This is a genomic window from Halomonas sp. JB37 (genome assembly GCF_002332255.1).
Taxonomy (GTDB): domain Bacteria; phylum Pseudomonadota; class Gammaproteobacteria; order Pseudomonadales; family Halomonadaceae; genus Vreelandella; species Vreelandella casei.
On sequence record NZ_NRGW01000001.1, the window covers coordinates 975247 to 1031637 of the forward strand.

Below are 56391 nucleotides of genomic sequence, written 5' to 3' on the forward strand. Positions count from 1 at the left end.
GGCGATGCGCAAGCTAGAAATGATGGTCATCGTTGACCCGTACCCCACCGTCGCATCGGTGATGCATGATCGCAGCGACGGCGTTTATCTGCTGCCTGCCGCCAGTCAGTTTGAAACGACCGGCAGCGTTACCGCCACGAACCGCTCTATTCAGTGGCGTGACCGCGTGATTGAACCGCTGTTTGAATCCAAACCCGATCACGAAATCATGTACTTATTTGCCCGTAAGTTAGGGTTTGGCAATGAGCTGGTAAAAAACTATCAGATGAACGGTGACGAGCCGCTGATCGACGATATCCTGCGTGAAATTAACCGCGGTATGTGGACGGTAGGCTACACCGGCCAAAGTCCTGAGCGCCTTAAAGAGCATCAAAAAAACTGGCATACCTTCAGTTTTGAGAATCTGCGCGCCCAGGGCGGCCCTGCCGATGGGGACTACTATGGTCTTCCATGGCCGTGCTGGGGAACGCCCGAATTCGGTCATCCCGGTTCACCCAACCTTTACGACACCAGTATCCCTGTGATGGAAGGCGGCATGGGTTTCCGGGCGCGCTTTGGTATTGAGCGTGACGGCGTGAATCTTCTGGCCGAAGGCTCGGCGCCAGTGGGTGGCGATATCGACGATGGCTATCCTGAGTTCAACGACCAGCTGCTTAAAGATTTGGGCTGGTGGGATGATCTGACCGCCGAAGAGAAGCAGGCAGCGGAAGGCAAAAACTGGAAGACCGACTTTTCCGGTGGTATCCAGCGTGTGGTCATTGAGCATGGCTGCGCGCCGTACGGCAATGCCAAGGCGCGCGCCGTGGTCTGGACCTTCCCTGACCAGGTGCCAAAGCATCGCGAACCGCTGTACACCACGCGGCGTGATTTGGTTGACCGCTTTCCCACTTGGGATGACTTCGACTCGATCATGCGTTTGCCGACCCTGTACAAAACGATCCAGGATCGCAACAACGCCAGCGAGTATCCCATTATTCTCACCTCCGGGCGGCTGGTGGAATACGAGGGCGGTGGTGATGAAACGCGTTCCATGTCGTGGCTTGCCGAGCTGCAGCAGGAGATGTTCGTCGAGATCAACCCGGCGAATGCCAATGATCTTAACGTCAAAGATGGCGATGATGTTTGGGTCGAAGGGGCAGAAGGGGGGCGCATAAAAGTCAAAGCGCTGGTTACGCCTCGCGTTGATCGTAACGTTGCGTTTATTCCGTTCCACTTTGGCGGCATGTTCCAAGGTGAAAGCCTGCGCGATCGTTATCCGGATGGGTCTGATCCATACATCATTGGTGAGGCGGCTAATACCGCAACGACCTACGGCTACGACCCGGTGACACTGATGCAAGAGACCAAGTGCACCATTTGCCGCATTGAGCGCGCCTGAGTCTAGAAAACAAGCCCCGGCATTAGGAGAACAACATGGCTCAAATGAAATTTATGTGTGACGCCGAGCGCTGCATTGAATGCAACGGCTGCGTCACCGCCTGTAAGAATGCTAACGATGTTGAATGGGGCATTCAGCGACGCCGTGTGGTCACGCTCAATGACGGCGAAGCGAACGAAATGTCGATCTCTGTCGCCTGCATGCACTGTGACGACGCACCCTGCATGGCCGTTTGCCCCACCGACTGTTTCTACAAAACCGATGACGGCATCGTGCTGCACGACAAAGACCTGTGCATTGGCTGCGGCTACTGCCTGTACGCCTGCCCGTTTGGTGCGCCGCAGTTTCCTCAGCAGGATGCCTTTGGCGAGCGCGGCAAGATGGACAAATGTACCTTCTGCGCCGGCGGCCCTGCCGATAGCAAAGAAGAAGAGTACGAGAAGTACGGCTCTAACCGCATTGCGGAAGGTAAGCTGCCGCTGTGTGCCGAAATGTGTTCCACCAAAGCGCTGCTGGCCGGTGATGCGCAAGACGTTGCTGATATCTTTCGCCAGCGAGTGGTTCAGCGCGGTCACAAAGACGGTGCCTGGTCTAACAACCCCCAGGCCAGTGCCGACAACCTAGCCTATGATGCTGCCCATAAAGGGTAAGGAGGCGTGTCATGAACCAGTTGACTGCACAGGCGCACAGCAGGGTGTCGCGCTCAGATAAAAGGCTCATCGCCCTGGGCATGTGGCGCTTTATGCTGGTGGCACTTGCGCTGTTACTTAGCCTTGGTTTTACGCAGGTAGCGGTAGCGCAGGCGGATCCTGATCGTGAAATGACCACCGCCGCTCCGGGCATTACCGCCGATCAGTGGCGTCAGGTGCGTAGCGGGGAAACTGGTCCCAATTACCGCGATTCGCGTTACGACAGCAACTACAGCCTGATCAATGCAAGTGGTGAAACCTGGCGGCAGATTCGCAATCGCTGGGTCTCACCGTTTGGGATGATTGCGATAGGCGGTACGGCCGCGTTGATTACGCTGTTCTACCTGATTGTTGGGCGCAAGCACCTGGAGGCTCCGCGCACCGGGCGCAAGCTGCTGCGCTGGTCGCTGGTGATGCGCGCGCTGCACTGGACGGTCGCCACGCTGTTTATCACCCTGGCGCTGACCGGTTTGAACTTGCTACTCGGTAAGTTTATTTTCCGCACGCTGTTTGGCGATGCCTTCTGGGCATGGATGATCGCAGCCTCGAAAGTGCTGCATAACTATTTAGGGCCTATTTTTGGCATATTGCTGGTGGTCATGCTGGTTAGCCTGATTAAAGAGAACATTCCTAAAAAGCACGACTGGGTATGGTTCAAAAAGGGCGGCGGCATGATTGGTAAACAGCATGTAGAAGCAGGCTTTGCTAACGGCGGCGAGAAAGCCTGGTACTGGCTGCTAGCCAGCGTTGGAGTACTGGTGATTGCCAGTGGCTTTGTGCTCGATTTCCCCAACTTCAATCAGGGGCGCGACACCATGCAGTGGGCGAACATTATCCATGCAGTGGGTGCGCTGGGGCTGACCGCCGTTTCCTTGGGGCATATCTATATCGGTACGCTGGGTACGGAAGGCGCGTTAGAAGGTATGACCACGGGTTACGTGGATGAAACCTGGGCCAAAGAGCACCACAGCCTGTGGTACGAAGAGGTCAAGGATCAGACGGTTTCAGAAGAAGAGATCGCGGCGCGTAAGTCGTCTAGCGGCAGCGGCGAACCCTCGGCAACGCGAACCAGCTGAGCACCATGCGCAGTATCTGAGACACCGCCATTTGGCGGTGTCTTTTGTTATGCTGCACCTTACGCCACTTTTAACGAGAGGAACGGCAATGTCAGCGTTTAACGAATTTGATCAGGCCACCCGTACCGAACTTGAAGCAGCCGCCTTTCGCCGCCTGCTGCGCCATTTGGACGACAACAAGGACGTGCAGAACATTGACCTGATGATTCTGGCGGACTTCTGCCGTAACTGTCTCTCCAAATGGATGGTGAGCGCCGCCGATGAGCGTGACGAGACGCTGGAGTTGGAGGCCGCGCGCGAGTACGTCTACGGCATGCCTTACAGTGAGTGGAAAGAGCACCATCAGGCAAAGGCGACCCCGGAACAGCTGGCCGCACTTGATGCGCGGCAAGCCAAGAAAAATAGCCAGGAGTAGGCGAATGGAATCCATGGTGCCTTTGAGCATAGCGGTACTCACCGTCTCGGATACCCGAACGGAAGACACGGATCGTAGCGGCCAATCGCTCGTTGAGCGCCTAACCAGCGCAGGGCATATCCTGGCGGAAAAGCGCATTGTGCCAGACGATGTCTACCGTATTCGCGCGGTGGTCGCGGAGTGGATAGCCAGTGGCGACGTGCAGGTGGTGATCACTACCGGCGGCACCGGCTTTACCGGACGTGATTCAACCCCGGAAGCCATCTCAGTATTATTGGACAAGCGCATTGAGGGCTTTGGCGAGCGCTTTCGCCAGCTCAGCGGTGATGAAATTGGCAGCTCCACTATCCAAAGCCGCTGCTTAGGCGGTCTGGCAAACGCGACGGTAGTGTTTTGCTTACCCGGCTCAACCGGCGCCTGCCGCACCGGCTGGGACGGCATTCTGGCTGAACAGCTGGATAGCCGCCATAAGCCCTGCAATTTCGCTAACCTGGTCATTCCAGGCCGAGGTCAACATGGCTGATTTGCAGCCGATAGACGCCGCGCTTGTCGCTCTGCTAGCCGACGTGTGCCCCGTTGCGATCGAAAGTGTCTTGCTGGAAGCCGCCGCCGGGCGAGTACTGGCCGATGCAGTGACCGCGCAGTTAAACGTGCCGCCGTTCGATAACAGCGCGATGGATGGCTATGCGCTGCGCGCCGTCGATGCCGGAAAGTGGCTACCCGTTAGCCAGCGTATTGCCGCAGGAACGCCAGCCCAAGCGCTGGCGCCGGGCAGCTGCGCGCGTATCTTTACCGGTGGGGAAATTCCTCCAGGGGCTGACTGCGTTGTCATGCAGGAGCGTGTTGACGTTGATGGCGAGCGCGCCTTGATACCTGCCGATGTTCCCAGCGGTGACAACGTTCGCCGCCGAGGTCGTGACGTGCGTCAAGGCAGCGTGCTGCTTAATGCCGGTGAGCGTCTGGAAGCCGCCGCGCTAGGCCATTTGGCCGGGCAGGGCGTTACTCAGGTCAGCGTGCGTCGCCGCCCTCGGGTGGCCTTGCTGTCGACCGGTGATGAAATCATCGATCCCGGCACGCCGCTGAAACCGGGGCAGCTCTATAACTCTAACCGGCCCATGCTGAAGCGCCTGTTAGAGAACTTTGGTGCTGAGGTGGTGAGCACGGTCAGCGTACCGGATGACTATGCCCGTACCGTGGCGCTGTTAAAAGAAGCCGCTGAGGCAGATCTTGTGGTCACCACCGGCGGCGTGAGTGTTGGTGAAGAAGACCACGTTAAGGCAGCGCTGGAGGCAATTGGCCAGCTCGATATGTGGAAGCTGGCGATCCGCCCAGGCAAACCCTTAGCGCTTGGCCGCTTGCCTCGCCGTGATGGCAGCCAGGCACGCTTTGTTGGTCTGCCGGGTAACCCTGTGTCGGGATTTGTGGGTGCTTGGCTGTTTCTACGCCCTTTGCTGGGCACAATGCTGGGCTGCCCGGCGCTAAGCCAGCTGCCCACGATTACCGCTAGCGCTAACTTTGCCACCTCAACCGGCCCGCGCGAGCACTACATGCGCGTCACGCTGCAGTTTACGCCTAGTGGAGTGACCGCCGATGCGTTTGATGATCAGAACTCTGGCGTGCTCTCGTCGTGTATTAGCGCCGATGCGTTTGCGGTCATTCCTGCTAATAGCGAAATAGCCAAGGGCGATTCGATCAGCTGTTTATGGTTGGCAGGCGCTTAGTGAACAGATTAAACGATCGCGTGGGGCACAAAGCAGGAGGAATCTTTAGTGATGCGCCCTACGTCTTCGCGTATCCCCATGCCGCAGGCGCGGTCACCGACGACCCAACTGCCAATTAAGGCGTGGTTGTCACCAAAGCGCGGCATCGGATGGTACGCCTGGCGAATCCAAGGGCTGTCGGTATACGGGCCGCCCACGGCTTCATGCTGGCCGGCTGGGGTAATCAGTTCTACATTACTGCCTTCCCGTGAGAAGAACGGCTTGCGCACCCAGCCCGCTGGCAGCGGTGGACTGCTGGCATTCTCGAAAAACGCCGGAAGCAGGTTGGGGTGGCCTTCAAAATGCTCCCACAAGAGCGGCAAAATACCTTTGTTAGACAGGATGGCTTTCCAGGGGGGCTCAAACCAGTGCGTGTTCAACTGCGGAATAGCCTCGCCAAAGGCATCATCGGCCATCTCTTCCCACGGGTAGAGTTTGAACAGCGCGTGGATAGGCTGGTCATCTAAATCAACAAAGTGCTCGGCACCGGGCTGTAGCCCGATATCTTCGGTGAAGATAAACGGTGCGTTCAGGCCCGCCTGTACGGCCACATCCTGTAAATAGTGCACGGTGGCACGCTCTTCGGCGTTATCTTTGATGCAGGAAAAATACAGCGTGCGTGCGTCCAGGCGATCGCCAAGGTGTGCCATGGCATTGATCAGCCGTTCTTGAATCGAATTGTACTGGTCGGCGTGGCGCGGCAGAATGCCTTGAGCAATCGCCTGTTCAAGCCACACCCACTGAAAAAAACCGGCTTCGTAAAGCGAGGTGGGCGTGTCGTAATTGAGTTCCAGTAGCTTGGCCGGGCCGTCGCCGGAGTAGGCAAAGTCCATCCGTCCATAAAGATGCGGCTGGCCTGATGTCCATGAGTTATGGATGCTGTCCCACATGTGCTCGGGTAGAGCCAAACGCTGCATAAGTGCATTGGAGTGGCAGACTTTATCGACCAGCTCCATGCACATCTCATGCACCGCTTCAGTAGGCGCTTCAATATCTCTTTCCACCTGTTCCATGGTGAACTGATAGTAGGCGTCTTCTTTCCAGTAGGGCTCCCCGTCAATCGTATGAAAATGAAACCCCAGCTCTTGTGCCAGGGCTTTCCATTCTTTGCGTTCAGGGATATCGATTCGTAGCATAGTCGTATCCGCTGATGGCTAGGAGCCCCAGCCACCCCGCGCCGAAGAGCGCGAGCCAAAGCCTCTGCGCTGAGACGCGGCCTGGCGATTCTGGGCCACAGAGCTACGCATTGACTCGTTGCGCTGAGATACGCGCTGCGTGGCTTGGTTAGAGGCGGTGTTCCAGTTGCCCTGGTTCTGGCGGTTGCGGTATACCGGCTCTTGGTAAACCCGCTCAAAGGAACGACCACGGCTAGTGTTGGACATCATGCTGCCGACCATATAACCCATCATGGCGGGCATAAACCAGCTGCCACCCGTGCTGCCAGTGGCGGCTTGGGACTGTTCTTCAGTGGGTGCGGCGCAAGCGCCTTCGCCGTTTTCCGCTTCACATTCTTCAAGCGTGTTATAACGCGGCACCGCTTCTAAGGAAGCCTTGTAGGAATCTTCGCAGGCACTGCGCGTATAAACATTCTCTGCAACGCACTCATCGACGCTCTGAAAGCTTTTCGGCTCATCGAAGTCGACTTCAGTGATTTGTTCTTCTTGAGGCGGCTGACCACAGGCGGTGAGACCAAACGCGCTGGCACCCATCATCGCTAAGGTAAGGCGACCACTACGCTTACGACGTGGCAAATGCGGGGTGCGATCTTGTGTAGACATACCGGCTTTCTCCTTTGCTATGCCATCATTACCAAGTCATCGAAGCGGCGTTGAGCAAGCCAACGGCCACGGCTACGCTTGCCATTAAAATACCGTAAGCCTGATGACCTTCGGTGATGTGCTGAGAAAGACTTTCACCCTGCTTACGCAAAAATAGCTTAACCGCGAAGAAGGTTGCCAACTGGACGATAAAGGCCACGACGCCCCAAAGCACAAAATCGATAAAGTTGATCGAGTGCGCCATTGCGCCATACAGCGGAATGGTAAAACCTAGAATGGAGCCGCCGTAAGCAGAGGCCGCAGCGGCATTGCCTGCCCGAATCAGCGCCCACTCGTTGTGCGGCGTAATACGGCTGTAGCAGTACATAAAAGCGGCTAACAGAACGATCGCGGTCACTAGGTATGCCAAAAATGACGGCAGGCCGTAGAGGTAATTTACCATGGTACTTATTTCCTTCGAGAGGCTTGTTTAGATTGTAAAATTATCGAGCGGGTTACACCGCATCAATGTCGACGGAGGCTACATCGACACCGACGTTTTGCACCAGCATATAGCCACCTTCACCATCGTTTTCAGCGCTTAGCAGTACATACTCCATGCGCTCAGTATCTTGTATTGTGCGCTCGTACAGCATGGCATGGTGTATGACCGTGCGTGCCACGATGCTTTCCGTGGTCATTACCTGTTCTTCAAAGATCACTGGCGGTGACCACAGGCTTTCGCCGTTTCCCCAGGCACGCTCATAGCTGCAGGTGCGCGGCTCATCATCTGTCGAAGCAAGGGCGATAGTCTGCGCGCCGATGCCGTCGGGCTGCTTGGTTTCACCGTTTACGACATCGTCAAACTCGGCATCCGACAGATGGGCAACACGATAAAAGTCGAATAGCTTATATTCAAGTACCTGACCATGCTCAATGTTGGCCTGCAGCCACGTGTCGTTGTCTAAGTAAAAGCGCACTAAGTGTGCCCCTTGCCCCAGGTCAACGTGCCCGACAGCGGCGATATGATGATAGGCGTCATCATCCCAGCGAAACAGAGCGTCCTGGTGGGCGCGTAGGCCAATCAGCTTAATGTTGACGCGCCCATCCAGCCGCAGTCCTTCGAGGTCTTCCTGGCTGATGCCGGTGGGCAACCCTGCGGCTACCGAGCGGCCTGTGCTCGGTTCGTGGGCTTTTTGCGTGTTGGCGCGAAAAAGTGCCTTGAGGGTGTCAAACATGGCCTACCTCGTTAGTGAATACGGCTGCTCAGCAGCTTGGTCATACAAGCGATGAGCTTTTACTCTTGTGCGGTGCTTTTCTTCGCTTTCAGGCGCGCTAGTACATCATCGGCTTTACGCTGTGTGCCGCCAATACCAGCCGCTTTTAGACGCGCTTCAAGCGAGCTTCCGCTCTCTTCTGCCGCCATTTCATCCGCCGCGCTCATTTGCGCTGAGTTAAGCTGCTGACGCTCTTTGATGCGCTCAAGAGATTCCATCGCGCTGCTCATGGCGCTGTTTTGGCCGGAATGACGAGCCGCAACGGCCGACTGGGCTTTTTGCGCCGACTCAGTGGCTTTTACAACGCTAACCTGTTGTTTAAGCTGGCGAAGCTGATTGTCGGTGCCGCGGATCGCGCCGCGCAGTTTTTCGATGCTGGCATCGTATTCGCTGACGATCGCGCGCTCTGCTTCGAGATCATCCTGTAGCGCGACCATGCGCTCGGCTACTTCCACCGCCAGCTCTTCTTCACCTTTATCGAGTGCCGCCTCAGCGCTTTTTTCCAGCTCAGCAACTTTGCTTTCCAAGGTGTCCGCTTTGTTGCTGTTTAACTGGCGCTGGCCCATTAAGCGGGTGAGCTCGGTTTTCGATTGGCTAAGGTGGTTTTCCGAGTCGCGAATTTCCTGGTCTAAAATGCGCAGTGCCTGTGAATCCACCACGGTTTGACCGGTTTCATTCGCTTTACCGCGCAGGGCCGTCATGATTTTGCTTAACATAGAGAGTCTCTTTTAAAAAATATCGTTATCTCACCGCCGCCCTACAACGACTAATCGCTATCAATATTAACCCTATCAATAGTGACCATAGAGGCGACGGTACATTAATCGGTATCAGACGAAGTGCGTTTGAATCAGTTCAGCGACATCCATAGCGGCAGCGGCCGTGGCGTGCAGCTCAGCGCAAATGGATTCAAGCTTGGAGTCGCCAAACAGCTGTCCGTAGGCCACATAAACATCTTGTCCGTCGATTTCTACAATGCCGACAGAGGCTAACGGTAGTGAAATACCCTGACGCAGCAGCACGTCGTTCAGTTCAGCGGTTTTGGTCACGCTTTCCACCGCCACAATGGGCGCCATCGCGATCCACTCATTTTCGCTGCGCGAAAGCGTCATCGGCAAGTTGCCGTAATCGTTAAGTTCCCAAATCAGTGTTTGATTCGTTTCATCCAGGCTGATTGTCGCCTGGGGCCACTCGATCGTTGCAGCGTCGTCGCTGCTGGACGATGGCTGGCTTACTATACGATACAGTTCGGCGGCGGTTATACCATTAGTGACGGTAGGCTGAGTCAAGGCGATTTGCTCCATCGTTCGTTAAGTGGTTTCACCTTAACACTTAGTGAAGCAAATGGTTCCTTTTCCCAGAAGAGGCCTACTAAAAGCCCCGCACGCGGCGGGGCCAAAGGCTCGGATGAGTATGCTTGTAGAGCGGGCAGTTAAGACGAGCGATAGGTGTCATTGAACTGCTTACGCAGCTCATTTTTCTGTACTTTGCCCATAGTATTACGCGGCAGCTCATCGACAAAAAACACCCGCTTGGGCTGCTTGTACTTGGCCAGTCGCCCGTCTAAATATTGGATCACTGCCGCTTCTTCAAGCGTGTTTGCGTTAGCATCAGCGCCTTGTTGGCGCACGACTACCGCCGTTACGCCCTCACCAAAGTCAGGGTGGGGTAAGCCAATCACCGCTGACTCAGCGACCTGTGCAAGCTCATCGATCACTTGCTCGACTTCTTTGGGGTAGACGTTGTAGCCACCGGAAATCACTAAGTCTTTGTCTCGGCCGACGATATGCACGTAGCTCTGATCGTCGACCATGGCGAGATCGCCGGTAATGAAAAAGCCGTCATCGAGAAGCTCTTCACGGGTTTTTTCAGGCATCCGCCAGTAGCCGATAAACACGTTCGGGCCGCGAATCTGCAGCATGCCTATTTCGCCATGCGCCACCTCATCGCCGGTCTCACGGTTGGTAATGCGTATTTCCACGCCGGGGAGCGGCATGCCGACGGTGCCCGCGCGGCGTGCGCCTTCATAAGGATTGGAAAGATTCATATTGGTTTCGGTCATGCCATAGCGCTCAAGAATCGCATGGCCCGTTTTAGCCTCAAAGGCTTCATGCGTTTCAGCGGTCAGCGGGGCTGAGCCGGAGACGAATAACCGCATGTTGGCGGTAGCTTCTGGGGTTAGGCGCTCATCCTGTACTAACCGAGTATAGAAGGTGGGAACGCCCATCATCACGCTGCCACGGGGCAGCTCGTCAAAGATGATATCGGCATCAAACTTAGGCAGGAAAAGCATGCTAGCACCCGCCATCAGAGTGACGTTACAGGCAACGAATAGACCATGGGTGTGAAAGATGGGAAGGGCGTGAATCAACCGATCATCCGCGCTGAAGCGCCATGCTTTTAAGAGGGTTTGTGCATTAGAGGCAAGGTTCTTATGCGTGAGCATGGCGCCTTTAGAGCGCCCGGTAGTTCCCGAAGTATACAAAATAGCGGCCAGATCGCGCTCGCCGAGTGTCACAATATCTTCGCGTGGTGCTGACTGGCGGGCGTCGTCCATCAAGGTGCCGTCTGCGATACTGCCCAGGGTGGCTACCGCCGGGCAGCCGGTGTCTGCGGCCAATGCGCGCGCCTCATCTGCTGCCTTGGGCCGACAAACAAACAGCGCAGGCTCGGCGTCATTTAAGAAGTAGCGAATCTCATCGCCGGTGTAGCCGGTATTTAAGGGCAGATAAACGCCGCCGATGCGTAGACAGGCTAAATAAAGCAGGATTGCTTCGGGGCTTTTATCGACCTGGACGGCGACACGATCGCCTTGTTTTACGCCAAGCTCGGTTAGTGCTCCGGCAAGCTGCGCGCTCATGTTCAGCGCCTCGGTATAACTGTAGTGGCGACCTTCGCGCGTGGTAATAAACGCGGCATCAGCACGCTCGCGCATCTTGGCGGCAAACGTTGTAAATAGGTTATGGCTCATTTGGTTGTTTCTCCCTTAGCCAGTTTGCGCGCGCGACGAGCGAGGTCGCGCACCTCATTTGAGCAGGCAACGGTGGCCTTGGCGGTATAGTTTTCGTGGTTGTGCTCGATATCGTCCAGCACATATAGATAGTTGACCATTAAGCCGGCGCCCTGTTGAAACCCCTTGACGGACGTGTCGCCTAACCAGTTGATGCGGTGCAGCTCAGCACCGTTGCCCAGGTGAAAGCGCGCGACCGGATTTAGCGGCAGGCCGTGGCTGTTTTTCTCATCCACCAGGTAGCGAGCGGCCAGCGGGCGAATCGCGGCTTTAAGCTGCTCTTCATGGGCTTTATCTTGATGCCACGCCGGTTTTTCAAGCGCTTTGAGTGTCTGTCGCAGCGGCTGGGGCAGCTGCTCATCATCACGCTGCGCTTGCAGCCATTGAGCGAAGCCAGGCACCGGCGAAAGCGTCACAAAGTATTTAAGCTGCGGCAGTTCCTGAGATAGCTCCTGAACCACCTGCTTGATTAAAAAGTTGCCAAACGATATTCCGCGTAGCCCCGTTTGGCAGTTGCTGATGCCAAAGAACGCCGCGGTATCGGCGTCATCCGGATCATTGAGTCCTTTTTTATTGCCAGGTTTCTCGCCGGACATCTCGCCAGACACCTCTCCAGATAAGATGGGCTGAATACGGCTCGGCAGACCCTTATGCAGCGCGACTTCGACAAAGATAAGTGGCTCGTCGCCAATCGCCGGATGGAAGAAGGCAAAGCAGCGCCGGTCGCGAGCGTCTAAGCGTCGACGCAAATCGTTCCAGTCTTGAATTTCATGGACTGCTTCGTAGCGAATAATCTTCTCTAAAATTGAGGCCGGCGTGTTCCAATCAATACGCTTGAGCATCAAAAAGCCGCGGTTAAACCAAGAGCCGAATAGATGGCCAAAATCATCGTCAATCGCAGCCAGTTCAGGCTGTTCGCGTAATAATCTTAGTAAGTCTTCGCGCATTTTAACCAGCTCAAAAGTACCGTCGCTGGCCAGGTTCAAACGCCGGAAGAGCTCCTGACGACGTGGCTCACAGGCCTCGAAAAGCCGTTGCAGTGAGTCATTGTCACGGGCCTCATGGTAGCTTGCATAGGCAGCGTCGATAGGGCCTGGCTCGGCCGCGAAGTCAGCTGATAGGCGAGCAAAGAAGCTGCTTTTTTCAGCATCTGAAAGGCGTTGATAGATCGCTAAGGCGCGACTTGCCAAGGCAATGCTGGAGGCTTCCCCATCGCTTTCAAGCAGCGCTTGGCAGGCTTTGACTAGCTGGCGGTGGTCGGGCGTTAGCGTCTCAGGCTGGCGGCGTCGCAACAGAGCATCACGCTGGGTGATGTTGTTGAACAGCTCCTGAAGAAACATCATGTTCATTATTTGCTCCTCAACCCATGATCAAATTAGGTAGCCACAGGGCGATGCCTGGGAAAAGGCACAGCAGCAAGATACCCAGCACCATGCATAGTGCGTAGGGCAAGCTTCCCATCAGAATGTTTCGCAGCGAGATATCCGGCGCGATGCCTTTAATAATGAATAGGTTAAGGCCCACCGGTGGCGTGATCAGGCCGATCTCCAGGTTGATGGTCAAAATGACGGCAAACCAGTATGGGTCGAAGTTAGCCGCCAAAATGATCGGCAATAAAATCGGCGCGGTCATCACGATCACGGCGACGGGCGGTAGGAAGAAGCCGGCTACCAGCAAGAAAAGGTTAATCACCCCCATGAGTACCCAGCGGTTTACTTCCAGGTTCGCAATCGCGGCCGCCACGGTCTGGGTGATAAACATTGAAGACAGCGCGTAGGCAAACACTTCGGCGGTGGCAATAATCAGCATGATCATCACGCTTTCGCGCAGCGAGTCGCGCATGATCAGTTTGAGAGGGCCCAGCTGCCACATGCGGTAGATAAGAATAGCCAGTGCCAAACAGAGGAATGCACCCACGCCTGCTGCCTCAGACGGTGTTGCCACACCGCCATAGAGAGCAAATAGGATGCCCGCCACCACGCCTAGAAAAGGCAGTACGCGTACCAATGCCTTCATGTTGCTATCGACATTCTGCTTGACGGTTTGTTTTAGCCGCTCGGCAGATTCCGCCATTGGGTTGCTATAGCCCCCGGCTCTTTTGCAGGCGATCATGGTCCAGATCATAAACAGGCCTGCGAGCATAAAGCCCGGCACCACACCGGCAATAAACAGTCGTCCGATCGAGGTTTCGGTGGAAATTCCGTAGATGATCATGGTGACCGACGGCGGAATCAAAATCCCCAACGTGCCGCCTGCCGCAATACAGCCCGCCGCAACGCCGTCGGGGTAGCCGCGTTTGCGCATTTCAGGAATGCCCATTTTACCTATCGCCGCACAGGTCGCCGGTGACGAGCCTGAAAGTGCGGCAAAAATCGAACAGGCGCCGATATTTGAAACGGCCAAGCCGCCGGGCAGCTTACCCATCCACAGATCCAGCGAGCGATAAAGGTCACGCCCCGTGGGCGAGGATGCCACCGCAGCGCCCATCAAAATAAACATGGGAATGGCGACAAAACCAAACTCCGCAATGCGGTCAAAAAAGGTTTCCCCGAAGTAGGTAAGTTCGGAAAGGCCCCGGTCGTAGAGCAGCGCCAGCAGCGATACCCCGCCAAGGGCAAACGCGATAGGGGTGCCAATGGCCATGAGTACAATCAGCGCGATGGCGACAATAATGCCTAGTGTAATGGGATCCATGCTCAATCCTCCCCACGCAATATTTCAGCCACATACTGAAGTGATAGAAGGGTCGCGCCGACGGCCATTGGCAGCAGTGCCGGCCATAGCGGCGGGTTCCATACCGAGCCCGTGGTCCAGTCGCCGTGGATGGCTTCAAGAACATAGACCCAGCTGGCATAGGCGAGCGCGGCGCAGAAACCTAAACCAAATAGCGCGGCGACTAGGCGCATCGCCGTGCGCGCAATGCCACCCAGCGCGTCGGGTACAATCGTGATCGCGACGTGGCCACCGGTCATTAAAACGTAGGGGCTACCCATTAGCATTGCCCCTGTGACCGAGAAAATGGTGAACTCGGTCTGCCAACTGGTGCTCATTCCCAATACGTAGCGCACAAAGACCATCTGGCAGATAACCAGCACGCCAGCAATAAACATCGCGCTGGCTAAGTAGGCAGAACAGCGAGAAAGCACGTCCATGGCGCGAATGTAGCCGCCAAGAATGCCCCCGCGTGAGGAGGGTTCGTGAGTGGTGGTTGCCATATTCATTCATCCGGCTGAGCAAGCATCATAAGGCGGCCACGCCTGGCGGAGTGGCCGAGCTATTAGGCGTTAACCCGTTGCTTACTCAACGGCGAGAGCCGCATCGATAATGGCTTGGCCATTAGGCACGTTCTCAGCAAAGTTTTTGTAGGAGGTCTCGCGGGCGATATCAAGCCAAGCGTTGTAGTCTTCTTCGCTCATGCTGACGACTTCAACGCCATTTTCTTCGTAGAGGTCGACCATTTCTTGATCAATTGCCGCCGCGGCGTCGGCGAAGAAGTCCTGTGCCGATTTGCCAGCTTCCATTAGTGCCGTTTGCTGCTCTTCGTTCAGCCCCTGCCACACTTGCTCCGAGATCAAAATTGGCTCGTACATAAACCACAGTGCGAAGTCACCTGGCTGGGTCAAACATTCAACCTGCTCATACAGGCGAAAGGAGATGAATGACATGGAGGACGTGTTGGCAGCCTCCAGCACACCGGTTTGCATGGCGGTATAAATTTCAGAGGAGGGCATTGAGGCGATGGATGCACCTGCCTCTTCCAGCATCTCTTCAAACGCAGGACCTGCCGCACGAATGTTCTGACCGCTCACGCTTTCAGGTGATGTAATGCACTGCTCGCTTGAGGCAAAGCCGCCAGACAACCAGGCGTCGGCAAGTACGCGCCCGCCGCCTTCTAAAATAACGTCTTTGATGAGCCGCATATATTCGGAGTCATTCAGGCGCTGGGCATGTGCTTGGTTGCGCACTAGGCCCGGCATCAGCGTGGCAGAAAACTCCGGGTGGCGGCCGCTGGCGTAATCAAGCGGTAGTGATGTGATATCCAAGCGGCCTCTCGCCAGCGCTCCCCACTGCTCGCGTGCTTTGAACAGCGATTGGCCAGGGTAAACTTCGATGGTCAGACCGACGTCCGCGGCGGCTACTTCGCGGGCCATGAGTTGAACCATTTCATCGCGCACATCCCCCTGGCCGCCGGGGAATTGGTGCGAGGCGCGCAGTACGGTATCCGCAGAGGCATGAGAAGCCGCGATAGCAAGACCTAGTGCAGCCGCGGTAGGGATCAAATAGCGTTTCATGTGGCATCTCCAACACTTGTTGTTATGTTTTTGGATAAGCTTTTGTATGTTCATCAGGCAAGCTGATATATATTTCAATAGCGGTTAACTGTGCTAATGTCAACTACATGGCCTTTTTAAATGCGTGAAATAAGCCACGATTCAGGAGGTAAAACATGGCGGGCATTAAGCGTTCAAACGCACAGCGACTGAGAGATTCCCTCGAAGATGACATCATTAATGGCCGCCGTGTCCCTGGAGAGCGGCTCGACCCTGAGGCCCTAGGGCAGGCGTTTCAGGTCTCGCGAACGCCGGTGCGTGAGGCTTTTCAGCAGTTGGTTGCCAGCGGGTTGGTAACGGTGTCACCCAAGAAAGGCACCTTTGTGGCAAAAGTCGGAATCGACCAGTTGATCGAAATGTTTGAAGTCATGGCCGAGCTTGAAGGAATGTGCGGCCGCCTCGCGGCCCGCCGGATCACCGATCAGGAACTGACGGCACTACGTGACGCGCATCGGCGGTGCGAAGCGGCTGCTTTAGCCGGTGATAGCGACGAGTATTATTATGAGAATGAAGGCTTTCACGACTGCATTTACGCCGCCAGCCACAATACTTTTTTGGCTAGCGAAGCGCGTCAGTTAAAGCAACGCCTAAAGCCCTACCGGCGCCTGCAGCTGCAGGTGCGCCAGCGGGTGCATAGCTCGCTGAGCGAGCATAAAACTATCGTAGAAGCGATTGAGAAGGGTGATTCTTTGGCGGCGCAGCAAGCATTGAGCGACCACGTGTTGATTCAAGGCGAACGCTTTAGCGACTTCGTTTCTAGCGTGCGGCGTATGGAGGGACCGCTAGAGCATACCGGTTAGATTTGTCCCTATCGGTGGGGTAATGGTCCTTGCCGACATAAGTCGCAGCGCTGACACTCTCTCTAATGCTTTAGTATCCTATTAGCGGAGAGAGATCGTGACTCGCCATGTTGCCCTATTTGCCTACCCCGACTGCCAACTGCTGGACGTCAGCGGTCCCTGGCAGGTCTTCGCCAGCGCCAATGCGTTAAGCCCCCAGCCGCTCTATCAGTTGACGCTGGTCGCCGATGCCGTTGGCCCGGTTACCACCAACGGCGGCTTAGCCGTGCATGCTACACACACCTACCACCAACTTAAGGGTTTACAGCCTCTGGATACGCTGTTGGTGGCGGGTGGCAGTGGTGTAATGCACCAGCGTGACATGGCCGAAGTGAAGCAGGTGCTTTGTGAGGTCGCCCCAACGGTACGGCGGCTTGGGTCGATCTGCTCTGGGGCATTTCTATTAGCCGCTGCAGGGTTGCTGGATGGCTGTCGCGTTACCACCCATTGGCGCCATGCCGAGCAATTAGCCGAGGAGTACCCCGCGCTTAGTGTCGAGCCCGATGCGCTGTATAGCGAAAGCAACGGTCGCTACACCAGCGCAGGCGTAACGGCGGGGATTGATTTGGCGCTGTCGTTGGTAGAGGCGGATCACGGTGCCGAACTTGCCGGGCGGGTAGCCCGCGAACTGGTGGTGTTTTTGCACCGCCCCGGCGGGCAGTCGCAGTTCAGCGAGATACTGCGCCGCCAGCAGGCTGTGGGGCCACTGCGCCGCTTGCTGGATCAACTTCACGCCGATCCCAGCGTGGATCATGGGCTTGAGAGCATGGCTGAGCTGATGGCGGTCTCTCCACGCCATCTTACCCGGCTGTTTAGACGCTACTTAAATACCACGCCCGGCGCTTACCTTACCCAACTACGCCTTGAACAAGCGCGCTTGGCGCTGCTCAACGAGCGCGAAAATTTATCCCTTGACCGCTTGGCACAGCGCTGGCGGCTGGGCGGCGCGGAGCAGCTGCGCCGCCAGTTTCAGCGCTACTATGGCGTATCACCCTCGGTCTATCGCCAACGCTTTGCGTCTTCCCATGCCACGTCTCATCAGGAGAGTGTCTTATGCCTCTGACCGTCACCCTATTATCACTTTGCCAAGCATTGCTGGTTACCGGCAACGTTTTGTTGATTGCCGTCTCGCCGCTGATCGGGGCTTCCTTGGCCCCGAGCACGTCATGGTCGACCGCGCCGGTTGCCACCCAGTGGCTGGGGCTAATGTGCGCCACCATTCCTGCCTCGCTCATCATGGCCAGGCTGGGCCGTAAACGCGGCTTTATACTGGGTAACATCGTTGGGTTGGTGGGCGCGCTGGTCGCCGTGCAAGCGTTGATGAGCCAGCGTTTTGGGTTGTTCTTGCTGGCAACATGGTTGATTGGTATCGGCATTGGCTTTGGCCAGCTGTATCGCTTTGCCGCGGTGGAAGCGGCACCCGCCAAGCTACGTGATCGAGCGATTGGTTTGGTGATGGGCGGTGGTGTGCTGGCTGCCTTTGCTGGGCCGTGGCTAGCAAGGGTGAGTCGTGAGCTTGGCGACGTACCCTTTTTGGCGAGTTTTGTGGGCTTGGCCGCGCTCTACGCATTGGCGTTAGTGGTGTTAATGCTAACAAGATTACCGCCCGCCTCGCGCACTCATGGTGAAGGCACCCCGCTGCCGCTGGGTAAGATACTCCGCCAGCCCGGCTTCATTGTGGCGGTGAGCGCGGCGATGGTCGGTTACGGTGTGATGAACCTGGCCATGACGGCCACACCGCTTGCCATGGCAGGGGCTGGGCACCACTTTAACCACGTTTCAATGACCATTCAGTGGCACGTGGTGGCGATGTTTTTACCCTCGTTCTTCACCGGCCATTTGGCCGCCCGCTTCGGCGCCAAGCAGGTCATTGTGGCAGGCTGCCTGCTGCTGGTGGCCAGTGCGTTGGTTGCCCAGTGGGGGATCGGTTTAGCCGGTTTCAACGTGGCGCTGATTCTGCTGGGTTTGGGCTGGAACTTTACGTTCCTACCCGCTACCGGGCTGCTCACTGAAAGCTACCGCCCGGTAGACAAGGCGCGGACACAGGCCGCCAACGAGTTTTTAGTGTTTGGCACCGCCGCCATCACTGCGTTGCTCGCAGGACCTTTGGTCAGCAGCTTGGGATGGGCGACGCTTAACCTACTGTTGATCCCCGCTGCGCTGGTGCCCTTGGCGGTACTGTTGTGGCAGCATCGCGCCAGTTTGGCACACGCTTAGAAATCCCCCGGCGCGCACTGTAGGCAGGTAAGCCCGAGTGCGCGCCACTGGGTGACCACGGCATCGCGGTCATCCAGCACCAGCCAGGGGGCGAAGCCGTCGCGGCGCATTTGATTGAGAAGTGCAGCTTTTACCTCTTCATCATCCACATGATCATCGCCCTCAGGGCGTAGGTACATGGCATCGAAAGGGATGGTGTGGCGCTCTAGCCAGCGCTGGGTATGCGCTCTGTGGCTATCCGGCCGGCCGCTGCAAATCACAATCTGCTGACCTTGTGCCTTAAGCATTTTCACCAGCCTGACAACCGGCTCAATGACCGGCGCCTCGGCCATATGGGCGAAGAAGGGTTCCCACTGTTTTTGGCTACCCAGCACCCAGTCGCTGACCTGGTGCGGATGAAACTCGGCAAGGGTACCGTCAACATCAACAATTACTGCGGACATGCAAAACTCCTTAGTGGCGAAAAAGTGGCTGAGCGCGCATCGGCTTTAAGTCGGCGAGTCTTACAGAGGCGCTTACCCAGCAGCCTGCTCCACGTGTTCAATTCATGATCAGTAAGCTGAGTAAATAGCGGAACGGTCTGGGTAGCGCCTAACTGATCGGTGAGTGCCACCAGGTGCGAGGCACGCAGGTGCACATTCCAGCGCTGCGCGCTTATCTTGCCTGCGGCGAGCTGGGCGCAGCGTTCGGGCGTTAAATAGCCGGTATGCAGTAGATGATGATGGGGCCACTGATCTGGCGTGTCATCGCGGTCGCTAATCAGTTGAAGCGTGGCATTTTGGTCATTCTTACCTGTCAAAACGCGGGCAATGGCGGCATCGATGCCCGGGCGTCTTAGCGTGACAGGCTGAGCAAGCAGGCTTGCCAAGGCACGTCGTATTGCTGGATCAATCGCCAAACTTATTCCCTGTTGCAGGGCTAGCTGGCTAAGCCATAGCGCCAGCTCCAATGCGCGACCGGAGGTGGGAACGGGGAGCGCGAGCGGACGATGAAGCTGCTGGCGCAGCTGCTGATAGCACACTGCTTGCGGGGCATCGTAGCTGCCGTAAGAGCCGTCAAGTAGTGCAGTGGCGGCTTTGGGCGGCGTATCGAACGGGAACACCCGCGACTCAAAGCAAGCATCGCCGCTGTAAAATACGCCGTTGCCCATCGCTAAGTGCAGCCATACGCCCCCTAGCGAGTGGCCGGCTTGCCCCGTGGTGACGTCAATGCCTGCGACGTTTAGCGAGCCGCGCTCGGGCAATGGTCGCCAGGCGCGGCTAGGTGGCAGCGCCTGAGCGACCAGCGGCGTGCAGTACAGCGGCACATCGTCAGGCAGGTGGGCCACACCGCCAATATGATCGATATGATCGTGACTAATCAGCACTGCGTCTACATCAAGACGGTTGGCCCACGTGATGGTGTCACCGGGATGGAGCGCGCCACCTGCATCCAGCAGCAGGCGTTTGCCGTTCGCCTCGACCACGATAGCGGCAGGGCCTTTGTCGCCTAAGCCGCTTAGAATGTCGATGTTGACGGTCATTGGTCGGGCTCCAGACACCAGCCTTGAAGAAGGGTGGCAGCGACTTGACTACCCAGTTCAGGTGCGCTGTGGTGATAGGCGAGCAGCGTTTCGCCGCTGGGCAGACGCAGGCTGAGCTCATAGCGCTCGCCACGAAAAATGACGCTTTCAACCTGAGCGGGCAGTTGGTCTGCCATCGCAGCAGAGAGGCTGATCCGAATATGCTCGGGGCGTACCAGTACCGTTTGAGTGCGCTCGGACGCCATGGCATTCAGGCCGTGCATTAGGCTTGCGCTCTCCAGCTTCTGCCCAGGGCGGCCAGCGGCGACGTTTAGCTGGCTGCCTTGGCCTATAAATCCCGCGACCCACGCTGTGCGCGGCTCACGATAGAGCATCTCCGGAGCACCCCACTGAACTAGCTTCCCTGCTTTCATCACGGCGATTTTATCGGCCAGTGCCATCGCCTCGCTCTGGTCATGCGTGACGTAGACCAGGGTAGCGCCAGTGCGCTGATGAAAGTCACGGAAGCTGTGCTCCATGGTGGCGCGCAGGTGGCGGTCAAGATTGGCCAATGGCTCATCCAGCAGTACGACGGACGGGTCGCTGACCAGGCAGCGTGCCAGGGCCACTCGTTGGCGCTGGCCGCCGCTGAGAGCCTGGGGCGTACGCTCGGCGTAGGCTTCAAGCTCTACCAAGGCGAGTGCTTGCTGAACCTTGTGTTGATACGCCGCCCCGCGCAGGCCGCGCAGTTTGACCGGGTAGCCCACGTTGTCAGCCACGCTCATGTGCGGCCATAGCGCATAGGACTGGAACACCATGGCCATATTGCGCTGTTCGGGCGGTACATGAATCTCGGTACTTGCCAACGTGCGGTTGCCTAACCGCAGGGTACCTTCGTTAACCGCCTCAAAGCCTGCCAGCATGCGCAGCATGGTGGTTTTGCCGCAGCCGCTGGGGCCGAGAAGCGCCACAAACTCACCAGGGGCAACCGCGAGGGATAGTTCATCGACGGCGGTGTGTTCGCCAAAGCGTTTGGTGACACGCTCAATGGTTAGCCCGGTCATATTAGCCTTGTCCATATTAGCTCTGTCCATATTAGCTCTGCCATGGGATTACTCCTTTGGGTAGTCGTGGCGCCAGTAAACTAAGTGCCAGCATTAATGAAGCAACCATGATCACCACCAGCACTGAAACGGCGGAGGCCAGTACGCTTTCGCCACCTTCATCAAGATTGAAAATCAGCACGCCGAGGGTTTCGTTACCGGCGCTCCACAGCAGTGCGGACACAGTGAGTTCGTTGACGGCTAATAAGAACACCAGCAGCCCACCGGCAAACACGGCGGGTGCCACCAGCGGTAGCACGATGCCGCCTAGCCGCCGCCAAGGGCCTGCGCCGGCTAGCTGGGCGGCTTCTTCAAGCGACGGGTCAAGCTGCGCTAAGCTGGCGGCCACGGGCTTGACGCAAACCACCAAAAAGCGCGCCAGATAGGCGATGAAAATAAGCCCCAGGGTGCCGTAGAGCGCCACATTAATAATCGGCAGTGGGCGTACAAACAGCAGGATGCAGGCAATCGCCAGTACCACGCCGGGAAGGGCGTAGGGAATTTCAATCGCGCTGAGCACTACGTCACGCAAGCGTTCGGGCAAGCGCTGTAATCGATACGCCAGCGGCAGGCTAAGCAGCATCAGCACCACGGCGGCACTGCCCGCCAGCCATAGGCTATTGTTGACTGCCCGCCACGTTGCACCCTGACGACCAATCACGTCGGCATAAGCGTTCAACGTGAGCGTTTCAGCGTTAAGCGGCACGCCCATGGCCGGCACCAGAGAACTGGCGATAAGGGCGAGTAGCGGTGCGACTAAAATAACCACTAAGATGCCGACCAGCGTTGCCGTTACCAGCGTGCGCCAGCGGCCAAGCGTAAAATCATGCGAGCGGCCGCTATGGCCACCTAATCCAAAGCGGCTGCGGCTCATCAGGCGCTGCTGGAGTGCCACGCCGGTCAGCGCGAGTAAGCCAATCAGCAGTGACAGGGCGGCCATTTCAGCCAGCACGCCGGTGCCGAAACTGGCCATGCGCTGATAGATCAACGTGGGCAGCACAAAATACCCGGCAGGAATGCCCAACATGGCGGGAATGCCGAAGTTGCCCAGGCTCGAAATAAACGCCATTGAGCCCCCGGCCACTAAGCCGCTGCGGGTAACGGGCAGGATAATATGGCCCCACACCTGGGTTTGCTTGGCGCCGCTAATGCGCGCGGCTTCGATAAGCTCGCGGGGCAGTGAAAGTAGACTAGTGCGCAGAGCCAGAAACACCAGCGGGGCGCTTTGGATACCTAGCAGTAAGGCAATGCCTTCCGCTGAGTAGAGTGGTTGAGGGTTGCCTAGCGGCGGTGCCATGCCAATGCTTTTTAATAGCGGGCTAGCGGGCCCAAACAGCTGTAGCCAGCTTAAGGCGGTCACCTGGGGCGGAATCATCATGGGCAGCATGAAGCAGAACACCAGCCACGATTTACCACGCACGTTGGTGAGCGTGATGGCAAACGCAAACAGGCTGCCCAGCACCAGCGCAATCAGCATGCCAAGCCCTGAGGTATACAGGCTGTGCCAGAGTGCACGCCAGGTGCTGGCGCTGTTGAGTACTTGCCACAGTGGAGACTGCCGGCCTTGAGCAAGGTCGCTCAAGGCCTCCATCAGCAGGCGCACGCTGGGCACTAGGCTAAGCAGCACAATGCCGATTAACAGGCTGGAAAGCAGCCAGCGATGCTGGCTGCTATAGGTCAGGGCAGGTGTCATGATCACCCGCCGAATAAATCGCTAAAGCGCTGTTTAAGCGCTGCTTCTTGCTCCAGGGCCTGCTCAATGTCCACCGGCATCAGCGTAATGCTGTCGCGGGCAGGGAAGCCTTCGGGCGGCGTTACATCGTGGCGCGCAGGCAGATAGCCCTGCTGGCTCACCAGCGCTTGGCCCTGTTCTGAGAGCACGAAATCCACAAACTTCTGCGCGGCATCCACATTCTTGGCGTCTTGCATAATCGCCACTGGCTCAGTCACTGCGCTGACGCCCTCTTCAGGGAACACAAACGCGACCGGCGAGCCTTTAGCCGCTTCACGAATGGGTAAGAAGTCGACCACGATACCGTAGGGCTTAGTGCCTGCGGCCACGGCGTTGAATACGCCACCATTGCCGCCCTGGGCTTCGGTACGATTGGCGTGCAGCGCGTCGTAGTAGTCAGCCCCCAGTGCCGGATTGGCGCTGATGGCCGCCATATGGATTAACGCTGCGCCAGAGTAAAGCGGGCTGGGCATGGTGACGAGCCCCTCATAGTCGGAGCCCAACAGGTCTTGCCAGCTTTGCGGCTGGTGCTCAGCGCCGGTGTTATACACAATCCCAGTGGTGATCAGCTTGGTGCCGTAGTAGTAGCCCTCCGGGTCGTATAGCTCGGCGTCATGTGCCTGACGCTCATCACTTAAGTAAGGCTGCAAAAGGCCTTCTTGTTTGAGCGACTCCATGGTCATGCTGTCGGCAATCAGCAGTACATCTGGATTGCTCACCCCTGCTGAAAGCTCCGAACGCAGCCGCGTCATTAGCCGCGTGGTGCCATCGCGCACCCACTCCACTTCAATGTCGGGATAGGCCGCTTGAAAAGCATCCACCGTTTGTTGGGCATCGCTGTTGGGCTGGCTGGTGTAGAGCACGAGCTTATCGTTAGCAACAGCCTGAAAAGAAGCAGCAAGACTGGCTACCGCGACGGCAGTAACAAGGGCAGAAACCGAGATAGATAACAAAGGACGCTTCAACATGGGAAAACCTCAAGTGAGTGAACCCCACCTAAGCTACTGTCATCTGCTTACAACAAAGTGACAGTACGCTTTCGTTTGAAACTTTTTATCTTTCGTTCTCTGCTTTATTTGCTTTCGTTTCGTCGTGAGGTCTCCATGCGTCAGTTCGAACGTCGCCAGCTGTTGTTGCAGCGTATTCACTTAGAGGGCCGCCAATCGTTGGACGTATTAGCACATCTCTTTAACGTTTCGGTGCAGACCTTGCGGGGTGATATTCGCTACTTAGCCGATAAAGGCTTAGTGCTGCGTCGCCAGGGCGAAGTGCTGCCGTTTCCCGAGCAGGAGAACATCGGCTATGACCAGCGCCAGATTGTTAATGTGGCGGGTAAAAGACAAATTGCAGCCCGCGCGGCAAGCCTGGTGCAAGATCATCAGGCACTGTTTCTAGGCACCGGCACGACGGTTGAGCAACTGGCGGATGCGCTTAGCGACAAGCAAGGCTTGCATATCATGACTAATAATCTGCATGCGCTGATTAAACTATGTCAGTTGAAGTGCGAATTAGTCGTGGCCGGTGGTCGCGTGCGCCGTCGCGATCAGGACGTCATTGGCGGTGATGCCTGGCGCTTTTTTCAACGTTACCGTGCCGATGTAGGCATTGTGTCGGTGGGCGGAATGGATAGCTATGGTCAGCTTTATGATTATAACGATGATGAAGCCATGGCCCGTGAAGCGCTGTTAGCCCACTCCAGTTACCGTGTACTGGTGTTAGATAAAACCAAGTTTGATCTGCCTCTGCGCTGTACAGCAGGTCAACTAGGTGATTACGACGCAGTTGTGACCGATGTGCCGCTGCCCGATAAGTTAAGAAGCCCGCTGGCGGCTCAGGGCATAATGTTTTTGGGGTAGCGGTGTACGGCCCTCGTGACTGCTATGCTTAAAGCCTATTACTGACGCGAGGATCGCAATCATGGCAGGTGGTTGGGCGAAGGATGGTGCCGAACAGGAGCAAATGGAGAGTACGCTTGACGATGCGGTACAGCGTGCGCGTAGCCAACTGCCCCAGGGCGAAAGTCTTGAGGTTTGTGAAGAGTGTGGGGACCCCATTCCCGAGGCTCGCCGTAAGGCGATGCCTGGCGTTCGGCTCTGTGTAGCATGTCAGAGCGAGCTAGACAAAAAACAGTCAAATTTTAGTGGTTATAACCGCCGCGGCAGTAAAGACAGCCAGTTGCGTTAATGGCACTGAACCTGAATCGCTAGCCTAGTGGACTTATTGTCCGGCCAGAAATTCTGCCAAAGCCACGTTGCCCTTGAGCCGCGGGCAAGATTGGATTCATTAATTAATAGCGACGGCAACAGTGCCCTTATCCGCCTTTAAGCGTTACCCTTTCAAAACTAACGTGTTTGAGTGTCGTCTTCGGGCGGGAATATACGTAAGAGTTTCGTGAGGATCGAGCAGTGGAGATTGACCAACATTATCGCGCCCTTAGCGTTGAAACATTTTCCCAAAGGCTTGGGGAGGTTGAAGCGGTCGCTAGTCGAGTCGGCGGCGAGCCCGCCCGCTGGGATATTCGTGAGGTAGGCGACGGCAATCTCAACCTCGTGTTTATTGTCTCCGGTGACGTAGGCAGCGTTGTGGTGAAGCAGGCGCTTCCCTATGTACGCATGGTCGGCGAAAGCTGGCCGCTGCCGATTTACCGTGCCCACTTTGAATATTACGCGCTGGTAAGACAAGCCAAGCGCGCACCTGGTATTGCACCAGAGGTTTACTACTTCGATAAGCCTCAGGCGCTGTTTGTAATGGAGTACCTCCACCCGCACACGATTCTGCGCCGCAAGCTAATTGCTGGTGAGCGAGTGGCGCAGCTTGGCGAAACTATCGGCCAATTCTGCGCGCGCACGGCGTTTCGTGGCTCAGAGCTTTCGCTCAGCAGCCCTGAGAAAAAGCAGGATGTGGGGCTGTTTTCTGGCAACGTGGCGATTCCCGCGATTACCGAGTCGCTGGTGTTTACCGACCCCTATTACGCCGCTGAAATGAATCACCACACGCCGGAGCTTTCACCGGTGGTGGATGAGCTGCGCCGCAACGCTCGCCTAAAAGCCAAGGTGCAGCGGCTGTTGATGAAATTCACCGCCAACACCGAGACCATGCTTCACGGTGATTTGCACTCGGGCTCGATCATGGCGACTGATACCGACGTTCGCGTGATCGACCCTGAGTTCTCCCAGTATGGGCCGATGGCGTTTGATCTGGGGATGGCCGTGGCCAACTTCCTAATGGCGTACTTTAGCCAGCCTGCCCACCGTCAAGAAAGCGAGCTGGCCGCTTACCAGACATGGATTCTCGATGTGATTGAAGCGTGCTTCACAAGCTTTGATGCCGAGTTCCGCCACTTATGGCAAACCGAGCGCACCGGTGTTCTGTTTCCCAAAGCGCTGTTCGAGGAACAGGGCAACAGCGCAGACGACGCCTGCGATGCGCTGCTGGATGAAATTCGACTGGACGCGCTGGCTTACTGCGGTATCGAAATGCACCGCCGGGTACTGTCACTTGCCCACAACGCTGATTTCGAAGAGATTGAAGACCCTGCTCTTCGCGCCAAGCTTGAAGCCCGCAATGTGCTGATGGGCCAAGCCCTGATTATGGAGCCGGAGGCTTACGGCGACCTTTCTGCGCTAATGGAATTAGCTAAGGCGTACAGCCAACGAGAAGTGCTGTAACAACATATTATGAGATGGCAGCTTTAGCCGTTCGCGAGCTAAAGTTGCCTTCCTCGATTTAAAACTTACTACTCATTACTCACTATTAACGACTCACACTTAAAGCTGATCAATCCGATCAAACTTTCCAGCGATATCGCTTTCGGTCCAGTGGGGCACCCAGCCTTCTACGTTATCGAAGAAGCGTAGCGCGGTGAATTCAGGGGCAGGGCCCATATCGAACCAGTGAGGCGTATTGGCAGGCACGCTGATTAGGTCGTTGCGGGTGCACAGCACCTGATACACCTTGTCTTCAATATGCAGGCAGAACAGCCCCTGACCTTTGACGAAAAAGCGCACTTCGTCTTCGTGATGGCGGTGCTCATTTAGGAACTTCTGGCGCATGGCGTCTTTTTCAGGGTGCGTGGGCACCATGTGCAGCACGTCTACCGTCTGGTAGCCGCCCTGGGCTTTTAGCCGCTTGATGTCATCCTGGTAGAGCGCCAGTATGTCGTCCTGGGTAGCATCGCTTGCGATTTCGCCCGGCGTTGCCCAGCGCTCAAACAGCACGTTGACACGATTTAGCTCGGCCTTGATTTGCTCGCCGTCGCAGGTATCCACTAACGCATCGTTAGGATTCTGATCGGCAAATACTTTGAGTTGCGACATCAAAAGCGCTCCTTTAAAAGTGACGGGCCTAAAGGCTACAGAGTAATTTCGTCGAAGCTTGCGGCGCAAGCGTGCTGCGTACCCGCCTGAGTGCCTTCACGCACCAGCTGCAATGTTTGCATGCCCGCCTGCTTGGCGGCGTCCAGCTCCTCCACCACATCGGATAGAAACAGGATTTCATCGGCGGGGAGCTGTAGCTTGCTGACAATATGCTGATACGCCAGGGCTTCGCGCTTATGGCCAATATGGGTGTCGAAATAGCCGCTGAATAGTGGCGTCAAATCGCCTTCTGTGCTGTAACCAAACAGCAGCTTTTGCGCCTGAACTGAGCCTGACGAGTAGATATAAAGTTGCTTCCCGGCGTCTGCCCATTGACGAAGGTGCGGGGCAACATCGCTATAAAGATGACCTTTGAAAGCACCGCGCTGATAGCCATCGGCCCATATCATGCCCTGTAGTGCTTTGAGCGGGGTGACTTTTTGATCGGTCTCGATCCAGTAAAGCAGCGTTTCGATCACTTTATCCAGCGAGGCATCCGGTGTCTTGAGCTCAGCGCGCACGGCGGCTATCTGCTCGGCCACATCAGGCTGGGCTGAATGGCTGTGAACGAACTCGGGCAGCTGCTCATGGGCGTAAGGAAACAACACTTTATGCACAAAGCTGATATCCGTGGTGGTGCCTTCGATATCGGTGATCACGGCGCGAATGCTTGGGGTATTCATATCTACGCTATCAAGACCTGGGTGTTTGTTCATTTAGACCACCGACTCTCTTCAAGGGTACAGGCAAGTAAAAACTCAATGGCTTCCAGATGGCGACGACACTCGGCAATGGTGCTGCCCACCGCATAAATACCGTGGCCCACGACCAGAAAGCCCCAGGGCATCGGCCAGCCAGCACGCACGTTATCGGCCAGCTCATTCATATCCTGAGAATTGGGCACCACCGGCAGGTGAATAGTCGCAGTGTGGGTCTGGTTGCCCTGCAGCGCCTTTTGCATTTCAAAGCCGCTTAGCTCAATACCCTCTGGAAAGCGACGCGACAGGACGGTGCTGGCAACCGTATGGGTGTGCAGCACGCAGCTAATCGTTGAGTCCAAGCGGTAGAGCGCAGCGTGAAGGTCGCTTTCCGCGCTTGGCTTACCATCACCTTCAAGCACGCCACCGTCCAGGTTGCAGAGCAGCAGGTCGCTGGCCGTCACGCAGGTTTTATCAACGCCGGAGGCCGTCACTAGATAGCCTTTGTCGGTACGTGAAGAAAAGTTGCCGCCGGTAGCCGGCGCCCAGCCACGCTGGGCCGCCCAGGAAATCGCTGCTAACAGTTCGTCTTGTATGCTCATCGTAGAATCAGCGCCGCTTCGCTTCTAAAGGCCTTCATTCTATATGATAAGCTTCGCGGCTGATAAGCCATGTGCCGCCCCCGTTTTTTATCACACGTTCTGCCTCACCCGTTCTTGCGATCAGTACTCAAGGAGCCCCTGATGCCTCATCTTCAATCACGCAGTTTGCGGGTGTATGCCGACTCGCTTGAGTATCTGGATCAAACACGCCTGCCGCAGGCCGAAACGTGGGTACGCTGTGCAAGCCCGGAGGATTGGCAGGTGGCGGTGAAAAGTCTGGCGATTCGCGGCGCGCCGTTAATAGGCCTGAGTGCAGCCTTTGTGCTGGCGCAGTATGCCGCGCAACATCCCGGGCAGGAGAGCGAGTGGCAGTGGGTAAGTGACCGCTTACGGGCGACGCGCCCCACGGCGGTTAATCTGATGTACTGCCTGGACGCCATGGAGGCCTGCTTTGCCCAAGGGCCGGGTGCGCTTTCTGAGCGCGCCGCCGCGCTGTTTAAAGAAGACCGCGAGCTGTGTTTGCGCATGGCCGAACGCGGCGCGGATTTGTTGGCAGAGGGCGAGCGAGTGCTGACCCACTGCAATACCGGCGCGCTGGCGACGGCGGGTGTCGGCACGGCCATTGGCGCGCTGGCGGTGGCTAAAAAGCGTGGGGTAACGCTGCATGTATACGTGAATGAAACCCGCCCGCTGCTGCAGGGTGGTCGGTTAACCGCCTGGGAAATGGCTGACCTGGATATTCCGTACCAGCTGATTGCGGACAGCATGGCCGCAAGCCTAATGGCCGCCGGTAAAGTGGATAAAGTGATGGTGGGCGCTGACCGCATCTGCGCTAACGGCGACTTTGCCAATAAAGTGGGCACTTACATGCTGGCAGTCGTCGCCAACTACCATAAGGTGCCTTTCTACGTGGTGGCGCCGTACACGACAGTAGACAAAGCCTGCGCCACCGGTGCTGACATTCCGATTGAACAGCGCGACGCCGCCGAAATACGTGGCGCCTCTGGTGCTTTTGGGGATGTCGTTTGGGCGCCGGAAAATGCGCCGGTGTGGAATCCTTCCTTTGACGTTACGCCGGCGTCACTGGTAACCGGCTGGGTGCTGGATACCGGCGTGTTTGACGCCGCCGCTATCGCTCGCGGTGAGCACTGCCGGTAATGGTCTCAGCATTTAACGGCTAGGCATCGCCGTTAGTTAGAATCACTGCCAGAAAGCCTTCACCGTAATCTTCAAGCTTGCGAGCGCCAACGCCGGAAATAGCGCCGAGTGCCTGCAAATTTTGCGGCTTCTGCTCGGTCATTTCGGCAAGCGTGGCGTCGTGGAAGATAACGTAGGCAGGCACGCCCTGAGCCTCGGCAAGTGCCTTTCGGTGCTGGCGTAGGGCTTCCCACAAAGGGCCGTGGCCCTGCGTTGCTGAGGCGCCTTTACTGCCGCGCCGGGCGGTCTTGGCCTTGCTTGGCTTGCGCAGGGTGAGCGGCTGCTCGCTGCGCAGCACCGGCTTGGCGTTTTCCGTTAAGCGAATCCCGCCATGACCTTCCATATCGACGCTGAGAAAACCGCTCGCAATCAACTGGCGAAACAGCGCCTTCCATTCATTGGCCGAAAGATCACCGCCGATGCCAAAGGTGCTGATCTTATCGTGACCAAAACGGGTGATGCGCTCGTTGCCTTTACCTAGCAGTACGTCCACTAGATAGGTGACGCCGAAGCGCTGCTCAGTGCGGTAGACACACGAAAGTGCCTTCTGCGCTGCCACGGTAGCGTTCCAGGTCTCGGGCGGGATCAGGCAGTTGTCGCAGTTGCCACAGGGCGCGTCTAGCGAATCGCCAAAGTAATGCAACAGCGCCTGACGACGGCAGCTGATGATCTCGCAAAGCCCCAGCATGGCATCCAGCTTTTGCTGCTCGATGCGCTTTTGATGGTCATGAGCGCTAGAATCCTGCTGCATCTGACGCAGCGTGATCACATCCTGAAGCCCATAGGCCATCCAGGCATCGGCGGGCAGACCATCGCGCCCGGCGCGGCCGGTTTCCTGGTAGTAGGCTTCAATGCTTTTGGGCAGATTGAGGTGCGCCACAAAGCGTACGTCGGGTTTGTCGATGCCCATGCCAAAGGCGATGGTGGCCACCACAATTACGCCGTCTTCACGCAGAAAACGGGTCTGATGGTGCTGGCGCAGCTCGGGGGGAAGCCCCGCATGGTAGGGCAGTGCGGTGAGCCCCTGACGTTCAAGCCAAGCAGCGGTGTCGTCCACCTTGCGCCGGGAAAGGCAGTAGACGATGCCGGCTTCGCCGCTATGGTTCTCGCGGATAAAGCGCAGCAGCTGTTCACGGGTGTTGCCCTGATTTTCAGCGATGTGATAACGGATGTTGGGCCGGTCGAAGCCGCTGTTGTAAAGCGCCGCCTCCCCAAGCTGCAGATGTTCGATGATATCGCCGCGCGTGGGCACATCGGCGGTGGCGGTCAGCGCAATGCGCGGCACATTAGGAAAGCGCTGGTGGAGTTGGGAAAGCTGTCGGTACTCCGGGCGAAAGTCGTGGCCCCACTGGGAGACGCAGTGCGCCTCATCGATGGCAAACAGTGCAACTTGCGTCTGTTCCAAAAGCGACTGCATGCGTGGCATGGCGAGCCGCTCTGGCGCGACGTATAAAAGATCAAGCTCGCCCGCTCTGAGGCGATTTTCCACTTCGACCGCTTCGTGATAGTCCAAGCTGGAATTCAGGTAGGCCGCCCGGACGCCGTTCTGAACGAGTGCCGCCACCTGATCCTGCATTAGCGCAATCAAGGGAGACACCACGATCGCGGTGCCTTCGCGCAACAGCGCAGGGATCTGATAGCACAGCGATTTGCCACCGCCGGTGGGCATCAGTACCAGCGCATCGCCACCCGCGATCACATGCTCAATAATCGCCTGCTGCGGGCCGCGAAAGCTGTCGTAGCCAAAGACGTCCTGCAGCACCTTGAGGGCCGCCGGGTTGGGTTCGCCGTGCATCCTCGCTCTCCTTATTTCCGAGCGGGGATTGTCGCACGAAAGCTCCTGGCACGTTTGCCTAGCGAATCCCGGCGCGCAGGAACGACTGCACAAACTGGCGCTGGCCGGGACCTAGTTAACTCCGATTCCCGGGCCAGATAGCTGATTTCGGTATCGTATAACGCCGCGTTGATTTCCCAGCTTTAACGATCTACCCCGGTACCTCATGGCCGATGAGGTTGGGTAGGGTGGCGGCCACTTCAAGCAGGGCATCCAAATTGACACTGGTGTATACGCTCATGGACTCAAACATATGTACTAAGTCCTCGGTGCCTTCGGTGCCTACAGTTCCGCTAACGCCTGAGGCAAAGGAGCAGCTGCCCAGTCCATCTAGCGATGAATCAAAACGGGTGATGCCCGCTTGCCACGCCGCCAAGGCGTTGGCGAGACCCATGGCGCGAGTGTTGCGAAAATGTAGCATAAACGGCGTTTCTGGCCAGCAGCCGAGTGATTCTGTCCAGTAACAGTGGACATCTCAGAATGTAATACAGCGCGTATAATCAGTTAGTGTAAGTTTTTTCGATATTAATAATTTGTTCAGCCACTATTTCATTAAAAATCTGAGCGAAGAGCTTTGAGTTTTCGGTGTGTTCAAGTGAAGAAAAAATGGCCGAGAATTGAAATTTTATGTTTGCTGTGAAGGGCCTGACTGCAATATTAGTGAGGTTAGTGCCCATAACTGAAAAGATATCAGTGACTGCAATTCCCAACCCCGCTGCCACATAACTAGAAACAGTATTTGAATACAGTGTTTGTACCGTAGAGCCTGGCCGAACGCCTGCTTCATCCATAGCATCCTCGATCTGCATTCTAAGAAGACTGCTTATGCCAAGTGAAATGAACGGCTGCCCATCTAGGTCTTCAACCGAAATTGATGTTTTATTGGCCAGCGGATTAGTTTTGGGCAGTAAGCAGACAACAGAAGAAGTTGGCATTGCAGTATGGTTAATATCGGTGCGTTCGGCTGGAACCCGGCCAAACCCAATAGAGAATTCGTCACGTTGCATTGCGTTGAGAATATAAACGGAGTTGTCAGAGTGTATAAAAAAGCCGGTTCCTGGCTGAATAGCACGGAAACGACGAATAGCTTCGGGAAGAGCTCCAGACGATAATGTAGACATGGCCGCAATACGCAACCGGCCTTCTTGTTTTTCTCGTAACTGATGAGCACTGTCGCGAATACGCTCCATCGCATCAAAGTACTTTTCGACTTCGCGAAAAAGCGCAACAGCATTTGGAGTGGGTTGAATGCTCGCCCATTTGCGATTGAATAAAGTTAAGCCAAGATCTTCTTCCAGGTCACGAATAAGGCGGGTGACGGCGGGTTGGCTAATATGGAGTATGCGGCCTGCTGCCGTCATGCTGCCGCTGAGCATGACGGCACGAAAAGCTGAGACCTGACGGTGGTTTAAGGCGCGCATAATAACCAGAACCTCGTGTTAATCCGTTTTGTATTAGACAAACATAACTGTAAATTACCAGCAATAGCATAATTTTTCCTGATGCCTCATTCTAAAATTCGATTCGTCAATTGGGTTCTTGCCTAACTAGTATCTTGGTTCATCCAATAATCGAACCGAGGCTTTTTATATGGCAACTATTATGGGCGAGTACGTGGATCGCTTGATCACAGTCGAGATGCGTAACCGTGGCATGAACCACAACATCATCGCGCCGATATACGATGAGGCACGACGTGAGGGAGGGGGGCGCCCTATTACTGCGCGCGCTGCCGAAGCGCTGGTAGAAAATGTGGGCGAGGGCGATGTGGTATTAATCGTTACGGGAGCTGGCTATATGCCTGAAGTGCCTCACGGAGAAAGCGATGGCCCCCCAGGAGCTGTATCGATTGCGCGCGCATTGTATTGGGGGCTTAAAGCGGTGCCGGTCTATGTCTCCGAGATATGCCATGCTCCACCGATCAAGGCATCATCAGAGGCAGCAGGTTTGATGATCCGAGATTACGAGTTGGCTAAAGATCGTCGCATGGGTGCAGCCCTGATTACGGCTCCTGAAGGTCAGTCTGAGATTGATGCTTGGGCTGACGATCTACTGAGCAAGATGAAGCCAAAAGCCATTATTGCAATCGAACCCCCTCTGTCAGCCTAGTTGTCCGGTTGGCGATATCGCCTAAATCTAATCCAGAGGGAGCGGCATGGAGTCCTTGTGCCACGTTATTCCGCAGAGCGTAAATCAGCCGTCCTGAAGAAGTTGTTACCACCCCATAATCACAGTGTGGCATCGGTAGCGACAGAGGAAGGCATCTCTGACGCGACGCTGTATAGTTGGTTAAAACAGTGTCGAGTAAAAGGAGTGCCTGTGCCGGGTTACACCCCAGGCGACAGTGAATGGTCGCCCGACGCCAAGCTAGCCGTGGTCATCGAAACCGCCACCCTGTCAGAGGCAGAGCTTGGCGCTTACTGTCGCGAAAAAGGCCTTTATCCCGAGCAAATTCAGCAGTGGAAAGCGGCTTGCCTCGAAGGCGCTGGTCGGCAAGAAGACCAGGAAAAAGCGGCGCAAAAGCAGCGTAAAGAAGACCGTAAGACCATCAAGCAACTCAAAGCGGAAGTGCGGCGCAAAGACAAGGTAGTGGCTGAGACGACGTCGTTACTGGTGCTCTCAAAAAAGCTCGAAGCCTTGTACAGCGAAGATCCCGACAGCGGCGAGGACGACTAACGCCGCTCGACGAACGTGCAAGGCTCATCGCGCTATTTGACGAAGCGGTTGTGGATGGCGCGTCTCGTTATAAAGCCGCTGAGATTATCAACGTGAATGAACGCACACTGAAACGTTGGCGATCTGAGTGTGGCGCTGTTGTTGAGGATCAGCGTCATCACGTGGTGCAAGGCAGGCAGCCGCATCAGCTAACGCATGAGGAAGAGCAAGCCATTTTGAACACGTGTCATCGTCCCGAGTATCAGAGCTTGCCGCCGTCTCAAATCGTGCCTTTGCTGGCAGACAACGGCGTCTATCTGGCCTCCGAATCGTCGTTTTACCGGGTTTTGAAAAAGCATCACCAGCAGCACCCTCGTGGCCGTATGAAACCACGCCGTCCAGTGCCCGCGCCGACCAGTTTTACGGCAACAGGGCCAAACCAGGTCTGGAGTTGGGACATTAGCTTCTGCGCCTCCGTTGTGCGAGGCCAGCACTGGTATCTCTACCTGATCATGGATATCTACAGCCGCAAAATCATCGCCTGGGAAGTTCACGACACCGAATCGGGCGAGCTGGCTAAACAATTACTGGAACGCGCTTTGCTGCGAGAAGGTTGCTGGCATCAACCACCGGTACTGCACTCAGATAACGGGGCGCCGATGACGTCCTATACGCTCAAAGCGAGGTTAACCGAACTGGGGATGTTGATGTCTTACAGTCGCCCGAGAGTAAGCAACGACAACCCTTACTCGGAATCGCTGTTCCGTACCGTCAAATACTGCCCAGCATGGCCCACCAAGGGCTTTACATCGCTGAGCGCGGTACGAGAATGGATGTTGGTGTTCGAGCGGGCTTACAACGAACAGCACCTTCACAGTGGCATCCAATATGTCACGCCAGCTGACCGGCATCGTGGCGTTGATCGAAAACGCCTTGAACGTCGTAAAGCGGTTTATGAAAGCGCTAAGCGTCGCTATCCGAAACGCTGGTCGGGCAGCACCCGAAACTGGGAGGTCACTGGTTCAGTGTCGCTTAACCCAGGGAAAGTGCAGGAAATCGAGCGTAATAAAAAGGCTGCTTAAGTGCAGCCATTTGGACAACTGGGTTGAAAATCACCGCGAACGGCTAGGCCCGAATGAGAGTGGCATTGTTCATTACTCGACGGGTGTCGCGCCGAAAAATTGCGTCAACGTCGCTCCATTGTTTGACAAGGCGGCTCAGCAGGGAGTGCTCAGTATTGGAATTGGTGACAATGGCAACGAGATAGGATTCGGGCGCATCCACTCCTTCATGCAAGACTTTCATCCCTATGGTCGAGAGACTCAGACCAGCAAGCCAGGTGGCGCTATAACTGTCACTGCAACCGATATTTTCTTGCCAGCCTCGATTTCGAACTGGGGTGCCTATGGCATTGCTGCAATGCTGGGCTTTTTGCTAAAGGACAAGGAGCTCGTTCAAGATTCCGAGCTTGAAAAACGCATCATTCGTGCCTGCCTGGACGCTGGCGGCTGGGAGATGCGTTATTGCACTTCACGTTTCATTGTGGATGGGGCTGAGGGTGAAAGCTCTATGGCGATCGTACAGTTGTTACGTGACATGGTTCGCTTAAATATTGCAGCTCCCGATAGAGGCCTTTCACATGGGAAAATGAAAGAGGTTCAGCGGTAAGCTGCCCTACGACGTCAATAGGTTAAGCACCTTCTTTGGTGAGTTGAAAATGCAAATTCGGAAATAGTTATTTGCCAATAGGTAGGCTAAAGACATGCGCAGCACAAAAAAAATACTGAGCGTCGCAGCGCTTTTCAGCATCTTGCCGTTTACATCACTTGCTCAAGATATTCCTGAAACACAACTTTCGGTTATTGGCTCACCAGTAAACTCGCCTAACTGGACGAATGTGCTGCAACCATTTTGGGCCGGTGCTATTCCTGATGGCAGTGATGGCCAGATTGTGGTGGATCTGATCAGCGCTTCCGATCTTGGCGTGAAGGGGCCCGAGCTAATGCGGTTAACCGCATTGGGGGTGGCCGACATTGTTGCGGGCAGCACCACGCTAATTTCTGGTGAGTTGTCTGAAAACGATGCGATCGACATTGCAGGGTTGGTTCAAGATATAGACACGTTAAGAGCGGTGGTTGATGCTTACCGTCCGGTTCTTGAGGAACGTTATCGTGATGAGTTAGGGGTGATACCACTGGGCTTCTGGCCCACTGGCGCGCAGGTTCTTTGGTGCGCCACCCCCGTTGAGGATCTGGATGATTTGGCAGACAAGAAAGTCCGTGTTTTCTCGACTACCACATCTGCGTTGGTCGCCGCCTTGGGTGCTAACCCGGTGACCATGGCCTTCAATGAAGTTGTACCTGCCATGCAGCGTGGCGTCATTGATTGTGCGTTTACAGGGTCTAATTCTGGCAATAGCGCAAAATGGACCGATGTTGCGACGCACCTTGTTGATCTGAGGGTGAGCTGGGGTGTCAACTTCATTGTCGCGAATGCCCAGACTTGGGAAAGACTGGAACCAGCCGTTCAGACTTATTTGCAGGATGAAATTCGTCGCAAACTTGAGCCGTCAGGATGGGACATGGCGCGCGTTGCGACCCAGCAGGGTATCTGGTGCTCTGTCGGTGATAATCGTTGCGAACCCGAGGCAACCTCCCCCCGAAATCTAACCAAGGCGGACCTAACGCTTGTCGAACTATCCGATCAGGATAGCGAACGCCTAAGGCGTGCTGTGACAGAAAATGTGGTGTCTAAATTCACCCGCGCCTGTGGAGTAGATTGTGTCAACCGTTGGAATGCAACGGTGGGTGAGGTCTTGGATATACAACTGGCCGCTGAGGAGTAATCGTTTTGTCATCTTTTCTTATCTCAACCAAATTGGCACGTTTTGCTCGCTTTGCCGCTATTGGGAGTGGGCTTTTGCTACTGGCATCGGCCACCTTAATGACCGCCGAGATACTAGCACGGAGACTTTTTGGGCACAGCCTTGTGGGTGTTGAAGAGTTAGTAGGCTATGCCTTTGCAATTGCAATGGCTTGGGGGTTTGCACAGGCGCTATTTATGCGGGCGCATATTCGCGTAGATCTTATCTATCTGCTTATGCCTGTCCGAGTGCAACGCGTACTCGATATTGTATCCATGGCTTCGTTTGCTGGGGTCATGGGTATCGTGGTGACTCATGCTTGGGGCACTTTAGCTGAATCCTTACGGCTAAGTGCGCGAGCCAGTACTTCCCTTGCTACGCCATTGTGGATTCCCCAGGCACTCTGGCTAACAGGGTTAATCTTTTTCTTGATTTGCCTTATAGCACTGTTATTCGATCTCGTTCGGGCCGTGGTGAGTGGTAACCAATCGCTCGCAGCGCAGCTTGGCGCATCCGAATCCGCATTGAGGAGATCGTGATATGGGTATTGCGCTTATCCTCCTGTTTGTACTGATCGCTCTGGGGTTGCCCATTGCAGCGGTGCTAGGTTGGTTAGCAGTGTCGCTGGATTGGCTTATCTCGCCACTTCCCTTGCAACGCGCTTTTGGTGAAATTGCATGGTCGCACAGTATTGAGTTTACTCTGGTCGCCATTCCAATGTTTATCATGATGGGCGAAATAATGCTGCGCTCACATATTGCGGATCGGATGTACAATGGTGTAGCAGCTTGGATCGGTTGGCTACCGGGGGGCTTGATGCATGCCAACATCGGCGCAAGCGCGCTGTTTGCGGCTACCTCTGGTTCGAGTGTGGCTACTGCTGCGACGATAGGAACTACGGCGATGCCGCAAGTTGATCGTCATGGCTATAGTGAACGACTGTTTCTAGGTAGTTTGGCGGCCGGCGGCACGTTAGGCATTCTGATTCCGCCCTCAATCAACATGATTATTTTCGGGTTTTTAACGGATACTTCAGTTCCTCAGCTTTTTGTCGCCGGTTTAATACCGGGCATACTACTGGCGATTATTTTTTCAATAACAATTATCGTGCTATGCGTGGCAGCACCGTCGCTGGACGGCCGACGCAGCCCGTTGTCTGTTAAAGCTTTGCTTCAAAGCCTTCCGGATCTCGCACCACCGTTGGCGCTCTTCATTTTGGTGATTGGTTCGATCTATGCCGGGTGGGCTACCCCTACTGAGGCGGCCTCAATAGGTGTCATTGCTTCCATGGGGCTTGCAGCCTGGTATGGGAAGCTGAGTTGGGAAATGATGGTTGAGGTATTCATCGGAACTGTGCGCACCTCATCAATGATGATCTTGATAACGATTCTTGCTTTTTTGCTGAACTTTATCATCGGCGCAACTGGCATGCTTAGTGTGGTTAATGAGCTGGTTCAGGGGCTGGAATGGAGCCCACTAGCCACTATGCTTATGATCCTGATGATGTATCTTATATTGGGTATGTTCATGGATACACTGGCAATGATCGTGCTGACGATTCCGATTGTGACACCTATCGTGGTAGGGCTAGGTTACGATCCAGTCTGGTTTGGTGTCATGATGGTTCTCGTTGCAGAAACCTCCGTTCTGACGCCACCGATAGGGATGCTTTGTTATGTAGTACAAGGCGTACGTGGCCGGGGCGAGCTGATCGATGTATTTATTGGTGTTTTACCCTTTATTACGACGCTGATGTTAATGATCGGCCTGATGCTTGCCGCACCTCAGCTTGCACTTTGGCTGCCGGGCCTTCTTTACTAACTATTCAGAGGGGAGAGGAACGTCCTCTTTGGAACTTGATTATCCGGATACAGAGTGTCCGGATAACCTTACACATTGCTCGAATTAGCTATAAGACTCTCTTTTCAGCCAATCGACTGATTTATTCGGTTACGGACGGTGATGCAGTGTCTATTTTTGCTGGCACAGGATAGCGCCGCGTCGATTTCCCAGCTTTAACCACCTGCCCCGGTACATCGTGGCCGATCAGATCGGGAAGGGTGGCTGCGACCTCGAGCAGTGCATCCAGGTCGACACCGGTATCGACGCCCATGGCCTCAAACATATGCACTAGGTCCTCGGTACATACATTGCCGGTGGCGCCGGGAGCAAAGGGGCAGCCGCCCAGCCCGCCGAGCGCTGAGTCAAAGCGAGTGATGCCCGCCTGCCAGGCCGCCAGTGCATTCGCTAGCCCCATGCCGCGAGTGTTGTGGAAATGCAGCGTAAACGACGTTGCTGGCCAGCGCTCAAGGACGGCCTCGCACAGCAGGTTGACCTGGGCGGGGTTGGCCATGCCGGTGGTGTCGCAGAGTGTGATGCCCTGAATACCCAGTGCGATCAGTTTTTCAACCAGTTCCAGCACGCGGGTTTGGGATACATCGCCTTCAAACGGGCAGCCAAACGTGGTGGAGAGTGAGGCATTGATAAACACGCCGCTGCCTTGAGTTGCTTCCAAAATAGCCGCGAATTGCTCAAGAGATTGCTCTGGCGTCATGCGCAGATTTGCCAGCCCGTGGCTATTGCTGGCGGACATTACAAGATTAATCTCATCCACTTGGCAGGCTAATGCCCGCTCGGCACCTTTAACATTAGGCACCAGCACGGTGATATCGACGCCTTCTCTGCGCTGAATGCCGGTCACTACGTCGGCCGCGTCGCGCAGGTTGGGAATGGCTTTGGGTGAGGTGAACGAGGTTGCCTCGATTCGCCGCAGGCCGGTGGTGGAGAGCGCATCGATCCAACGAATTTTCTCTTCCGTCGGTACATAACGCGCTTCAATTTGCAGGCCATCCCGCGGGGCGACTTCGTTGATTTCTACCTTCGCAGAGCAGGGCGTTGGCGGGCTCATTGTGCTATGCATCGTATTCTCCTTAATCGTACGTGCGTTAGATAATGCCCGCTTGGCGAAGTTTGGCGCGGGTGTCGTGATCAATGCCCAGCTCATCCAAAACGTCGTCAGTATGTTGACCCAGCGCGGGGCCACCGTTGCCGAGCCGCCCTGGTGTCGCGCTCAGTTTGGGCAGGACACCCGGTACTTTTAGCGCTTTGCCGTTGGGGCGGTTAAAGGTTTGAATCATTTCCCGTGCCAAATAATGCGGGTCAAAGGCAATATCTTCGGCGGTGTAGGGGTAGCCTGCGGGCACGCGGGCATCATCCAGGGCGGGCAAAATAGCATCCCGCGGACGTTCTTCAGTCCACGCTTGAATGGCTGCGTCAATCATGTCGGCTTGCTGGCTGCGCCCGTCGTTATGGGCTAGCGCCGGGTCGTTGCCAAGATCATCGCGGCCAATGACGCTCATTAAACGTTTGAAGATACTGTCGCCGTTACCAGCGATGAGTACGTAGTCGCCGCCCTGGCAGCGGTAAGCGTTCGAAGGGGTAATGCCGGGCAGGGCACTGCCGCTGGGCTGACGAACCTGGCCGCTGGCATCGAACTCTGGCAGCAGGCTTTCCATCATTGCAAACACCGACTCATACAGTGCGACGTCAATTTCTTGGCCCAGGCCGCTGCGACTGCGTTCCTGAAGCGCCAGCAGCGTACCAATCACGGCATAAAGTGCGGAAAGTGAGTCTCCAATGCTCACGCCTACGCGCACGGAAGGCTCTCCCTGTTGGCCGGTAAGGTAGCGCAGCCCGCCCATGGCTTCGCCAATCACGCCAAAGCCGGGCTTGTCGCGGTAAGGCCCCGTTTGCCCATAGCCGGAAATATGCACCATGATCAGCCGCGGGTTGAGTGTGGAGAGCGCTTCCCAGCCTAGCCCCCAGCTGTCTAAGGTGCCGGGGCGGAAGTTTTCCACCACGACGTCAGCTTCGGCGATAAGTTGGCGCACCAGCGCTTGGCCTTCTTGGCTGCGTAAATCCAGTGCTACCGAGCGCTTGTTACGGGTTTGTACGTGCCACCACAGCGACGTGCCGTCTTCAATCATTCGCCATTTGCGAAGTGGGTCGCCGGTACCCGGCGGCTCGATTTTAATCACATCTGCGCCGAACTCACCCAGCAATTTAGTGGCGAAAGGGCCTGCAATGAGTTGACCAAGCTCAAGAACCTTCAGGCCCTGTAGCGGTAGCTGGCGTGCAGTGGGAGCATTCATGGGGCTTTCTCTTGTGATTGGATTCATTACAGATTGTCAGCATGCGCGAGCGGTTTGCGGCGGACAATTAGACAATGGGTAACAAAGGTTTCGTAGACGACGAAGGTCTGCGATAGCATAAGGCCGTTGCCTTGCCCGGAGATTCTTATGCGCCGCTTTGATTTTGTCACTCTTAAGCTCTTTATCTCCGTGGCGGATGAGGGGCGCCTGACAGCGGCTGCAGAGCGCGAACACTTGGCGCTTGCCGCCGTGAGCAAGCGGATTAGTGATCTGGAAGTGTTGGTCGGTGCCAAGCTGCTGTACCGTCGCCCCAGAGGCGTGGAGCTAACGCCTGCGGGCCAGGCATTTTTACATCACGCGCGACGTATTTTGGATAACATTGAGCGCCTGCATGCAGAGCTGAGCGAGTACGGCGAAGGCGTGCGTGGCCACGTGCGTATTCACTCCAATACCTCAGCGATCATTGCGTTTCTTCCCCAGGATCTCAGCGCCTTCTCGCGGCACTATCCCGAAATTAAAATCGACCTGCAGGAGCGCGTCAGCAGCGAAATCGTTGCCGCCGTGCGTGACGGGCTGACCGACATCGGTATTTTTGCTGGCCACGTGGCGGCACCTGATCTTCAGCGGCTCTCGTACCGGCGAGACCGACTCGTGCTGATGACGCCCAAGGGTCATCCTCTGGCAGAGCGTGAAAGCATCGCTTTTAGTGAAGCGCTTGAGTTTGATTTTGTTGGCTTGCAGCAAGATGCATCCGTGCAATCGCTGTTGAATGAGCAGGCCAATATGACGGGTAAAGCGCTCAGAATGCGCATTCAGGTGCGTAGCTTTGACGCTATTTGTCGCATGATTCATCACGGCATGGGCGTTGGTGTGCTGCCCGAGCAAGCCATTTACCGCGACCTGGGTGATCTACAGCTGAAAAGTATCCCGCTTAGCGACTCGTGGGCTCAGCACGAACTGGTGATTGGCATACGTCGCTATGCAACGCTGCCCGTCACGGCCCGGCATTTGGTTGACCACTTAGCGGGAGACAGCGCCCATTCGGCGCTTATCGAGGATTAGGTACGCTTTAGCGGCTTCGTATTTCGAGAATGCTGGCGCTGAATGATTAAGCATTCAATAGCCTGCAACGCGCCTGTTAATGAGCTTCCGGCCAGCGGCGCTATCCATCTTTGGTCGTATGCCTGTGAGTGATGGGACGAAATAACGCGCTATAGGGGCGTTTCTAGCCATCGTATTATACGAAGGCAGCCTTCTTGAACGTCGATTTGAGCCCATTGACGGCTTGTTTCAAGATTGAAGTAGCGCCACTAGAAATGGCTATAAGAACGATTACAACAATGACACCCCATAACGACAACCGTAGAGAGTCATCGCATGCGGAAACAATTATTTGCCACGCTGGCTACCCTTGGAATGTTAACGGCGGCTCCCTTCGCCCTCGCTAATCCCATCGAAATTCAAGTCAACAACACGATGAGTGAAGGCGGCTCGGAAAGTGCTGCGGTGGAACGTTTCGCTGAATATTTAGAAGAGCAGGCGCCGGGTCGCTTTGAGGTGCGTCCTTTTTTGGCGGGATCGCTGGGCGGTGAAAACGCTATTTTGGAATTGCTGAATCTTGGCCAGACACAGATCTCCCTGACCGGCGGCAACTGGCGCCAGCAATATGCGCCTGAATATGATGCCATCACCGTGCCCTTTTTGTTTACCACCTGGGACGAAGTGGACGCTTATATAGAGACTCCTTCTGGGCAGGCGTTGATTGAAAAGGCAGAGAGCCAAGGCGGTCTTAAATTCTTTGGTACTCAGCATCGTGGCCCGCGTCATATGACGGCCAATAAAGAAATTAATACGCCCGCAGATCTTGCCGGATTCCGTCTTCGCCTGCCTTCGCTGCCCATTTGGCTAGAAGTGTGGGAAGAGATTGGTGCTCAGGTCGTCAACGTACCGGCACCGGAAATTTATCTGGCCATGCAAACCGGCCAGGTCGACGGTCACGAGAATTCGCTTTCATCGCCCTATACGCGCCGGCTGTGGGAAGTACAGGACTATTTGATTTTGACCAGCCACGTACAGTTTCCCTGGAGCTGGGTAGCCAGTTCGCGCTGGTGGGATGGTCTTGAAGCGGAAGACCAGGCGCTGATTGCGGAGGCGATCGATGTGGCCCGCGAGTATGGCTCAGAGCAAGAGCTTGAACTGGATAAATATTATCTAGAAGCCCTTAAAGAAGAAGGAATGACGGTTATCGAGCCTGATATTGATGCCTTCCGTGAAGCGGCGATGCCCGCCATTGATCGCGTTCTTTCTGAGATGGCCGACGGCGTTCGCGAAGATGCGCTGGGTAGCGAAAGTAACTAATACGCACCTGAAGCAAACAGCGGCGGCCCATCGGGCCGTCGTTTTATTTTTGTATGTTGATAAATGTCGGGGAGTTTTCCTGTGAATCACGTGGTTCCGCCCAGTAACGGGTTCGATCGAATAGCTTTCTATACGTTGCGCTGGGTAACCCGCCTTTGCGATGGGGCGGGCGTGGCGTTAATGGCCGCTATCCTGCTGCTTATTGTGGCGGCGGTTATTGCGCGGGACCTGCTGGGGCTTGGTATGCCTTGGACCGAAGAGGTCGCGTCTATGATGGCTATCTACGCGATTGGCTTTGGATCGCTATCGGCCTGGGTGCGCAGCGAGCATCTGGTAGTCGATTTGTTTAGCCATAAGCTTTCTGGGTTAGGAAAAAGTCTCCAGTATCGAGCCACAGCACTGATTTCATGTGGTTTTTTTGCCCTTGCCGCTTGGGGCGCATGGATCATGTCGGATATGAGCGCCAACAATAAAACGGTCTCGCTGAGTATCAGTTTCAGCTATCTCTACTACGGTATTTTCTTTAGTTTTGCGGGTATGGCGCTGATAGCAGTGTGGCAAACCCTGCGCGGCCCGGTCGCGTGGTTGGAAGTGCATGATGAAGAAGAGCATCAAGAGGAGTTAGCTCAGCCATGATGGAATTACTGATTTTTGTCGGCGGGCTATTGATACTTATGGCTATTGGCTTGCCCGTGGTGGTGGCTATTGGCGTGACGTCGTTTATCGCGCTAGTGGCAACCGGTACCGGTGGGCTGCCCGTTGAGTTATTGCCGCTGCGAATGGTGCAAACGCTCAACAACTTTACGCTGCTAGCGATTCCACTGTTTATTCTAGCCGCCAATATTATGAATATCGGCTCGACAACGACGCGCATTTTCGACTTTGCGACCGCGCTTGTCGGCTTCACTAAAGGTGGGCTTGGCCACGCTAACGTGGTGGCGAGCTCTATCTTCGCGACCATGTCAGGCACCGCCGTAGCGGACGCTGCGGGGCTTGGCAGTATTGAAATTAAGGCCATGAAAGAGCGTGGCTATGCGCTGGATTACTCCACGGGCATTACCGCGGCCTCAAGCGTTATTGGGCCAATCTTGCCACCCAGCATTGCGCTAGTCGTGTATGGCTGGCTTGCCAATGTCAGCATTGGTGGTCTATTTATGGCGGGGCTTTTGCCGGGCATTTTGATGGCACTGCTGCTGATGGGCATGACCGTACTGCTTGGCGCGACCGGCAAGGTCGTGATGCCTAAACCTAAGCCGTTTGATGCCTGCGAAGTTGCTCGCACTGGCAAGCGTGCGATATTACCGCTAATGATGCCGGCCATTATCGTGGGTGGCATTTGGGGCGGCTTCTTCACGCCGACGGAAGCGGGCGCGATTGCCTCGCTGTACGCCATTATTCTAGGCGGTGTGATTTACCGTGATTTGAACGGGCGGGATCTTTTTAATGCTTTCCGCAGAACCTTAATGTTCAGTGCGGTTATTCTGCTGATTATTGCGGTTTCCAGCTTCTACGGCTGGATACTAGTGCGCATGGGCATTCCACAGGCACTGGCAGGGCAGGTCGCCAGCGTCGATATGCCCACGGTGGCGCTATTGCTCTGCTTCGCGCTGTTCTTCCTGCTCATTGGCTGCTTTATGTCAGTGATTGAAAGTATTCTGATCTTCACACCGATTGTGGTACCAGCGGCGCTTAGCGCCGGGTTAGATCCGGTGCATTTCGGCATTGTGATGGTGATTACACTGTCCGTCGGGGTCATTACTCCTCCGTTTGGCACGGTGCTGTTTTTAATGGTGGGCATTACGCGACTGCGCTATGGCCAGGTGGTGACCGCGATACTGCCTTTCTTACTGCCGATTATCGCCACTATTTTATTGCTAATCGCCGTGCCGGGCTTGGCCACGTGGCTGCCAGATCTCATGGGTTATTAAGAGCTTAAGGCGAGCGTTTTAACCGCCGTCAAAATAAAAAGGAGCCAATATGAACATGCCTCAAAATGAGTTTAAACAGCAGCTGTTAGCGGGCCAGCCCCAAACGGGGATTTGGCTCGGGCTAGCGAGCGCATACTCAGCGGAAATTGCCGCCACGGCTGGCTTTGACTGGCTGTTGCTAGATGCCGAGCACGTTCCTAATGACCTGGGCAGCCTGCTTGCTCAACTGCAGGCGCTGGCGCCCTATAAAAGCCACCCAGTAGTGCGCCCGCCCACGGGCGATGCCGTGCTGATCAAGCGCTATTTGGATATTGGCGTACAGAACTTACTGATCCCCATGGTGGAAACGGCCGAGCAAGCCGCTGAGCTGGTTGCTGCAACCCGCTACCCACCCCACGGTGAACGTGGCGTTGGGCATGTGTTGGCACGTGCCTCGCGCTGGGGGCAGGTGAAGGACTATCTGGCCCGCGCAGATGACGAGATTTGTCTGATGCTGCAGGTAGAGAGCCAGCAGGCGCTGGATAATTTGGAAGCTATCGCCGCAGTAGAAGGGGTCGACGGTGTATTTATTGGCCCCGCCGATTTATCTGCTTCGATGGGGCATCTTGGCAATGCTGGCCACCCCGACGTGGAAGCGGCGATTAGTGACGCTATTCACAAAATTCGCGCAGCGGGTAAGGCGGCAGGGATTGTCACGGTGGACGAACAGGCAGCCCGCGGTTACCTAGCTGCAGGCTGTACATTCGTTGGCGTAGGGATCGATGCTCTGCTGTATGCCAATGCCTTGCGCGGCTTGGCAGAGCGTTTCAAACGCTAGGGTTTGTATGAACGCTGAGCGAAGGCCAGGCAAGCGCTTTAATGTGGATATGCCTTCTGCGCTTGCCTGGCTGGGTCGTTAACCTTCAGTTGGCAAAATCCTTCCGGGGTTCATCAGCCCTTTAGGATCAAACAGGGCTTTAACGCCGCTGATGAGTTCACGTTCGATGGGTGATAGCCGAGCCAAATAGGGCGCTTGCTTGGTGCGGCCAATACCGTGCTCAGCGCTGATACTGCCGTTGAAATCATCGAGCACTTCAAAAAGCCGTTCTTCCAGGTCATGCAGGTGGGCTTTTTTGTCTGCGTCAGCCATGGCGCTGGGCGGCAGAATGTTAAAGTGCAGGTTGCCGTCGCCGACGTGCCCATAGGCAATGATTTCGCACTCGGGAGAGGCGGCCATGATGACCTCACTCGCCTGCGTGACAAAGGCTGGAATCGCTGAAATAGGCACGGCGATATCAGTACGTAAGTGCTCGCCGCGCCGACGTTGGCCTTCCAGCATACTCTCGCGGAATTGCCATAGCTGGGCCGACTGGGTGTCGCTGGCGGCGAGTGCGCCGTCAAGCACCAGCTCACGCTCCATGCCTGTTTCCAGCAGCTGTTCCAGCATCGTCGCTAAATCTATCGGTCCGGTGGCGGCGACTTCCATGAGCACGTACCACGGGTAGGCGCTTTCCAATGGGTCGTGAAGCTCCGGGGTTGCTTCTATGGCCAGCTCAATGCAGCGGCGCGGAATCAGCTCAAAAGCCGTCAGCAAATCGCAGCAGTCGCGGCGTGCTAAGCCATATAGGTCGATAACCGCTTGAACGGAGGGCAGTCCCAGCAGCGCGGTGCGGTTTTGAGTCGGGCGTGGTGAGAGTTTTAACACTGCGCCGGTCACGATGCCCAGGGTGCCTTCGCTGCCTAAAAACAGCTGCTGAAGATCGTAGCCGCGGTTGTCTTTGTGCAGGGCGTTTAGGCCCTCCAACACGCGCCCATCGGGAAGTACCACTTCTAGCCCCAGCACCAGCTCGCGCATCATGCCGTAGCGCAGCACGTTAAGGCCGCCTGCATTGGTAGCAATGTTGCCACCAATCTGGCAACTGCCCTGAGCGCCGAGCGAAAGCGGAAAATCGCAGTCATGCTCGGCAGCGGCTAGCTTGACGTTCTCAAGGATGCAGCCAGCGTCCACCGTGATGGTGAAGTTAACCGGATCAATGGCCCGTACGTTATTCAAACGCTCTAGGCTGATCACCAGTTCCTGACCGTTTGCGGCGGGCAATGCGCCCGCCACCAGGCCGCTATGGCCACCTTGGGGCGTCATTGCGACCCCTTGCTGATAACAGCGCCTGACAATCTCAGCAACGTCAGCGGTATTCGCCGGGCGGGCTACGGCCAGCGGCATGCCTAGCGTGTCGCCAGCCCAGTCGCTAACGTAGCGCGCCATTGCGTCTGGTTGGCGTATTAAACCGCGCTCGCCAAGCAGGCTGGCGAGCTCGTTTAAAAAGAGTGTGATCGCTGTCATTAGACCTCTTCCTGCCAGGCAGCGCCGTCGGGGAAGGAGTGCTGCGCTTGCGACTGCGCGTGCATGGCAATGCTGTAGCCCGGCGCTTCGGGCACCTGATAACGCCCGCCGCGAATGACGACCGGGTCAATAAAGTGTTCGTGAAGATGATCCACATACTCCAGAACGCGACCCTCAAGGCTACCGGATACCGCAATGTAATCGAAGAGTGAGATGTGCTGGGTGTATTCGCATAGCCCCACGCCACCGCCGTGAGGGCAAATTGGCACGCCGAACTTGGCGGCCATTAGTACCACCAGGATGACTTCGTTGAGCCCGCCCAGGCGTGCCGCATCAAGCTGACAATAGTCGATGGCATCTGCCTGGAAGAACTGCTTAAACATCACTTTGTTATGGCAGTGCTCGCCGGTAGCAACGCCAATAGGCGCAACGCGGTGGCGAATTTCAGCGTGGCCTAGAATGTCGTCAGGGCTGGTGGGTTCTTCGATCCACAGCGGGTCAAATTCCGCTAAGCGGCGCATTTTAGTGATCGTTTCATCGACGTCCCATACCTGGTTGGCATCCATCATCAGCACGTTGTCCCAGCCAATCTCATCGCGCAGCAGCGCTGCGCGGCGGGCATCTTCTTCGATATCGCCACCAATTTTTTGTTTAAAGTGCGTCCAGCCTTCCGCCAGCGCTTCTCTGGCCAATCGGCGCACTTTCTCGTCGCTGTAGCCCAGCCAACCCGATGAAGTGGTGTAGCCTGGGTAGCCGTCGCGGCGCATTTCGTCTTCACGTTCTGCTTTGCCGGATGACTGGCGGCGTAACAAGCAGATTGCTTCTTCCGGCGTGAGCGCATCGGTAACGAAGCGAAAGTCGAGACAGCGCACCAGCTGCTCTGGGGTCATATCCACCAGCAGCTTCCATACCGGTTTGCCTTCGTGCTTTGCCCACATATCCCACACGGCGTTGACGATGGCCGCCGTGGCTAGGTGAATCGCGCCTTTATCGGGGCCGATCCAGCGTAGCTGGCTGTCACCGGTGATTTCTCGCCAGAAACTGCCCATATTGTCGGTGATGGATGCCAGCGAGCGTCCTTCAATTAACGGCGCTAGTGATTGCACGGCGGTAACCACTATCTCGTTGCCGCGGCCGATGGTAAACGTTAAGCCGTGCCCTTCGGGGCTGCCATCATCAGTATGCAGAATGACGTAAGTGGCCGAATAGTCGGGCGCCGCATTCATGGCATCCGAGCCGTCCAGCGTGCGCGATGTGGGGAAGCGGATATCCTGAATTTCGACGCGTGTTATGGTTGTCATTGTGCTCTCCTAATCAGTGCTATGGGTGGCGTAATACTTAGCGGCGCGCTAGGTGGCGCATCAGTTCGCGAATACCGTAAGTCCAGGGCGGCAGCTGATCGCTTCTGCCTACCGTATTGACTAAGGCGCCAAGGGACGGTGTAGCGATGGTGACGCGATCGCCTAGATGATGGGTGAATCCCTGGCCTTCGCCGTCGCGGTCCTGAATCGGTGAGAACATGGTGCCGAGGAACAGCATGAAGCCGTCAGGGTACTGGTGGTGCTCGCCGATAGTTTGGCCTACTAGGTCCAGCGGATCGCGGCTGATTTCGCGCATATCGCTCTCGCCCTGGAGCAAGAAATCATCGTCTTCTCCTTCAATACGCAGCGATACCTGGCAATTGCGTACGCTATCCATATCGAAGTGATCGTCAAATAGCCGGATGAACGGCCCCAGCGAGCAGGAGGCGTTGTTATCTTTTGCCTTGCCGAGCAGCAGGGCGCTGCGGCCCTCAACGTCGCGCAAGTTGACGTCATTGCCTAGCGTGGCGCCGCGCACCTGGCCACGGCTGTCTACCGCCAGGACAATTTCCGGCTCTGGGTTATTCCACTGAGAGGACTCATGCAAACCCACCGGGGTGCCAAAGCCTACCGAAGACAGCGGCTGCGCTTTAGTAAACACCTCGGCATCGGGGCCAATGCCTACTTCCATATATTGCGACCAGCCACCGCGGGCTTGCAGCGCTTCTTTGAGCGCCATCGCTTCGGCAGACCCTGGGGTAATCTTGGAGAGATCGGTGCCAATCAGCGCCTGCAAATCGTCGCGCAGCGCGACGGCCCTAGCCGGATCACCGCCCGCTTGCTCTTCGATTACCCGCTCTAACAGGCTAACGGCAAAGGTGACGCCACAGGCTTTAACGGCCTGTACATCGCAAGGGGCCAGCAAGTAGGGCGCGGTTGGCGAAGGCATCTGGGAGTTGGCGAGCAGCGACTCGACGCTACCGATTGACGGCCCATCTGCGCGTTGCACGACGGACAGCACATCATCGCGTTCCAGCAAATCAGCCATGGTGGGGCCAAACGCGGTGATATCGATGACCTGGCCAGCGTGCACGGTTACCAGTGCGGGGCCGGGGTGCGTGCCATCCAGCCAAACGCGGCCAACGAGCAGCGCTTTATCCAAATCATGGGGAAGAGAGTCAGTCAGGGACAGTGGGTTCATGTGCGCCTCCAGAAAAGTTGGACTAAAGATGTACTAGTGATGAGCAACGAGTGGTTGGTGCGCCATCACCTATCATGTTATGGATATTGTGTTGTATGACAGGTATGCCAGTTCATGGCTCACTTTAGCGCACCGTCCGGTTTCGGGTCGATAGTTAAATCTGCCTAATTGAGATCGGTTTCGCTTAACGCTGCGTGCAAAAATAAAAGTAAAAATCCTAAGGAGAAGGTCATGTTAGACGAGTGGAAAGGCAAGCGAGTCCTCATCACCGGCGCTAGCCGTGGCATCGGCGCGGCGGTGGCTAAGCAGCTAGGTACGCTGGGTGCCCATGTGGCAGTGCACTATCACAGCAGCGAAGCGCCCGCCGAAGCGGTGGCCAAGGCTATCCGCGATGCAGGGGGGGAAGCCTTTACCCTTAAGGCGGACGTCAGCCATTCCAGTGAAACGCAACGGCTTGTCGATGAAGCGGCCAAACGCCTGGGCGGGTTGGATCTGTTAATCAATAACGCTGGTGACATGCTGGGCCGGGTAGGCTTAGACGCGATGGATGATGACCAGTACGACCGAGTGATGGATCTCAACGTGCGCTCGGTGATCATGGCCAGCCGCGCCGCGCTAGCGCATTTTAGGCGCGCAGGACGCGGCAATATCATCCATACCACGTCTATTGCCGCACGCAATGGCGGTGGTGGCGGTGCAGGGCTCTATGCTTCTGCCAAGGGGTTTGTGAGCACGGTGACGCGCAATATGGCGAAAGAGCTGGCCGGCGAGAATATCCGCGTCAATGCCGTCGCCCCCGGTACGATTGCGACCGATTTTCACGAGCGCCACTCCAGCGAGGCGCATTTAGCCGCGGCACGTGCATCGATCCCTATGGGGCGATTAGGCACGTCCGAAGAGTGCGTAGGGGCTTATGTATTTCTTGGAACAGACGCACTGAGCGGCTATGTCACGGGTCAAATAATTGAGGTCAACGGTGGGCAGCTAATGCCATGAGTATGTCATTGCGTAGTGACCCAGGCGCTAAGTGTTATGAGATTGCGATCACCATGGGCGACCCTGCGGGTATTGGCCCGGAAATTATTTGTCGCGCGTTAAAGGCTATGTCTAGCGCCGAACGAGCCAGTGCCATCGTGGTGGGAGATCCCGCTATTTATCGTCGAGCAGCGGCCAGTGTCGATGCTGAGCTGATGTTTGTGCCGCTCGACCAACCATCCAGCGGTGATCACTGTGTCGCTATCAGCGTCGTGGACGTGCCGGTGGGTGCAGATATCCCGGATGGCCAAATCAGTGCGGGCGCAGGTGATATGGCTTTTCGTTGCGTTCAGGCGGCGGTGAACTTAGTGCAGTCAGGTCGGGCGCAGGTGATTGTTACTGCGCCGCTCAACAAGGCGGCGCTGCATGAAGCAGGGCACCATTACGATGGCCACACCGGCATGCTGGCAGCGCTGACCGGCGCGCTCTCATCGTTCATGCTATTGGCCTCGGAGACGCTTTCGACGCTGCATGTTTCAACGCATGTATCACTGCGAGAAGCGATCGATCGAGTGACGCCTGAACGTATTGTTGCCACCGTCGAAGCCGGCAATGCTCACTTGGTTGCGCTGGGACTAAGTGCGCCACGTATCGCCGTTGCCGGACTCAATCCGCATTGCGGTGAAGGGGGGATCTTTGGTGATGAGGACAGCCGCTGTATTGCGCCCGCAGTGGATCAGCTGCGTCAGCGTGGCTTTGATGTAAGTGGTCCTATTTCTGCTGACACGGTGTTCTACCGAGCCTCTAAAGGCGAGTTCGATTTAGTCGTTGCTCAGTATCATGACCAGGGGCATATTCCGGTCAAACTCATCGCATTCGATACCACGGTGAATGTCAGCCTAGGCCTGCCGTTACAGCGTACCTCAGTGGATCACGGCACCGCGTTCGATATCGCCTGGCAAGGTAAAGCAGATGCTACCAATATGGGGTCCGCGATTGCCTATGCGCGACGTCTAGCCAGTGGCGGGCATTCGTGAGCCCCTGCCAGCTAGCCATTATTGCCGACGATTTGTCGGGTGCGCTGGATGCATCAGCGCCCTTTGCTGCACGGGGAGCCGATGCCCGAGTGATTGTCAGTCTAGAAGCATTAACAGCGACGCTTGATGTGTGGCAAGGGCAAGGGACGTGGCCAGCGGTCATCGCCGTGAATACCGAGTCACGCCATTTGCGGGCCGATGAAGCAGCGTTGCGGGTTTCTAAGGCGGTTCGTCTATTGACACAAGTACGCCCGCAGCAATGGTTCAAAAAGGTGGATTCAACCTTGCGTGGCCAGGTAGTTGCCGAGTGTCGAGCATTGCAAGAGGCCATTGGGTATCCATTGCTATTGGCGCCAGCGGTACCGGCTCAAGGGCGCATTGTGCGCCACGCTGAAGTCTGGGTTGATGGCGTAAGCTTGGCCAATACGGCATATCAGCAGGATGCGCGGTCATCGCCTCTATTGGGTCCTATTGATGATGCGTTTGCCGCAGGGGGGCTGGCGTTACAGCGCTATCGCCTTGAGAAGGGAAACACGCTTCCTGACGAGAGCTGTATTGTTGATGCCAGCAGCGACGAGGAGCTCGCCGCACTTTACGATGGCGTGCTGAAGCTCAAAAGCTCACGTGTCATGGCCGGCGCAGCGGGATTGGCTATGGCCATTGCTCAACGTCGCTTTGGTACTCCCTGTGTTCAGGCTAGGTCACTGTGCGGGGTAAAATCGGTGCTGTATGCCGTCGGCTCCCGGGCTCCTCGTGCCGCGGAGCAGCTTGAGTCGCTGTGCCAGCAGTTACCCAACGTAGCGATTATTGAGGCGTGTGCTACGTCGCTTGACCACCTTGGCGTCGAGGCGTGTGTCATCGTGCCTAGTGAAGATGGAACAGTGCGCACAGCGATTGAAGTGGCCGATGCAATGGCGGCCCAGGTGGCTGGCATTATTTCAGCCTGGCATGACGAAGATGAGCACCTGCAATTTCTTACCGGTGGCGATATCGCTATGGCAGTGCTCTCCCAGCAAGGCGCTCGTTATATCACCGTTGAGACTGAGTGGTCACCGGGTGTGGCATTAGGGTGTTTGGATGGTGATGCCCACCGCAGAGTAATGACTAAGGCGGGTGGCTTCGGCGACTCATCACTACTCGTTCGTTTGCATCAGCAGCTTAACCTGAGCGGTGAGTCGAACTAAGTACACAAAATAACGACAGCAAAATGCTAGCCGGGTAGTTGCGTAATTGAGGGTCAGCAGCTAGGTTTCAATCTGGTGGTATGATACGTATACAGTAAGATGATCGGTTTCATCGACTGTTGCCGCTCGCACAATAACCAACAATAAATCTAATGGTTGTGAGGAATACAAGATGAGCTACAAAAGCCAACACCGCCTAACGATGTCCCGTTTGCTAACCGCTACGCTTATTGCCGCTGGTATCAGCGTAGCCGGTGCGGTACAGGCCGTCGAGAACCTGCGTTTCGCCCACGTTTATGAAACCTCCGAGCCTTTCCATAAGTGGGCATTATGGGCCGCTGACGAGATTGAAGAGCGCACCGATGGGCGCTATACCATGGAGGTATACCCCGCTGCCTCGTTAGGTAAAGAGGAAGACATCAACGAAGGGCTTGGGTTAGGCACGGTCGATATCATTTATACCGGCACCCAGTTCGCTGGCCGCGCTTATGGACCCATCGGCATTGCCGGAGCTGCGTATATGTTCCGTGATTTCGATCATTGGCAGGCGTTTGCCGATAGCGATCTGTTCCAAGAGATTGCTCAGGGCTATCAGGATCAAACCGGCAACGTTCCGCTGGCGCTCAACTATTATGGCGAACGCCACGTCACGTCCAATATCCCCATTAATGAACCCGCAGACATGGAAGGGCTGAAAATTCGGGTGCCCAACGCACCGATGTACATGATGATGCCTCAGGCGGTGGGTGCTAACCCAACGCCCATTTCGTTCGATGAGGTATATCTGGCTTTGCAGCAAGGCGTTGTAGACGCGCAGGAAAATCCGCTGCCGACTATTCGTGCTAAGGCCTTCCATGAAGTACAGGACTACATCAACCTGACCGGCCACATCACCGATTCGCTTATTACGATTGTTGGCGGGCCGCGCTGGAATCAGCTCTCTGAAGAAGACCGCGAAATATTCCGCGAGGTTTTCCAGGAGGCGGCTGAAAACAACACCAAAGATATTCTGAAGGCTGAAGGAGAGCTGGTTGCCTGGTTTGAAGAACAGGGCAACACCATCAATGAAGTGGACCGTGAGCTCTTCCGTGAGGCCGTTTTACCCGCCCATAACGGCGATGCCGCGACATGGGATCAGGAAACCTACGATCGCCTACAGGCTATCGGCCAGTAATCCAACCCCTGATAACACTCCGCTCTTTACTGAGCGGAGTGTTTGGAGTCCTGTGCCATGAATAATTCGCGCGAGAATTCCCCGCCTATCGGCGACCCGATGGTGGATTTTGAATCTGCCTTCGAGGATGCACCGTTCAAACTAAGTGATTATCGCCTCGAAGACTTTGTCACCTTAACGCTTTTTTGGGCATTGATTTTAGTGGTGTTCGCCCAGTTTTTTAGTCGCTATGTGCTGGGTAGTTCTATTGGCTGGACCGAAGAAATTGCCCGTTACTTACTGATTGGCGTGGGCTTTTTTGGCAGCATCATGGCAGCCCGTAACGGTAGCCACATCATGGTGGAATTCTTCTACCACTACATGCCGGGCTGGCAGGCGCGTTTGCTAGAGCATTTGGTCAACCTGATAAGCCTTAGTTTTTATATAGCGATGGCATGGATCGCCTATCAGCTGGCATCACGCACCAATAGCCTAATGGTGTCGGTGGATCTGCCTAAGAGCATCATCTATTTCACCGTCTGTGCGGCGTTTACATTGATGGCGCTGCGCACCGTTCAGCGGCTTTACTTGAAGTATCTGGGGCGTTCCCTATGACGCTTGAGCTGTGGCTACCCGCGACATCATCTTTATCAAGAGGCCTCCCATGTCCCGATTTTCTGTGATGCGTTGGCAAAAGCCGATAGTGTCTCCGCTGCTGGCGGCACTGGCTATTCTGGGCTGCGTGATTCTACCGCTAATGGGCTACGATCTTGGCTTTTTGTTCTTTGCGCTGTTTACCATGCTGGTGCTGGGCGTGCCTATCGCGGTTAGCTTGGCAGGCGCCTGCTTAATGTTTGTCTTAATCACCGGCCAGGTGCCCAGCATTGTCATAGCACACCGCATGATTAACGGCATTGACAGCTTTCCGCTGCTGGCGATTCCGTTTTTTATTTTTGCCGGCAGCCTAATGAACAATGGTGGCATTACCGAGCGTATTTTCAATTTCGCTAAGGCGCTGATGGGCTGGATGCGGGGTGGCCTTGGCCATGTCAATGTGGGGGCTAGCATTGTGTTCTCGGGCATGTCGGGCGCGGCCGTAGCGGATGCAGGCGGCCTGGGCATGATTGAAGTCAAAGCCATGAAGGATGCGGGATACGATGAAGAGTTCGCCGTGGGAATTACGGCGGCGTCCTCGACCATCGGGCCTATCATTCCGCCTAGCTTGCCGATGGTGATTTACGGGGTTATGGCATCCGCCTCGGTAGGCCAGCTGTTCGCAGCAGGGCTGATCCCTGGCCTGTTGATGGGCATCATGCTGATGTTGATGATCTTCATCATCTCAAGGCGGCGTGGCTATCAGCGCGATGCCATTTTCTCCATGCGGGTTCTTGGCCATACCTTCAAACGGGCGTTTTTATCGTTGCTGACACCTGTCATTATTGTGGGCGGTATTATCACCGGTGCCTTCACACCGACTGAAGCCGCGGTGGCCGC

At 55.9% G+C, this 56391-nt stretch carries 56 protein-coding genes and 1 pseudogene (2 of these 57 cut by a window edge); 30 read left to right on the forward strand and 27 right to left on the reverse strand.

The window, feature by feature from the left end:
- The 6 genes from CIK78_RS04675 to glp form a co-directional block, all read left to right on the forward strand.
- Positions 1 to 1378, forward strand: partial view of a molybdopterin-dependent oxidoreductase gene (locus tag CIK78_RS04675; protein ID WP_096277692.1) — the end only. The gene continues 1475 nt to the left of window position 1, outside the view; the window shows 1378 of its 2853 coding nt (coding positions 1476-2853); its start codon lies beyond the left edge, outside the window; it ends in the stop codon at positions 1376 to 1378.
- A 35-nt stretch (positions 1379 to 1413) separates the two neighbouring features.
- Complete coding sequence (gene fdh3B / locus CIK78_RS04680; protein WP_096277694.1) at positions 1414 to 2028, forward strand: formate dehydrogenase FDH3 subunit beta; 615 nt, start codon at positions 1414 to 1416, stop codon at positions 2026 to 2028.
- An 11-nt stretch (positions 2029 to 2039) separates the two neighbouring features.
- Complete coding sequence (locus CIK78_RS04685) at positions 2040 to 3143, forward strand: formate dehydrogenase subunit gamma (RefSeq protein ID WP_096277696.1); 1104 nt, start codon at positions 2040 to 2042, stop codon at positions 3141 to 3143.
- A gap of 88 nt (positions 3144 to 3231) precedes the next feature.
- Positions 3232 to 3558 carry a DUF1244 domain-containing protein gene (locus tag CIK78_RS04690; protein ID WP_096277698.1) on the forward strand — a complete coding sequence of 109 codons (327 nt, stop codon included), beginning with the start codon at positions 3232 to 3234 and terminating at the stop codon, positions 3556 to 3558.
- 4 nt (positions 3559 to 3562) lie between these two features.
- Positions 3563 to 4081, forward strand: coding sequence for a molybdenum cofactor biosynthesis protein B (gene moaB / locus CIK78_RS04695; protein ID WP_096277700.1), 519 nt, complete (start codon positions 3563 to 3565; stop codon positions 4079 to 4081).
- Positions 4074 to 5279, forward strand: coding sequence for a gephyrin-like molybdotransferase Glp (gene glp / locus CIK78_RS04700; protein WP_096277702.1), 1206 nt, complete (start codon positions 4074 to 4076; stop codon positions 5277 to 5279). The genes moaB and glp overlap by 8 nt, the downstream gene beginning before the upstream one ends.
- Positions 5280 to 5287: 8 nt before the next feature.
- On the opposite strand, the gene CIK78_RS04705 is transcribed toward glp, so the two are convergent.
- The 11 genes from CIK78_RS04705 to dctP all read right to left on the reverse strand — a co-directional run bounded on the left by CIK78_RS04705 (position 5288) and on the right by dctP (position 15654).
- Complete coding sequence (locus tag CIK78_RS04705) at positions 5288 to 6454, reverse strand: glutathionylspermidine synthase family protein (RefSeq protein WP_096277705.1); 1167 nt, start codon at positions 6452 to 6454, stop codon at positions 5288 to 5290.
- A gap of 18 nt (positions 6455 to 6472) precedes the next feature.
- Positions 6473 to 7096 carry a DUF1190 domain-containing protein gene (locus CIK78_RS04710; RefSeq protein ID WP_096277707.1) on the reverse strand — a complete coding sequence of 208 codons (624 nt, stop codon included), beginning with the start codon at positions 7094 to 7096 and terminating at the stop codon, positions 6473 to 6475.
- A 28-nt stretch (positions 7097 to 7124) separates the two neighbouring features.
- A complete protein-coding gene (locus CIK78_RS04715; protein ID WP_096277709.1) occupies positions 7125 to 7538 on the reverse strand; it encodes a DUF350 domain-containing protein in 414 nt (137 codons plus the stop codon).
- 52 nt (positions 7539 to 7590) lie between these two features.
- Positions 7591 to 8313: a DUF2491 family protein gene (locus tag CIK78_RS04720; RefSeq protein WP_096277711.1), complete on the reverse strand. Its 723-nt coding sequence runs from the start codon at positions 8311 to 8313 to the stop codon at positions 7591 to 7593.
- Between the two features lie 59 nt (positions 8314 to 8372).
- On the reverse strand, positions 8373 to 9068 hold the full coding sequence (locus tag CIK78_RS04725) for a PspA/IM30 family protein (protein ID WP_096277713.1): 696 nt from the start codon (positions 9066 to 9068) through the stop codon (positions 8373 to 8375).
- Positions 9069 to 9182: 114 nt separating this feature from the next.
- Positions 9183 to 9641: a DUF2170 family protein gene (locus tag CIK78_RS04730; RefSeq protein ID WP_225734159.1), complete on the reverse strand. Its 459-nt coding sequence runs from the start codon at positions 9639 to 9641 to the stop codon at positions 9183 to 9185.
- 143 nt (positions 9642 to 9784) lie between these two features.
- Positions 9785 to 11323: a malonyl-CoA synthase gene (locus CIK78_RS04735; RefSeq protein ID WP_096277717.1), complete on the reverse strand. Its 1539-nt coding sequence runs from the start codon at positions 11321 to 11323 to the stop codon at positions 9785 to 9787.
- A complete protein-coding gene (locus tag CIK78_RS04740; RefSeq protein ID WP_096277719.1) occupies positions 11320 to 12711 on the reverse strand; it encodes a malonyl-CoA decarboxylase in 1392 nt (463 codons plus the stop codon). The genes CIK78_RS04735 and CIK78_RS04740 overlap by 4 nt, the downstream gene beginning before the upstream one ends.
- Positions 12712 to 12721: 10 nt before the next feature.
- On the reverse strand, positions 12722 to 14056 hold the full coding sequence (locus tag CIK78_RS04745) for a TRAP transporter large permease (protein ID WP_096277721.1): 1335 nt from the start codon (positions 14054 to 14056) through the stop codon (positions 12722 to 12724).
- A gap of 2 nt (positions 14057 to 14058) precedes the next feature.
- Positions 14059 to 14577: a TRAP transporter small permease gene (locus CIK78_RS04750; RefSeq protein WP_096282262.1), complete on the reverse strand. Its 519-nt coding sequence runs from the start codon at positions 14575 to 14577 to the stop codon at positions 14059 to 14061.
- Between the two features lie 81 nt (positions 14578 to 14658).
- Positions 14659 to 15654, reverse strand: a complete 996-nt coding sequence (gene dctP, locus CIK78_RS04755) for a TRAP transporter substrate-binding protein DctP (RefSeq protein WP_096277723.1) — start codon at positions 15652 to 15654, stop codon at positions 14659 to 14661.
- A 155-nt stretch (positions 15655 to 15809) separates the two neighbouring features.
- Between dctP and CIK78_RS04760 the strand changes: the two genes are divergently transcribed.
- The 3 genes from CIK78_RS04760 (at position 15810) to CIK78_RS04770 (ending at position 18749) form a co-directional block, all read left to right on the forward strand.
- Positions 15810 to 16493: a GntR family transcriptional regulator gene (locus tag CIK78_RS04760; RefSeq protein ID WP_096277725.1), complete on the forward strand. Its 684-nt coding sequence runs from the start codon at positions 15810 to 15812 to the stop codon at positions 16491 to 16493.
- A 97-nt stretch (positions 16494 to 16590) separates the two neighbouring features.
- Positions 16591 to 17595, forward strand: coding sequence for a helix-turn-helix domain-containing protein (locus CIK78_RS04765; RefSeq protein ID WP_096277727.1), 1005 nt, complete (start codon positions 16591 to 16593; stop codon positions 17593 to 17595).
- Entirely contained in the window at positions 17586 to 18749 is a 1164-nt protein-coding gene (locus tag CIK78_RS04770; protein ID WP_096277729.1) for an MFS transporter, read from the forward strand. Before CIK78_RS04765 ends, CIK78_RS04770 begins: the two co-directional genes overlap by 10 nt.
- Here CIK78_RS04770 and CIK78_RS04775 read toward each other — a convergent pair.
- The 5 genes from CIK78_RS04775 to CIK78_RS04795 are packed head-to-tail and all read right to left on the reverse strand — an operon-like array spanning position 18746 to position 24053.
- Complete coding sequence (locus tag CIK78_RS04775) at positions 18746 to 19192, reverse strand: HAD family acid phosphatase (protein WP_096277731.1); 447 nt, start codon at positions 19190 to 19192, stop codon at positions 18746 to 18748. The two genes, CIK78_RS04770 and CIK78_RS04775, sit on opposite strands and share 4 nt — an antisense overlap.
- Positions 19180 to 20271, reverse strand: coding sequence for an MBL fold metallo-hydrolase (locus CIK78_RS04780; protein ID WP_096277733.1), 1092 nt, complete (start codon positions 20269 to 20271; stop codon positions 19180 to 19182). Before CIK78_RS04780 ends, CIK78_RS04775 begins: the two co-directional genes overlap by 13 nt.
- Positions 20268 to 21314, reverse strand: coding sequence for an ABC transporter ATP-binding protein (locus tag CIK78_RS04785; protein ID WP_096282263.1), 1047 nt, complete (start codon positions 21312 to 21314; stop codon positions 20268 to 20270). Before CIK78_RS04785 ends, CIK78_RS04780 begins: the two co-directional genes overlap by 4 nt.
- A gap of 31 nt (positions 21315 to 21345) precedes the next feature.
- The gene (locus CIK78_RS04790) at positions 21346 to 23046 is read right to left on the reverse strand and encodes an iron ABC transporter permease (RefSeq protein WP_096277735.1); all 1701 of its coding nucleotides are present in this window, start codon (positions 23044 to 23046) and stop codon (positions 21346 to 21348) included.
- Positions 23047 to 23048: 2 nt separating this feature from the next.
- Positions 23049 to 24053, reverse strand: a complete 1005-nt coding sequence (locus CIK78_RS04795) for an ABC transporter substrate-binding protein (protein ID WP_096277737.1) — start codon at positions 24051 to 24053, stop codon at positions 23049 to 23051.
- 135 nt (positions 24054 to 24188) lie between these two features.
- Between CIK78_RS04795 and CIK78_RS04800 the strand changes: the two genes are divergently transcribed.
- From CIK78_RS04800 to mtnK, 3 genes are all read left to right on the forward strand, one after another.
- Entirely contained in the window at positions 24189 to 24941 is a 753-nt protein-coding gene (locus CIK78_RS04800; RefSeq protein WP_096277739.1) for a DeoR/GlpR family DNA-binding transcription regulator, read from the forward strand.
- A 61-nt stretch (positions 24942 to 25002) separates the two neighbouring features.
- Positions 25003 to 25269 (forward strand): DksA/TraR family C4-type zinc finger protein, encoded by a 267-nt coding sequence (locus CIK78_RS04805; protein ID WP_096277741.1) that lies wholly within the window; start codon positions 25003 to 25005, stop codon positions 25267 to 25269.
- Positions 25270 to 25490: 221 nt separating this feature from the next.
- Positions 25491 to 26753 carry an S-methyl-5-thioribose kinase gene (gene mtnK, locus CIK78_RS04810; protein ID WP_096277743.1) on the forward strand — a complete coding sequence of 421 codons (1263 nt, stop codon included), beginning with the start codon at positions 25491 to 25493 and terminating at the stop codon, positions 26751 to 26753.
- A 99-nt stretch (positions 26754 to 26852) separates the two neighbouring features.
- Here the strand turns inward: mtnK and CIK78_RS04815 are convergent, their stop codons facing one another.
- From CIK78_RS04815 to mtnB, 3 genes are read right to left on the reverse strand one after another with little or no spacing between them, the layout of a single operon-like run.
- Complete coding sequence (locus CIK78_RS04815; RefSeq protein ID WP_096277746.1) at positions 26853 to 27401, reverse strand: cupin; 549 nt, start codon at positions 27399 to 27401, stop codon at positions 26853 to 26855.
- Positions 27402 to 27436: 35 nt separating this feature from the next.
- Positions 27437 to 28156, reverse strand: a complete 720-nt coding sequence (mtnC, locus tag CIK78_RS04820) for an acireductone synthase (RefSeq protein ID WP_225734157.1) — start codon at positions 28154 to 28156, stop codon at positions 27437 to 27439.
- A complete protein-coding gene (gene mtnB / locus CIK78_RS04825) occupies positions 28153 to 28740 on the reverse strand; it encodes a methylthioribulose 1-phosphate dehydratase (protein WP_096277748.1) in 588 nt (195 codons plus the stop codon). The genes mtnC and mtnB overlap by 4 nt, the downstream gene beginning before the upstream one ends.
- A 141-nt stretch (positions 28741 to 28881) precedes the next feature.
- Between mtnB and mtnA the strand changes: the two genes are divergently transcribed.
- Positions 28882 to 29898: an S-methyl-5-thioribose-1-phosphate isomerase gene (gene mtnA, locus CIK78_RS04830; RefSeq protein ID WP_096277750.1), complete on the forward strand. Its 1017-nt coding sequence runs from the start codon at positions 28882 to 28884 to the stop codon at positions 29896 to 29898.
- Between the two features lie 19 nt (positions 29899 to 29917).
- Here the strand turns inward: mtnA and recQ are convergent, their stop codons facing one another.
- From recQ to CIK78_RS04845, 3 genes are all read right to left on the reverse strand, one after another.
- Positions 29918 to 31732 (reverse strand): DNA helicase RecQ, encoded by a 1815-nt coding sequence (recQ, locus tag CIK78_RS04835; protein ID WP_096277752.1) that lies wholly within the window; start codon positions 31730 to 31732, stop codon positions 29918 to 29920.
- Positions 31733 to 31922: 190 nt separating this feature from the next.
- A complete protein-coding gene (locus CIK78_RS04840) occupies positions 31923 to 32192 on the reverse strand; it encodes a hypothetical protein (protein ID WP_096277754.1) in 270 nt (89 codons plus the stop codon).
- Between the two features lie 79 nt (positions 32193 to 32271).
- Complete coding sequence (locus CIK78_RS04845; protein WP_096277756.1) at positions 32272 to 33192, reverse strand: LysR substrate-binding domain-containing protein; 921 nt, start codon at positions 33190 to 33192, stop codon at positions 32272 to 32274.
- Positions 33193 to 33361: 169 nt separating this feature from the next.
- Between CIK78_RS04845 and CIK78_RS04850 the strand changes: the two genes are divergently transcribed.
- From CIK78_RS04850 to CIK78_RS04875, 6 genes and pseudogenes are all read left to right on the forward strand, one after another.
- Entirely contained in the window at positions 33362 to 33880 is a 519-nt protein-coding gene (locus CIK78_RS04850) for a glutamate cyclase domain-containing protein (RefSeq protein ID WP_096277758.1), read from the forward strand.
- 57 nt (positions 33881 to 33937) lie between these two features.
- Positions 33938 to 35508, forward strand: a pseudogene (locus CIK78_RS04855) (IS3 family transposase).
- Positions 35402 to 36094, forward strand: coding sequence for a glutamate cyclase domain-containing protein (locus tag CIK78_RS04860; protein ID WP_255249118.1), 693 nt, complete (start codon positions 35402 to 35404; stop codon positions 36092 to 36094). Before CIK78_RS04855 ends, CIK78_RS04860 begins: the two are co-directional and overlap by 107 nt.
- A 94-nt stretch (positions 36095 to 36188) precedes the next feature.
- Positions 36189 to 37271, forward strand: coding sequence for a TRAP transporter substrate-binding protein (locus tag CIK78_RS04865; protein WP_096277760.1), 1083 nt, complete (start codon positions 36189 to 36191; stop codon positions 37269 to 37271).
- A 5-nt stretch (positions 37272 to 37276) separates the two neighbouring features.
- A complete protein-coding gene (locus tag CIK78_RS04870; protein ID WP_096277762.1) occupies positions 37277 to 37828 on the forward strand; it encodes a TRAP transporter small permease in 552 nt (183 codons plus the stop codon).
- A gap of 1 nt (position 37829) precedes the next feature.
- Positions 37830 to 39110, forward strand: a complete 1281-nt coding sequence (locus tag CIK78_RS04875; RefSeq protein ID WP_096277764.1) for a TRAP transporter large permease — start codon at positions 37830 to 37832, stop codon at positions 39108 to 39110.
- A 121-nt stretch (positions 39111 to 39231) separates the two neighbouring features.
- On the opposite strand, the gene CIK78_RS04880 is transcribed toward CIK78_RS04875, so the two are convergent.
- A complete protein-coding gene (locus CIK78_RS04880) occupies positions 39232 to 40197 on the reverse strand; it encodes a hydroxymethylglutaryl-CoA lyase (protein WP_096282265.1) in 966 nt (321 codons plus the stop codon).
- Between the two features lie 37 nt (positions 40198 to 40234).
- Positions 40235 to 41440 (reverse strand): CoA transferase, encoded by a 1206-nt coding sequence (locus CIK78_RS04885; RefSeq protein WP_096277766.1) that lies wholly within the window; start codon positions 41438 to 41440, stop codon positions 40235 to 40237.
- A 147-nt stretch (positions 41441 to 41587) separates the two neighbouring features.
- Between CIK78_RS04885 and CIK78_RS04890 the strand changes: the two genes are divergently transcribed.
- The 5 genes from CIK78_RS04890 to hpaI all read left to right on the forward strand — a co-directional run bounded on the left by CIK78_RS04890 (position 41588) and on the right by hpaI (position 46543).
- Positions 41588 to 42502: a LysR family transcriptional regulator gene (locus CIK78_RS04890; RefSeq protein ID WP_096277768.1), complete on the forward strand. Its 915-nt coding sequence runs from the start codon at positions 41588 to 41590 to the stop codon at positions 42500 to 42502.
- A gap of 315 nt (positions 42503 to 42817) precedes the next feature.
- Positions 42818 to 43798 (forward strand): TRAP transporter substrate-binding protein, encoded by a 981-nt coding sequence (locus CIK78_RS04895; RefSeq protein WP_096277771.1) that lies wholly within the window; start codon positions 42818 to 42820, stop codon positions 43796 to 43798.
- An 81-nt stretch (positions 43799 to 43879) separates the two neighbouring features.
- Positions 43880 to 44434 (forward strand): TRAP transporter small permease, encoded by a 555-nt coding sequence (locus CIK78_RS04900; protein WP_255249088.1) that lies wholly within the window; start codon positions 43880 to 43882, stop codon positions 44432 to 44434.
- Positions 44431 to 45726: a TRAP transporter large permease gene (locus CIK78_RS04905; protein ID WP_096277775.1), complete on the forward strand. Its 1296-nt coding sequence runs from the start codon at positions 44431 to 44433 to the stop codon at positions 45724 to 45726. Before CIK78_RS04900 ends, CIK78_RS04905 begins: the two co-directional genes overlap by 4 nt.
- 49 nt (positions 45727 to 45775) lie before the next feature.
- Positions 45776 to 46543, forward strand: coding sequence for a 4-hydroxy-2-oxoheptanedioate aldolase (gene hpaI / locus CIK78_RS04910; RefSeq protein ID WP_096277777.1), 768 nt, complete (start codon positions 45776 to 45778; stop codon positions 46541 to 46543).
- Between the two features lie 78 nt (positions 46544 to 46621).
- On the opposite strand, the gene CIK78_RS04915 is transcribed toward hpaI, so the two are convergent.
- From CIK78_RS04915 to CIK78_RS04925, 3 genes are read right to left on the reverse strand one after another with little or no spacing between them, the layout of a single operon-like run.
- Complete coding sequence (locus CIK78_RS04915; protein WP_096277779.1) at positions 46622 to 48046, reverse strand: FAD-binding oxidoreductase; 1425 nt, start codon at positions 48044 to 48046, stop codon at positions 46622 to 46624.
- The gene (locus CIK78_RS04920) at positions 48046 to 49347 is read right to left on the reverse strand and encodes an L-fuconate dehydratase (protein WP_096277781.1); all 1302 of its coding nucleotides are present in this window, start codon (positions 49345 to 49347) and stop codon (positions 48046 to 48048) included. The genes CIK78_RS04915 and CIK78_RS04920 overlap by 1 nt, the downstream gene beginning before the upstream one ends.
- A gap of 37 nt (positions 49348 to 49384) precedes the next feature.
- A complete protein-coding gene (locus CIK78_RS04925; RefSeq protein ID WP_096277783.1) occupies positions 49385 to 50548 on the reverse strand; it encodes a fumarylacetoacetate hydrolase family protein in 1164 nt (387 codons plus the stop codon).
- Positions 50549 to 50779: 231 nt separating this feature from the next.
- Between CIK78_RS04925 and CIK78_RS04930 the strand changes: the two genes are divergently transcribed.
- The 6 genes from CIK78_RS04930 to CIK78_RS04955 form a co-directional block, all read left to right on the forward strand.
- The gene (locus tag CIK78_RS04930) at positions 50780 to 51544 is read left to right on the forward strand and encodes an SDR family NAD(P)-dependent oxidoreductase (protein WP_096277785.1); all 765 of its coding nucleotides are present in this window, start codon (positions 50780 to 50782) and stop codon (positions 51542 to 51544) included.
- Positions 51541 to 52560 carry a 4-hydroxythreonine-4-phosphate dehydrogenase PdxA gene (gene pdxA / locus CIK78_RS04935; RefSeq protein WP_225734155.1) on the forward strand — a complete coding sequence of 340 codons (1020 nt, stop codon included), beginning with the start codon at positions 51541 to 51543 and terminating at the stop codon, positions 52558 to 52560. The genes CIK78_RS04930 and pdxA overlap by 4 nt, the downstream gene beginning before the upstream one ends.
- Positions 52557 to 53744 carry a four-carbon acid sugar kinase family protein gene (locus tag CIK78_RS04940; RefSeq protein ID WP_096277789.1) on the forward strand — a complete coding sequence of 396 codons (1188 nt, stop codon included), beginning with the start codon at positions 52557 to 52559 and terminating at the stop codon, positions 53742 to 53744. Before pdxA ends, CIK78_RS04940 begins: the two co-directional genes overlap by 4 nt.
- A 172-nt stretch (positions 53745 to 53916) precedes the next feature.
- On the forward strand, positions 53917 to 54918 hold the full coding sequence (locus tag CIK78_RS04945) for a sialic acid TRAP transporter substrate-binding protein SiaP (protein ID WP_096277791.1): 1002 nt from the start codon (positions 53917 to 53919) through the stop codon (positions 54916 to 54918).
- A gap of 57 nt (positions 54919 to 54975) precedes the next feature.
- Positions 54976 to 55512 carry a TRAP transporter small permease gene (locus tag CIK78_RS04950; protein ID WP_096277793.1) on the forward strand — a complete coding sequence of 179 codons (537 nt, stop codon included), beginning with the start codon at positions 54976 to 54978 and terminating at the stop codon, positions 55510 to 55512.
- A 49-nt stretch (positions 55513 to 55561) separates the two neighbouring features.
- A protein-coding gene (locus CIK78_RS04955; RefSeq protein WP_096277795.1) for a TRAP transporter large permease crosses the window boundary here: on the forward strand, positions 55562 to 56391 show its 5' portion. The gene runs 550 nt beyond the window's last position; 830 of the gene's 1380 nt are visible here — the first part of the coding sequence; its start codon is at positions 55562 to 55564; the stop codon falls past the right edge of the window.

Excerpts from the sequence above, each read along its gene's own strand:
- fdh3B (WP_096277694.1), top strand. The coding sequence starts at position 1,414 with ATGGCTCAAATGAAATTTATGTGTGACGCCGAGCGCTGCATTGAATGC.
- CIK78_RS04685 (WP_096277696.1), top strand. The coding sequence starts at position 2,040 with ATGAACCAGTTGACTGCACAGGCGCACAGCAGGGTGTCGCGCTCAGAT.
- CIK78_RS04690 (WP_096277698.1), top strand. The coding sequence starts at position 3,232 with ATGTCAGCGTTTAACGAATTTGATCAGGCCACCCGTACCGAACTTGAA.
- moaB (WP_096277700.1), top strand. The coding sequence starts at position 3,563 with ATGGAATCCATGGTGCCTTTGAGCATAGCGGTACTCACCGTCTCGGAT.
- glp (WP_096277702.1), top strand. The coding sequence starts at position 4,074 with ATGGCTGATTTGCAGCCGATAGACGCCGCGCTTGTCGCTCTGCTAGCC.
- CIK78_RS04705 (WP_096277705.1), bottom strand. The coding sequence starts at position 6,454 with ATGCTACGAATCGATATCCCTGAACGCAAAGAATGGAAAGCCCTGGCA.
- CIK78_RS04710 (WP_096277707.1), bottom strand. The coding sequence starts at position 7,096 with ATGTCTACACAAGATCGCACCCCGCATTTGCCACGTCGTAAGCGTAGT.
- CIK78_RS04715 (WP_096277709.1), bottom strand. The coding sequence starts at position 7,538 with ATGGTAAATTACCTCTACGGCCTGCCGTCATTTTTGGCATACCTAGTG.
- CIK78_RS04720 (WP_096277711.1), bottom strand. The coding sequence starts at position 8,313 with ATGTTTGACACCCTCAAGGCACTTTTTCGCGCCAACACGCAAAAAGCC.
- CIK78_RS04725 (WP_096277713.1), bottom strand. The coding sequence starts at position 9,068 with ATGTTAAGCAAAATCATGACGGCCCTGCGCGGTAAAGCGAATGAAACC.
- CIK78_RS04735 (WP_096277717.1), bottom strand. The coding sequence starts at position 11,323 with ATGAGCCATAACCTATTTACAACGTTTGCCGCCAAGATGCGCGAGCGT.
- CIK78_RS04740 (WP_096277719.1), bottom strand. The coding sequence starts at position 12,711 with ATGAACATGATGTTTCTTCAGGAGCTGTTCAACAACATCACCCAGCGT.
- CIK78_RS04745 (WP_096277721.1), bottom strand. The coding sequence starts at position 14,056 with ATGGATCCCATTACACTAGGCATTATTGTCGCCATCGCGCTGATTGTA.
- CIK78_RS04750 (WP_096282262.1), bottom strand. The coding sequence starts at position 14,577 with ATGGCAACCACCACTCACGAACCCTCCTCACGCGGGGGCATTCTTGGC.
- dctP (WP_096277723.1), bottom strand. The coding sequence starts at position 15,654 with ATGAAACGCTATTTGATCCCTACCGCGGCTGCACTAGGTCTTGCTATC.
- CIK78_RS04760 (WP_096277725.1), top strand. The coding sequence starts at position 15,810 with ATGGCGGGCATTAAGCGTTCAAACGCACAGCGACTGAGAGATTCCCTC.
- CIK78_RS04770 (WP_096277729.1), top strand. The coding sequence starts at position 17,586 with ATGCCTCTGACCGTCACCCTATTATCACTTTGCCAAGCATTGCTGGTT.
- CIK78_RS04775 (WP_096277731.1), bottom strand. The coding sequence starts at position 19,192 with ATGTCCGCAGTAATTGTTGATGTTGACGGTACCCTTGCCGAGTTTCAT.
- CIK78_RS04780 (WP_096277733.1), bottom strand. The coding sequence starts at position 20,271 with ATGACCGTCAACATCGACATTCTAAGCGGCTTAGGCGACAAAGGCCCT.
- CIK78_RS04785 (WP_096282263.1), bottom strand. The coding sequence starts at position 21,314 with ATGACCGGGCTAACCATTGAGCGTGTCACCAAACGCTTTGGCGAACAC.
- CIK78_RS04790 (WP_096277735.1), bottom strand. The coding sequence starts at position 23,046 with ATGACACCTGCCCTGACCTATAGCAGCCAGCATCGCTGGCTGCTTTCC.
- CIK78_RS04795 (WP_096277737.1), bottom strand. The coding sequence starts at position 24,053 with ATGTTGAAGCGTCCTTTGTTATCTATCTCGGTTTCTGCCCTTGTTACT.
- CIK78_RS04800 (WP_096277739.1), top strand. The coding sequence starts at position 24,189 with ATGCGTCAGTTCGAACGTCGCCAGCTGTTGTTGCAGCGTATTCACTTA.
- CIK78_RS04805 (WP_096277741.1), top strand. The coding sequence starts at position 25,003 with ATGGCAGGTGGTTGGGCGAAGGATGGTGCCGAACAGGAGCAAATGGAG.
- CIK78_RS04815 (WP_096277746.1), bottom strand. The coding sequence starts at position 27,401 with ATGTCGCAACTCAAAGTATTTGCCGATCAGAATCCTAACGATGCGTTA.
- mtnC (WP_225734157.1), bottom strand. The coding sequence starts at position 28,156 with ATGAACAAACACCCAGGTCTTGATAGCGTAGATATGAATACCCCAAGC.
- mtnB (WP_096277748.1), bottom strand. The coding sequence starts at position 28,740 with ATGAGCATACAAGACGAACTGTTAGCAGCGATTTCCTGGGCGGCCCAG.
- mtnA (WP_096277750.1), top strand. The coding sequence starts at position 28,882 with ATGCCTCATCTTCAATCACGCAGTTTGCGGGTGTATGCCGACTCGCTT.
- recQ (WP_096277752.1), bottom strand. The coding sequence starts at position 31,732 with ATGCACGGCGAACCCAACCCGGCGGCCCTCAAGGTGCTGCAGGACGTC.
- CIK78_RS04840 (WP_096277754.1), bottom strand. The coding sequence starts at position 32,192 with ATGCTACATTTTCGCAACACTCGCGCCATGGGTCTCGCCAACGCCTTG.
- CIK78_RS04845 (WP_096277756.1), bottom strand. The coding sequence starts at position 33,192 with ATGCGCGCCTTAAACCACCGTCAGGTCTCAGCTTTTCGTGCCGTCATG.
- CIK78_RS04850 (WP_096277758.1), top strand. The coding sequence starts at position 33,362 with ATGGCAACTATTATGGGCGAGTACGTGGATCGCTTGATCACAGTCGAG.
- CIK78_RS04865 (WP_096277760.1), top strand. The coding sequence starts at position 36,189 with ATGCGCAGCACAAAAAAAATACTGAGCGTCGCAGCGCTTTTCAGCATC.
- CIK78_RS04875 (WP_096277764.1), top strand. The coding sequence starts at position 37,830 with ATGGGTATTGCGCTTATCCTCCTGTTTGTACTGATCGCTCTGGGGTTG.
- CIK78_RS04880 (WP_096282265.1), bottom strand. The coding sequence starts at position 40,197 with ATGAGCCCGCCAACGCCCTGCTCTGCGAAGGTAGAAATCAACGAAGTC.
- CIK78_RS04885 (WP_096277766.1), bottom strand. The coding sequence starts at position 41,440 with ATGAATGCTCCCACTGCACGCCAGCTACCGCTACAGGGCCTGAAGGTT.
- CIK78_RS04890 (WP_096277768.1), top strand. The coding sequence starts at position 41,588 with ATGCGCCGCTTTGATTTTGTCACTCTTAAGCTCTTTATCTCCGTGGCG.
- CIK78_RS04895 (WP_096277771.1), top strand. The coding sequence starts at position 42,818 with ATGCGGAAACAATTATTTGCCACGCTGGCTACCCTTGGAATGTTAACG.
- CIK78_RS04905 (WP_096277775.1), top strand. The coding sequence starts at position 44,431 with ATGATGGAATTACTGATTTTTGTCGGCGGGCTATTGATACTTATGGCT.
- hpaI (WP_096277777.1), top strand. The coding sequence starts at position 45,776 with ATGAACATGCCTCAAAATGAGTTTAAACAGCAGCTGTTAGCGGGCCAG.
- CIK78_RS04915 (WP_096277779.1), bottom strand. The coding sequence starts at position 48,046 with ATGACAGCGATCACACTCTTTTTAAACGAGCTCGCCAGCCTGCTTGGC.
- CIK78_RS04920 (WP_096277781.1), bottom strand. The coding sequence starts at position 49,347 with ATGACAACCATAACACGCGTCGAAATTCAGGATATCCGCTTCCCCACA.
- CIK78_RS04925 (WP_096277783.1), bottom strand. The coding sequence starts at position 50,548 with ATGAACCCACTGTCCCTGACTGACTCTCTTCCCCATGATTTGGATAAA.
- CIK78_RS04930 (WP_096277785.1), top strand. The coding sequence starts at position 50,780 with ATGTTAGACGAGTGGAAAGGCAAGCGAGTCCTCATCACCGGCGCTAGC.
- pdxA (WP_225734155.1), top strand. The coding sequence starts at position 51,541 with ATGAGTATGTCATTGCGTAGTGACCCAGGCGCTAAGTGTTATGAGATT.
- CIK78_RS04945 (WP_096277791.1), top strand. The coding sequence starts at position 53,917 with ATGAGCTACAAAAGCCAACACCGCCTAACGATGTCCCGTTTGCTAACC.
- CIK78_RS04950 (WP_096277793.1), top strand. The coding sequence starts at position 54,976 with ATGAATAATTCGCGCGAGAATTCCCCGCCTATCGGCGACCCGATGGTG.